Consider the following 57671-nt stretch of genomic DNA (forward strand, 5'->3'; position numbering starts at 1 on the left):
CGTCGATGAGCACCACGTTGGAGACCGGGGCCCCCGCGGGCCCCGGTGCGGGTCCCGTCCGGCAGGTCGACCCGGCCGAGCACGCGCACGCGGGCGAGCTGGCGTTCCTGGCGGCGCACGACGACGGCGCCCGGCCGCCCGGCTGGCGGCTGACGCCGCGGGCCGTGGTCACGTTCATCGTCGGCAGCGACGGCAAAGAGCTCACGCTGCCCAAGGGCGCCCGCGGCGACGGGCTGCCCGCGAAGCTGGCGATCACCCGGAAGTTCGTCGGCGACCGGGCGCTCGTGGAGCGCTGCGTCGTCACCCTCGCCGGCGAGCGCGGGCTGCTGCTCGTCGGCGAGCCCGGCACGGCCAAGTCGATGCTGTCGGAGCTGCTGTCCGCGGCGGTCTGCGGCACCAGCGAGCTGGTCGTGCAGGGCACCGCGGGCACCACCGAGGACCAGCTCCGGTACGGGTGGAACTATGCGCTGCTCCTCGCCGGCGGCCCCACCCCCGAGGCGCTCGTGCCGTCGCCGGTCCTCACCGCGATGCGGGCCGGCGCCGTCGCCCGCGTCGAGGAGATCACCCGCTGCCTGCCCGAGGTCCAGGACGCGATGGTGTCGATCCTGTCGGACCGGCGGATCGCGGTGCCCGAGCTGTCCGGCACGGCGGGGGCCACCATCCACGCCGCGCCGGGCTTCACCCTCATCGCGACCGCGAACCTCCGCGATCGCGGCGTGTCGGAGATGTCCGCCGCGCTCAAGCGTCGCTTCAACTTCGAGACGGTCGGCCCGATCCCCGACCTGGCCGCGGAGACCGCGCTCGTCGGCCGCCAGGCGAGGGCCGCCCTCGACCGGGTGCGCACGCCGTTCGCCGTCGACGAGGCGGTCCTCGAGGCGCTGGTGACCGCGTTCCGCGACCTGCGGGCCGGGCGGTCGGTGGAGGGCTGGGAGGTCGAACGGCCCTCCACCGTCATGAGCACCGCCGAGGCGGTCGCCGTCGCCACCTCCCTGGGCCTCGCGGCCGCCTACTTCCCCGGCGACCGCGACGTCCTGTCCCTGCTCCCCGCCCACCTGCAGGGCGTCGTGTGCAAGGACGACCCGGCGGACGGCGCGAAGCTCCTCGGGTACTGGGACGGCGCCGTCCGCCGCCGTGCCGAGGAGGGGTCCCGGCTGTGGACCCAGCTCTGGGAGCTCCGCGATGTCCTCCAGTCCTGATCTTCTTCCGGACGACGCGGGCGGGCTTCCGGACGACGGCGGGCTTTCGGAGCGTGGGCTTTCGGGCGGTGGCGTTCCGGATGGGGCGTTGCGGGCGCTCGCCGAGTCGACGGCGCCGTACCTCATCGGGGTGCGGCACCACTCTCCGGCACTGTCCGCCGTGATGGACGACCTCCTGGACGCGGCCCGGCCGGAGGTGCTGCTGCTGGAGCTGCCGGCGGAGTTCGCGGACTGGCTGCCGTGGCTGGCCGACCCGGCCACCACGGCGCCGGTCGCCCTGGCCGGGGTCGCGGGCCCGAGCGGGTCGGCGGCGTTCTACCCGTTCGCGGACTTCTCGCCGGAGCTGGTCGCCGTGCGCTGGGCGGCCCGCAACGGCGTCGAGGTCGTCCCCTGCGACCTGCCCCTCGCCGACCGCGCCTGGCACGAGGACCTCCCGGGCGACGACCCTGCCCCCGAGGTCCCCGGTCTGGACGCGCCCGCCTCCGCCGGCCCATCTTCGGCCGGGTCTGCTCCAGCTGCACCGGCTCCGGACGGGGTTGCGTCCGACGGGGCTGCGTCCGACGGGGCTGCGTCCGACGGGGCTGCGTCCGACGGGGCTGCGTCCGACGGGGCTGCGTCCGACGGGGCTGCGTCCGACGGGGCGGCGTCCGACGGGGCGGCGTCCGACGGGGCGGCGTCCGACGGGGCGGCGTCCGACGGGGCGGCGTCCGACGGGGCTGCTCTGGCTGCGCCGGCTGCGGGCGGGACGGCCCCGGACGGTGCCGCTCCTGCCGGGACGGCTCCGGACAGGACGGCTCCGGACGGTGCCGCTCCGGACGGGACGGCTCCGGGCGGGGCGGCTCCGGGCGGGGCGGCTCCGGGCGGGGTCACCCCGGAGGGAGTCGCCCCAGGCGGGGCGGCTCCGGACGGTGTCGCTGCGGGCGGGGCGGCTGCGGGTGAGCGGCCGGCGGGCGTGGCTGTCGCGCCCGAGGGGATGCGGTTCCTCGGGGATGCCCTTCGGCGGGCCGCGACGGGGCGGCCTGACGAGGACATGTGGGACCGGGTCGTCGAGGCCCGGTCCCCCGGCGCGGCGCCCGAGGCGGTGCGGCGGGCCGCGCTGCTCGTCGGGTGGGCGATGCGGTACGACACCGGCGGCGACGTCACGCCGCTCGACCTGCGGCGGGAAGCGTGGATGCGCCGGCACCTCGCGGCGCTCGAGGGGCGGCGGGTCGCCGCGGTGGTCGGGTCGTTCCACGCGTGGGCGCTGCTCGACGTCGACAAGTCCGCCGACGACCCGGACCCCGGCAGGGCCGTCGACGGCTCGGGCACGTCTCGGGGGGTCGCCGGCGCGACCCCGCAGAGCGCTTCCGTGGACGCGTCCGGTGTCGATGCGGTCCCTCGCGCGCGGCGGGTGGGCAAGGGCCGGGAGGTCGTCACGTCGCTGGTGCCGTACGCGTTCTCGTTGCTGGACGCCAGATCCGGCTATCCGGCCGGGATCCGGGACCCTCGGTGGCAGCAGGCGGTCGTCGCGGCGGGCGGGCGGCCCGAGGAGGTGGAGCGGGCGGCGCTGAGTGCGATCGTCGACGTCTGCGCCAGGGTACGGGCGGCGGGGCACCCGAGCGGGCCGGCGGAGGCGCGGGAGGCGTTCCGGCTCGCGACCGATCTCGCGCGGCTGCGGGCACTGCCGGCGCCGGGCCGGGGCGAGATCGTCGAGGCGTTGCAGAGCGTCATCGCGCACGGGGAGGTGCTCGGGCGGGGGCGGGTCGTCGCGACGGCGATGGAGCAGGTGCTCGTCGGCGACGACCGGGGTGTGCTCGCGCCCGGGACGCCGCGGTCCGGGCTGCGGCCGGCGGTGGAGGCGCTCGTCAAGGAGCTCCGGCTGCCGGCCGCGGGTGAGAAGGCGCGGGACATGCGGCTCGACTCGCTGCGCTCCGACCTCGACCGGCGGCGGGAGGTGGCGCTGCGGCAGCTCGAGGTGTGCCGGGTGCCGTACGGGGAACGCGCCGCCGTCGAAGGGGCCGGCGGCGCCGACGCGCTGACGACCCGGTGGACGGTGCAGTGGGTGCCCGGGACCGAGGCGATGCTGGAGCTCGCCGGCATGCGGGGCGTCACCCTCGCGCAGGCGGCCGAGGGCACGCTGCGGCACCGGCGCCGCACCGAGCAGGACGACAACGGGCCCACGTCGGCGCAGCTGATCGACGGGCTGGCGGTCGCGGCCGGGTGCGGGCTGGTCGCGCTGACGCGGGAGCGGGTGGCGGAGGTCGCGGCGGAGGTTCCGGCCGCGGCGAGCCTGGACGAGCTGATGGCGGCGCTCGCGCTCGTCGACCGGCTCGACCGGGGGCACGTCCCGGGCATGCCCGCCGGCGTGCTCGACGGGCTCGGGCAGGTGATCGAGTCGCTGGAGTCCGCCGCAGTACGCCAGGTCGACGGCCTCACCGGCTCGGAGTCGGTCGACGACGTGCGGGCCCTCGTCGCGCTCGCCCAGCGGGCCGACGCCGCGGGGGTCGGGCTGCGGCTCGCCGGCGCGGTCGAGCGTCTCGCCGCTGACGGCAGCCCGGTCATGTCGGCCGCGGCGGGTGCGGTACAGGTGATGCTCGGCCTCGAGGAGCCGTCCGCGCTGGGGGTCCGGCTGGCCTCGTGGGTCGACGCCGCTCGTGCCGACGAAGGACGCCGCAGGCTGCTCGGCCATCTCCGCGGGCTGCTCACCGCCGCCGAGCCGCTGCTGCAGGCGGGTGAGGAGATCCTCGGCGGGCTGCTCGACCGGGTGGAGACCCTGCCCGACGACGACTTCCTGTCCCGGCTGCCGGCGTTGCGGGGCGGGTTCCAGGCGGTCAGCCCCGCCGGGCGGGACCGTCTCCTGGCCGTCGTCGAGCAGCGCCTCGGCGACGCGGGGACGGCCCGCGACATCGGCGCCGCGTCTGCCGAGGAACTGCTGGTGCGACTGCTCGCCGACCGAGCCGGAGCGGCGGCGCTCGCCGCGTACGGGCTGACGGTCCCCACCGCGGCACCGGCCACGGAGCCCACGGATTCCGGCAGCGCCGAAACGGGGCGGGCCGCGGAGAGCGGCGAGCCGGCGGAGCACAGCGGGCGGACGTTGTCCACAGTGGACCGATGGCGGTTGTTGCTGGGGCGGCGGTCGGAGGATCTCGGGCCCGGGGCCGCGCGGTACGCCACCGCGCTCGACGAGCTCTACGGTGCCGGTACCGGCGAAGGGGCGCGGGCCGATGCCGCCGGGCGGGCGGGGCGGGAGGCGCCGTTCCCCGGTGTGCGGGAGTGGGCGGAGGAGCTGACGGCGCTGTTCGGGCCGGGCATCCGCGAGGAGGTGCTCGCCCGTGCGGCGGAGTCCGGGCGGCGGGAGGCGGCGCTGCTGCTCGACCCCGACGCGGTGACGCCGTCGGTCGAGCTGCTGCAGACCGTGCTGTCGCTGGTCGGCGCGATGCCCGAGTCGTCGGTGGCGCGGCTGCGGCCGCTGGTCGCGCGGATCGTCGAGGAGCTCACCCGCCAGCTGGCGGCGCGGCTCCGCCCAGCGCTCGCGGGGATCACGACGCCGCGGCCGACCCGCCGGCCGGGCGGGCCGCTCGACCTGCCGCGGACCCTGCGGGCCAACCTGGCCACCACCCGCCGCGACGAGGACGGCCGGGTGCGGGTCATCCCGGAGCGGCCGGTGTTCCGCACCAAGGCGCGCCGCGGTGTCGACTGGCGGCTCGTCCTCGTCGTCGACGTGTCCGGGTCGATGGAGGCGTCGGTCATCTGGTCGGCGCTGACCGGGGCGATCCTCGCCGGGGTGCCGGCGTTGACGACGCACTTCGTGGCGTTCTCGACCGAGGTCGTCGACCTCACGGACCGGGTCACCGACCCGCTGGGGCTGCTGCTCGAGGTCAAGGTCGGCGGCGGCACACACATCGCGGCCGGGCTGCGGCACGCGCGGTCCCTGGTGACCGTGCCGTCGCGCACGCTGGTCGTGGTCGTCAGCGACTTCGAGGAGGGGTACCCGCTCGGCGGGCTGCTCGCGGAGACGCGTTCGCTGGTCGAGTCGGGGGCGACCGTGCTGGGCTGCGCGAGCCTCGACGACGCGGGCCGGCCCCGGTACTCGGTGTCGGTGGCGTCGCAGCTGGTCGCGTGCGGCATGCCGGTCGCCGCGTTGAGCCCCCTGGAGCTGGCCCGCTGGGTCGGGGAGAAGGTGCGCGCATGACCACGGCGAGCGGCGGGCTGCCGCCGGTGGCGGAAGCGGTGCTGGTGGCGGCGGTGGACGCGCTGCCTGGCAGGTTGCGCAAGAAGGTCGACGAGGCGGTGACGCGCTTCGCGGCGCTGCCGGTGACCGGGGCGGGCGGGACGTTCGTCGTCGCCGTCGACGATTCGACCGCCGTCACCCTGGTCACCGAGGGCGGGGTCGTCCGGTCGGTGGACGCTGCGACGTGCAGCTGCCTGCTCGCGCCCAACTGCCTCCACCGGGCGGCCGTGCTGGCGCTGGCGCCCGGCTACGTGGAAGGAGATCCGGCGCCGGCCGGTGCGGCGGTTCAGGAAGCTGTCGCGGAGCAGCCGGTCGCGGAACAGCCGGTCGCGGAACAGCCAGTCACCGCGCAGCTCGGCGCGGGGCAGCTCGGCGCGGAGCAGCCGGTCGCGGAGCAGCCGGTCGCGGAACAGCCAGTCACCGCGCAGCTCGGCGCGGGGCAGCTCGGCGCGGGGCAGCTCGGCGCGGGACAGCTCGGCGCGGGGCAGCCCGGCGCGGGACAGCTCGGCGCGGGACAGCCCGGCGCGGGACAGCCCGGCGCGGAACAGCTCGGCGCGGAGCAGGCGGTGGTCGTGCCGGAGGTGGAGGAGCCGGGTGAGGCGTTGACCGTGCAGCAGCGGGCGGCGGTCGAGCACCTGTGGCGGGCCGCCGTCGACGTGCTCGCCGCGGGGCTCACCGGGTCGGGGACCGTCGCGCGGACGGCGCTGCTGCGGGCGGCGCACGAGGGGCAGGCGTGCAAGGTGTACCGCCCGGCCGCCGCCGCACGGGTCGTCGCCGCGATGCTCCAGGCGGCGCGGACCGGCGACCCCGACTTCCGGCTCGGCGACCTGACGGCCGCGTTGCAGGAGCTCATCGGGGTCCTGCAACGCCTCCGGTCTGATGGCGCACCGTCGGGAGGGCTGCTCGGGGCGGCCCGCCGCGCGTACGACCTGCAGGGCAGCCTCAGGTTGCACGGGCTGTGCACGACGGCGGTGCTCGCCGACTCGGGGTATGCGGGGGTCGTGACGTACGTCGTGGACCGCGACGGCGGGATGTGGATGATCGCCGACCTGATGCCCGGCGACGCCAAACGGGCCGCGAAGGCGGGCAACGCGACCGTCGCGCTCGGGGAGACCGCGCTGAGCCACCGGGCGCTGACCCGGGCGGGTCTCGTGGTGTCGGGGGCGACGGCGTCGGCGACCCGGCAGCTGGGCGCGGGCAGGTCGGTGCGGGCGGTGACGGCGACCGGGCGCGGCTGGCACGAGGAGCCACTGGCGGGGCTGTGGGCGGTGCCGCTCGCCGAGCAGGTGCACCGAGCGTTCGCGGCGCTCGGGCAACCGGTGACGGACCGCCGGGCCGGCGACGACCTGGTGTTCCTGACGGTCCGCATCGAGGGCACCGACGGCGACGCCGTGCACGCCACGACCACGGCCGGCACCGGATCCACCGTCGGCACCACGCCCTCCGGCGGAGCCACGGCCACCGGCGGAGCCGCGAACTCCGGCGGCATCGCGTTGACGCTGCGGGTCGCGGACGACTCGCCGGCGCTCGGGTACCGGGACAACCTCCGGCTGCTCGGGCGCGCCGCCGGTCTCGAGCTGCTCGTGGTGGCACGGCCCGACCCGTCGCGGCCGGGGACGGTGCTGCCGCTCGCGGTCGCCCCCGTCGACGGCACCGTCGACGGCACCGGCTGGAACCTGCCCGCGGGCCAGGGCGGGCACGTGGACCTGGCGTTCGACCGGCTCCACAGCAGTCACCTTCCCCAGTCCTGCCCGCTGCTTCCAGAGGCGGGCGCGGCTCGTACACCTGCCGCTGACACCAACAGTGATCCTGTGCTGCGGTTGCTGGCGGCGCAGGTCGAGCGGACGGTGTCGGGCGGGCGGACCGTGCACACGTTCGCGGCCGGGCGGGGGCCGTCCGACGCGACCAGGCTGCGGCGGGCCAGGTTCGACGCGGGGGCGGCGCTGCTCGACCGGTTGACGGAGGCGGCGTGCACCCGGCCCCGGGACGCGTTCGGGCGGCTGTCGGGCGACGACGGCAGCGCGTTCGCCCAGGCGTGGCTGGCGACGGCGGTCTACACCGACGCCGCGACCCGCGCCGTCGCCGAGGCGACCTGGTTACCGGCCGGGACCGTGTAGGGGCTCAGCGCACGACCTCGGTCACGGCGGCGATCCACGCGAGCGCGTCCTGTTCGGCAGCGAACGAACGGCGCGTCGCGTAGACCGTCGCCGTGTCACCGATCGTGACCACGAAGGTGACCGCCCAGGTCTCCTGGTCGCGGCGGAGCATGCGGGCCTTCGTGTCGAGGTGCACGGGCGCGACCAGGGTCGCGTGGTCCAGGTTGAGATACGTGGCCTGCGACGTCGCCATCTCCACGACCGGGACGAGCCTCATCACCGCACTGTAGGCGATGAGGCTCGCCCCGCAGGCCTGGTCGGGCGCACCGGCAGGAGCAGCGGCACCCGGGTGAGGCGGACGGCCGGTGCGACCGCGGGGCGCCTCCCACGGAAGAGGGGTGCCGCCGGCCCGCAAGACCGGCGGCACCCCGTGCCTGAGCGTTGGAGGGTCAGATGTTCCAGACCTGGAGGGTCGAGATCTGCCCCGCCGGCCAGCCCGTGTTGGCGGTGATGTTCAGCCGGACGTAGCGCTGGGTCTGCGCCGGGAACGTGATCGTGACGGTGTTGCCCGCCCCGCCGGTGAAGGCGTAGGAGGCGGTGTCCTTCAGCGTCGAGAAGCTCGAGCCGTTGGTGCTGCCGACGACCTGGATCGTCTGGTTGCGGGCGCCCCACGCGGCGGGCAGCTGCAGGACCACCTTGCTGATGCTCTGCGCGGAGCCGAGGTCGACCTGGACCCACTGCGGGAAGGCGTTGTTGGCGCTCTCCCAGTAGGAGTTCTGGTCGCTGTCGGTGACGTTGCCGGAGCCGTACACCTGGACGTGGCCGGACTCGCTGGTCGGCTTGCCCGCGGCGAGGTTGGTGGGGGTGGTGCCCCCGGCGCCGGTGCCGGTCAGCGAGACCGTGGTCGGGCTGTTCTGCGCGTTGCTGGTGACCGTGAGCGTGCCGGTCCGCGTGCCGGACGCGGTCGGCCGGAAGGTCACGTTGACGACGCAGGACGCGCCGACCGCGATCGAGCTGCAGTTGTTCGTCTGCTGGTAGTCGCCACTGGTGGTCACACCCGAGACGGTGGCCGCCGCGGTGCCCGTGTTGCTGATCGTGACCGCCTGCGAGCCGCTGGTGGTGTTCAGCGCCTGCGACGCGAAGGTCAGGCCGGTCGGGTTGGCGCTGAGGACCGGCGCGGTCGGCGTGGTGCCGCCGCTCGGGTAGACCTCGAGCTCCGCGACCTGGCCGGCGGGCCAGCCGGTGTTCGCGCTGATGTTGACGCGGACGTACCGGGTGTTCGTCGCCCCGAAGGTCAGGTTGACCGTGTTGCCGCTGGCCGGGTTGAACGTCTGCGCGGCGGAGCCGACGATCGTGCTGAAGCTGGACCCGTCCGTGCTGCCCTGGACCGACAGCGTCTGCTGGCGGGTCGCCCACGCGGCGTCCGGCGGGAGCTTCAGCGTGACCTTGCCGATGCTGGTGGTCGCGCCCAGGTCCACCTGGATCCACTGCGGGAACGCGTTGTTGGCGCTCTCCCAGTACGTGGCGGCGTTGCCGTCGGTGACCGTGGTCGCCGCCTGCGTGCCGTTGACCTGGCTGCTGGCGGTGGCGGGCCGGTTGAGGGCGATGTTCGTGTTGGTGCCGATGCCCGTGCCGGACAGGCCGACCGTGGCGGGGCTGTTGTTGGCGTTGCTGGTGACCGTCAGCGTGCCCGTCCGTGCGCCGGACGCGGTCGGGGTGAACGTCACCGTGACCGTGCAGGAGGCGCCGACGGCCAGGGAGCCGCAGGTGTTGGTCTGGCTGTAGTCGCCGCTGGTGGTGACCCCGGAGACCGTGGCCGCCGTGGTGCCGGAGTTGGTGAAGGTCACCGTCTGCGTCGGGGCGGACGCGCCCACCACCGTACCGGCGAAGGACAGCGAGGCCGGGTTGGCGTTGACGACCGGTCCGGGTGCCACACCCGTGCCGGACAGCGGGACGGTGCTGGTGACGCCGGCGGCGGTCACGCTCAGGTTGCCGGTGCGGGTGCCGGCCGCGGTCGGGCGGAACGTGACGCTGACCGTGCACGACCCGCCGGCGGCGATGCTGCTGCCGCAGTTGTTGGTCTGCGCGAAGTCACCGGAGACGGCGATGGTGCCGACCGGGGCCGACGCGGTGCCGCTGTTGGTGATCGTGACGGCCTGTGCCGCGCTGGTACCGCCGGTCGCGACCGAGCCGAAGCCGAGCGCGTTCGGGCTGACGGTGATGTTGGAGCCGTTGTCGGGCAGGTACGGCGGGAACGTCGGCGTCGGCATCGTGCAGGCGGTCGAGCCGAAGATGCCGGAGTTGCCGCCGCCGTCGGTGAGGTTGAACCCGACGCCGCAGCTGTAGATCGGCGCGGGGCCCTGCGTGCCGGTGGCGGTGCTGTTCGTGATCGTCGCCGCGCCGGCGACCTGGAGCTGCGCCACGAATGTGCCGGTGTTCTGGATCGTCGCATTGTTGATCTTCACGTTGTTGATCTGTGAGCCGGAGACGAACTGGATCGCCTCGAACGGGCTCTGCTGGATCAGGATGTTGTCGACGTTGGTCAGGCCGTTCATCGCGCCGTCGCGGGCGTCGAACCACAGCGCGCCGACGCCGAACTGCCAGTTCGGGTCGAGGTTGCCGGACCGGATGATCGTGTTGCGCAGCACGTCGGTGCGGCCGATCGGGGTCGAGGCGAAGCGCTGCCCGACGTGGATGCCGCCGCCCTGGCTGAGGCCGGCGTCGATGACCTTGTTGTCGGTCACGAAGTTGTCGTGGCCGCCGTAGATCGCGATGCCGTTGGCGAGGATCGGCAGCTCGACCGTGTTGTGGTCGAACGAGTTGTTCACGTCCGCGTTCTGCTCGGCCCACATGGCCAGGCCGTCGTCGCCGGCGTTGCGGACGTGGCTGTTGGTGACCTTCGAGTTCGTCACGCCGTTGTGGAAGTTGATCGCGTCGGCGTTGTAGTTGCGCAGCCGCATCTGGTCGAACACCAGGTTGGTGAACGGACCGTCCATCCAGGCGCCGACCTTGGTGTGCTCGATCCACACCCGGGTGACGGTGGAGTTGCTCAGCGAGCCGCCGATGCCGTTGACCTGGTCGGCGTCGTTGCGCTCCTGGACGTTGCCGAAGATCGAGAAGTCCGACAGGTGCACGTTGGCGCTGGGCGACGGCGCGTAGTTGCCGTAGAACCCGATCCGGTCACCGGTCGTCTTCGAGTGCCACATGCCGGCACCCTTGATCGTGATGTTGTTGACCGCGATGTGACCCTGGATCTTGAACGTGCCCGGCGGGATCCACACCGTGCCGCCGGGGCCCGCCGAGGCGATCGCCTGGTTCATCGCGGAGGTGGAGTCGTTGACGCCGTTCGGGTCGGCGCCCTTGCTCGTGATCGACACTGACCCGGCCGGCTGCGACAGCGGACCGGCGACGTTCTCGAAGTCCGCGAGGTCGATGGTGTACGACGAGGCGGTCGAGTCCGCGTCGACCTGCAGGCGGAACTTCGTCCCCGCGGGGTAGACCTGCGGGAAGAGGCGGTTGACCTCGTCGTAGAAGTGGTGGTGGTTGTTGCCCGGCTGATTGCTGAACGGGTAGCTGCTGTAGTAGTGGCTGTACGCGTTGGTCAGCGTGAAGTTGTTGGACCGGACCCCGTTGATGTACAGCGAGATCGGCGCCGTGTACACCGAGCCGTTGCTGCTGTCCGGGATGCTGTAGCGGAACACCATCGAGTTCGTCGCGACCGGCGTGGTGAACTCGACGTACTTGCCGCTGCCCTGCAGCGTGACGGCTTTGCGGTAGGACGCCTCACCCGCGAGGGTGTTGTAGGCGGCGCTCGGGCCGATGACGGTGCCGTTGGTGGCGGCGTTCTCCGCCTGCACCTCGACATAGGGCAGCGTCGCACCGACGCCGCCGGTCGCGGCCGCCGCGGCCGGCGACATCGTCATACCGACGACGACGCCCGCGGCAGCGAGGGTGGTGCCCGCGGTCAGGGCGACGAGACGCCCTTTCCGCCTGGCACCTCGAGTGGACCGGAACATGTGTTGCTCGCTTTCGACGGAGCCGTGCCGCGCAAGCATCAGCCGGCCTGCCGCGACGTCGGCGGTTGTCGGGCTGGTCGGCGCTGGTGGTGACGATCGAACGGCGGGGGTGGGTTTTGTACACCGGTTGGCGGGGCGGTGCAAGAGGGACCGTAACTCCACCGACACCGCCGCGCAATATCCAGACACATCTTTGCTGCTTTCGAACGTGTTCTTGCAAGGGTTGAGCAGCCATCCGGTCACGTTCCGCTCGGCTTCGCCGCCCGACCGCTCGGCGCTCCACCGCGCCACTGGGCTCCCCCGCTCGATGTTCATCGCCAAGACTCGATGCGACCGTCCGCTGCCGCAGCTCGGGGTCCGTTCGTGCCGCTTCGTGCTGTGGACCGCCCTCGGACGGCAGACGAGAGGAAGCAGTACATGCGACGCAAACTCGCTCTGGTCGCCGGAGCCGTGCTCGGCCTGCTCGCGAGCCTGGCCCTGTCCCCCGTGGCCCCGGCCCGGGCCGAGTCGAACGGCGGCGTCCGCGTCATGCCGCTCGGCGACTCGATCACCGACGGGTTCAACGTGCCCGGCGGCTACCGGATCAACCTGTGGCAGCGGCTCGCCGCCGGCGGGTACACCGTCGACTTCGTCGGGTCAGGCTTCAACGGCCCGGCGTCCCTGGGCGACCACGACCACGAGGGCCACTCGGGCTGGCGGATCGACCAGCTCGACGCCAACATCGTGGGCTGGCTGCAGGCGACCTCGCCGCGCACCATCCTCCTGCACATCGGCACCAACGACATGAACCAGAACTACGACGTCGCCAACGCCCCGGCCCGGCTGTCCGCCCTCATCGACAAGATCCGTGCGAACGCGCCGTCGGTCGAGCTCTTCGTCGCCCAGATCACCCCCGAGACCAACGCGACGCAGGAGGCCCGGGTCCAGGCCTACAACGCGGCGATTCCCGGCATCGTCGCCGGCAAGGGTCCGATGACGCACCTGGTCGACATGCACTCCGCCATCACGACCGCCGACCTCGCCGACGGTGTGCACCCCAACGCCACCGGTTACGACAAGATGGCGGCCCGCTGGTACTCCGCCCTGCAGTCCGTGCCCGGCAGCCTCATCCCCACCATCCCACCGGTCGGCACCGCCGTCTCGCTGGTCAACCCGCAGTCGAACCGCTGCATGGACGTCGCCGGCGTCAGCACCACCGCCGGCGCCCAGATCCACATCTGGGACTGCCACGGCGGCACCAACCAGAAGTGGACCCGCACCGCCGCTGGCGAGATCCGCGTGTACGGCAACCGCTGCCTCGACGTCAACGGCAACGGCACCGCCGACGGGACGAAGATCCAGATCTGGGACTGCAACGGCACCACCGCCCAGAAGTTCACCTTCAACGCCAACGGCTCCATCACCGGCACCGGCTCCGGCAAGTGCGTCGACGTGAACGCCTCAGGCACCGCCAACGGCACCAAGGTCCAGCTCTGGACCTGCAACGGCACCGGCGCCCAGCGTTGGGCCGCCCGCCCCTAGCCTGACCTCCGTCTCGACCGGGTGCGTCCTGCCTGGGGCGCACCCGGCCCTCCCCACTCGAGACGGATCGGGGGCGCGTCGCGTTTGCCAGCGCGGCCGCATCGATCAGGCCACCCGACCACCGCCAACCCTGGGCGCACCCGGCCCTTCCCCTTCGATCAGGCCGGCCGGACCACCGCCGACCGCAAGCGCACCCTGCCTTCCCCGCTCGATCAGGCCGGCCGGACCAACCCGACCTCGTACGCGAACACGACCGCCTGCACCCGGTCCCGCACCTCCAGCTTCAACAGGACCCGGCCCACGTGCGTCTTCACGGTCGTCTCCGCCACGTTGAGCCGCTCCCCGATCTCCGGGTTGGACAGCCCCTCGGCCACCAGCAGCAGCACCTGCCGCTCCCGGTCCGTCAGGCTCGCCAGCCGCCGCAACGCCTCGGGGTCCTCGACCGCCGGCGGCGCCGTCACGAACTTCCCCGCGAACCGGTCCAGCAGGCTCCGCGTCGCCCGGGGCGCCACCATCGCGTCACCACCGGCGACGGCCCTGATCGCCGCCAGCAGATCCCCCGGCGGCGCGTTCTTCAGCTGGAATCCGCTCGCCCCCGCCTGCAACGCCGCGAACGCGTCCTCATCGGTGTCGAACGTCGTCAGGATCAGCACCCGCGGCCCACCCGGCCGCGCACACAGCGCCTCGGTCGCCGCGATCCCGTCCATCACCGGCATGCGGATGTCCATCACCACGACGTCCGCCTCCACCCGCCGCAGCAACCGCAACGCCTCGGCCCCGTCGCCCGCCTCCCCCACCACCACCATGTCCTCCTGCGCCGACAGCACCATCCGGAACCCAGCGACGATCAGCTCCTGGTCGTCGACGATCACCACCCGGATCACCGGCCCCACCCGCCGCCGGCCACCATCCCGACCTCGACTCCCCTGCCCGCCGCGCCCACGCTCAGCACACCCAGGTCGGCGCCCCGGCCCTGATGACCACCGCGCTCGCCTCCTCGGCGAACGTCGTCAACGCCCTGCTCCCCGTTTCCCCCAGACCCTTCGCCGACGCCCCGCTCACCGCCTTGGCCCACACCCTGGCCCACATCCCGCCTGCCGCCCTGACCCACATCCTGCCCACCGCCCTGACCCACATCCCGCCCACCGCCATGACCGATATCCCGCCCGCTGACCCGACCGACATCCCGTCCGCCGCGCTGATCCGCGTCCCGTCGGCCGCGCTGATCCGCGTCCCGTCGGCCGCGCTGATCCGCGTCCCGCCCGCCGCCCTGACCGACATCCCGTCGGCCGCGCTGATCCGCGTCCCGTCCGCCGTCCTGACCGACATCCCGGCCCGTTCCGTGGCTGCCGCGGTCACCAACGTGGTCAGCGCTCAGGCGCCTGTCGTCGAGCCAACCCACGTCCGCCCCACCTCCAGCCGCGCGCGCTCCGTCCGCCCCACCGCCGTCCGTCGGCACCGCGTCCGCCCCGGCCCCACCCGCACGCTCGACCCCAGCCCCGCTTCCATCCGTTGGCACCGTGTCCGCCCCAGCCGCACCCACGCGTTCGACCCCAGCCCCGCTTCCGTCCGTTGGCACCGTGTCCGCCCCAGCCGCACCCGCACGCTCGCCCCCCGCCCCGCCTCCAGCCGCCCGCACCGCATCCGCCCCGGCCCCATCCGCTCGCCTCCCGACCGCGCCGGCCTCATTCGCTCGCACCGCGTCCGCCCCGGCCCCGTCCTCGCGCTCGACGTCCGCCCCAGCTCCGTTCGCGTGCGCTGCGTCCACCGCGATGCCCTCCGCTCGCACCGCGTCCGCCGGGGCACCGGCCGCCGGCGCACCGTCCCCCTCGGCCGCGCTCACCGGAGGCATTGGCGGCACGGCCGGTGGCAGTGTCCTCGGAATGGTGGCGGTGACGGTCCACCCTCCGTCGAACCGCGGGCCGGCGCTCACCGTCCCGCCGTGCAGGGCGACCCGCTCCCGCATGCCGATCAGGCCGTGGCCGCCCGAGCTCTTCGCGACGGCGGGCAGCCGGCCGCCGCCGTCGTCGGTGGCCTCGATCTCGATGTGATCGGGCGCGTACTCCAGTCGCAGGGTCACCTTCGCATCTGGGCCCGCGTGCCGGAGGGTGTTGGTCAAGGACTCCTGCACGATGCGGTACGCGGTCAGCTCCTCCGCCACGCTCAACCCCACCGGGGTGCCCACCGTCTCCAGATCGACCCGCAGGCCGGCCCGCTCGACGAGCCGGTCGAGCTCCGCCAGGCCGACGCGCCGCCTGGACACCTCCCCGGCGCCGGGGGTCGCGCCCCGCAGGACGCTCACCACCCGGCGCATGTCCTCGAGGGCGTCGCGGCCGGTGGCGGCGATCGTGTCGAGGGCGTGGCGGGCCCGCGACGCGGACGGGTCGAGGGTGTACCCGGCGCCGTCCGCCTGGACGATCATCACGCTCAGGCTGTGGGCGACGACGTCGTGCAGCTCGCGGGCGATGGCGGCACGTTCGTCGGCGGCGGCGAGACGGGCGAGGTGGTCCCGCTCGCGCTCGAGGGTGGCGGCCCGCTCCTCGAGGCTCGCCACGTACAGCAGCCGGGTCCTCACCCCGTACGCGGAGAACCACACAGCGACGGTCAGCGTGCCGATGATCCACGTGATGGTGCCGAAGTTGTCGGTCCTGCGGGCCTCGACGGCGGCGCCGAGGACGACGCCGATGCCCGCGCCGACGCCGGCGAGGATGCCCCAGAACAGCTGGGGTCGGTACTTGACGACGGCGAACATCGACATCAGCACCGCCATGTCATAGAGGCGCATCGCGTCGTCGAACATCAGGTGCAGCGGCGCCGCCGTGTAGACGAGGCAGGCGACGATCAACGGAAAGCGGCGCCGGGCCAGCATCGCGGCCGCCATGACAAGCCCGATCGCGACGACGGGCGGCTCCAGCCCGCGCTCCATCACCGTCACGTACAGCACGGATCCTGCGAGGCCCCCGTCGAACAGCCAGGTCCTGACACGCCGGAGGTGTTCGCCGTTCCACACGTCGTCCACGATAGGTCTTCAATCTGCCAGTGCTACGACGACCGCGACGTTTGCCGCTCTGCGTGACGGGAGGACTGCGGCGAGTGCGCCTGCGAGCGTCGCGAGCCCGACGAACACTCCCAGCTGCGCGACCGGGATCGCGATCAGGGTGTCGACGTCCCCGAACGCCGCTTCCGCGGTGAGCCACCCGTAGACGAGGCCGAACACCACCCCGACGACCGCGCCGGCGGCGGCCATCAGTACCGCCTCGGCGAGCAGCGTCACGCGGAGCTGCACGCGGGTCAGGCCGAGCGCCCGCAGCAGCGCGGACTCGCGGGTCCGCTCCAGCACCGACAACGACAGCGTGTTGGCGATGCCGACGAGCGCGATGATCAGCGCCAGCGCGAGGAGGACGGCGATCACGGCGACGATCTGGTCGATCGCGGCGTTGCGTTCGTCGCGGAACTCCGCGAGGTCGCCGACCTGGACCAGGGGGTGCGTCGCGAGGGCTGCGTCGAGCCGGTGGCGTGCGCTCGTCGCCGGCACACCGTCCGCGGCGCGGAGCATGACGAGCGAGTCCCCGGAAGCGGCCGGGAACAGCGCCTTGTAGTCGGCGGCGGTGACCATGACGTCGCCGACGAGCGTCGCGCTCTGGACCGTCGCAGCGACCGTCACCGTGATCGTGTGGCCGCCCGGGCCTGTCAGCCGGAGCTGGTCGCCGACCCGCCGTCCGGAGAGAGCGTCTGAGCCGCTGGCCACGACGGCGGTCCCGGGCCGCAGGTCCGCCAGCCGCCCGGCGGAGACGACAGGCCGGTACGCCGTGCCGATCGCACCCTCGTCGATGGTGCCGACGAGCAGCCCGCCGCCAGTGGTCTTCGCATTGTCCTGCCGGACCGCCACGACGAGGTCGAAGGCGGGGTCGGCGCGCAGTTCCGCGGTCACCGCCGCCGGGACGGTCGCCGGCCGGTCGCCGCCGGTGACCGCGGGTGTGAGCAGGAAGTCGACGGGGAACGCCTTGTCGAGCTGGGCTTCGGCGGTGCGGTTGACGGTCGCGGCGATGGTGCTGCCACCGGCCATCAACGCGACGCCCACGAGCAGCGCGGCCGTGGTCGCCGCCGTGCGGCCCGGGTTACGCCTGGCGTTGGCGACGGCCAGGCGGACCGGCGCGCCGGCGAGGCGGACCGGCAACCATCCGACGGCGGACACCAGCGGTCCGATGAACAGCGGCAGGAGCAGCAGCACCGCGAGGAACACGCTCGTGCCACCCGCCATGACGATCACCATCGCGGTCTGCGGATCGCCGGTGCGCATCCCGGCCAGGGTCAGCGCGACCCCCGCGACGACGAGCAGCGCCGCGGACATCACCAGCACGACCCGCCCGCGCCCGCCGCCGCCGCGACCGAACGGCGTGATCCGCAGCGCCGCGATCGGTGGCACCCGGGTCGCCCGGATCGCGGGCACCAGCGCCGACACGGTCGTCAGGACCACACCGAGGAGCAGCGCCACCAGTACCGGCGAAACACCGACAACCAGTCGACCGCTGGGCAGCCCGATGCCTGGCAGGGCGGCTCCGCGGCACAGCCCGAAGCCGATCGCGACGCCGACACCGATCCCGAGCGCCGCGCCCGTGAGCCCGACCGCGGCGGCCTCGGCGACGACCCGCCGGAACACCTGCGCGCGGGTGGCGCCGACGCACCGCAACAGCGCCGTCTCCCGCATGCGCTGGGCGAGCAGGATGTTGAACGTGTTGGCGATGACGAGGGCGGCGACGAGCACCGCGACGACCGCGAAGAGCTGCAGCGCGACGAGCAGGCTGTCGATCTGGCCGAACGCCTCCCTGGCCAGGTCGCGCCGCAGCTGGTCGCCGGTGCGCACCTTCCCCGGCGCCGTGACGTGCGAGCGGACGGCCGCGGGTGCGGTGCCGTCGGCCACGGTCGCGACGACCTCGCGGAAGCCGGTGGCACCGGTGAGCCGCACGAGCGCCGGCCGGGTGAGCACGACGGTGGACGTGTTGCCACCGTCGACACCGGTGATATCGACGATGCCGACGAGCCGGAACTCGTGCCGCTGCTCGTCGGCGCCGACCAGCGCGATGGTGTCGCCGACCTGGTAGCCGGTGCGCCGGGCGCTTCGGGCGTCGAGCGCCGCGTCGCCGTCGGCCTGCGGCAGCCCACCCGTGCGCAGGTCGAACGGGCGCAGCTCGGCGCGCTCGCCGACGTCGACGGCGTGGCCGGGAACGCCGAACTCGGTGACGAGACGACCGGCGCGGTCGATGAGTGGCGCCTGCTCCGCCATGCGGCCTTCGACGCCGGTGACGCCGTCCAACCGACCGATCTCCTCCACTGTGGACAGTTGCAGACGGGTGCGGTCGGCGGCGGTGATGGCGAGGTCGACGTTGCGGGCGGAGCGGGCGTATTCGTCGAGCAAAGCGGCGCGGGTCGTGTCGCCGAAGATCATGATGCCGGCGACGAACCCGACGGCGAGCACGATGGCCAGCGCGGTGGGCACGAGGCGCCGCGGCCGCAGCCCGGACAGTGTGGTGCGTCGCATGTCAGGCCCCCAGCCGCTTGAGCAGGTCCAGCACGGCCTCGGGCGTGGGGTGGCGCAGCTCGTCGACGATGCGGCCGTCGGCGAGCATGACGACCCGGTCGGCGTAGGAGGCGGCGACGGGGTCGTGGGTCACCATGACCACCGTCTGGCCCAGCTCCCGGACGCTGCGGCGCATGACGGAGAGGACGTCGGCCCCGGTGCGGGAGTCGAGGTTGCCGGTCGGCTCGTCGGCGAAGATCACGTCGGGCCGGCCGAGCAGCGCCCGGGCGCACGCCACCCGCTGCTGCTGACCGCCGGACAGCTGACTGGGCGTGTGCCGCAGCCGCTCGCCGAGGCCGAGCACCGACACCACCTGCGCCAGCCGCCGGTGGTCGGGCCTGCGGCCGGCGAGGTCGAACGGCAGCAGGATGTTCTGCTCGGCGGTCAGTGTCGGCAGCAGGTTGAAGGACTGGAAGATGAACCCGACCCGCTCCCGGCGCAGCAGCGTCAGCGCCTTGTCGGACAGGCCCGTCAGCTCCGTGCCGCCCAGCCGGACCGAGCCGGACGTCGCGCTGTCCAGCCCCGCGAGGCAGTGCATCAGCGTGGACTTGCCGGACCCGGACGGGCCCATGATCGCGGTGAACTCGCCGGCGGGGAACGCGACGCCGACGCCGTCCAGGGCGCGCACCGTGGTGTCGCCTGTGCCATACACCTTCACGAGGTCGGTCACTTCGACCGCGAGCGTCGTTGTCATGGGAGGCAAGGTAGGCGCGGCGCGGGTCGCGCGTCGTCGTCGTCAAGCACACCATGGGTGTCCTACTCAGGTCGGACACGGGCAGTTTCGGGTCGGTCCGCGGGAGGACGACACGGCGGCGCGGGCGGGGCTAACTTCGGCGGCACCCGAGCGAGAGGATTCGCGATGCGCCACATGTACTTGTCCCGTCGCCGACTGCTGGGAGCTGCCGCCGTCTGCGCCGCGCTCGGTTTGCCCGCCTTGCCTGCCGCCGCCGCGCCGCGGGGTGCCAGGCCCGCGTTCCAGCTGCCCGCACCGACCGGGCCGCACCCGATCGGGACGGTGCCGCTGCATCTGGTCGACCCGGCGAGGACCGACCCGTGGGTGGCGCCCGCCCGGCCCAGGGAGCTCATGGTGCAGCTGTGGTATCCGGCCGCGTATCCGGCCGGCCCACCGGCACCGTGGCTGACCCAGGCCGAGGCGGGGCCCGTCGGCCGGGACCTGGCCGAGACGGTCAGCGGTGTCCAGCGGGACCTGCCTGGCCTGGCGGAGGTCCGCACCCACGGGCACACGGGCGCGCCGATCGCCGCGCGGCGTGGTGGCTGGCCGGTGGTGCTGTTCTCACCCGGGTATGGCGCCGAGCGCAACTCCAGCGCGGCACTGGTGGAGGATCTGGCCAGCCGCGGCTTCGTCGTGGCGACCGTCGACCACACCCACGACCCGCTCGCCGTCGAGTTCCCCGGCGGCCGGGTCGAGCCCAACACGATCACGCCGTTGATCGCGCAGATCGAGGACCCGGCCCAGCTCGACGAGTTCGCGGCGAAGATGGTCGCGGTCCGCTCGGCGGATCTGCGGTTCGTGCTGGACCGTCTGGCGATCCTCAACGACGGCGGCAATCCCGACGTCGAGCGGCGCCGCCTCCCGGCCGGGACCCTCGGCTCGTTGCGCCTGACGCACATCGGCGCCGTCGGCCACTCGCTCGGCGGCGCCACCGCCGCCCAGGCGATGCACGACGACCGTCGGATCAGCGCGGGAATCAACCTCGACGGCGCCCTCTACGGTACAGACGCCGCAGCGGGACTCGACCGGCCGTTTCTGCTGTTCGCGGCAGGCGACACCGACCGTGGCAACACGCCGGGCTGGGGTGTGTTCGCCGGCCACCTGCGCGGCTGGCACCGCGAGCTGAGGATGCCCGGCGCGCGGCACCTGTCGTTCCACGACTCGGTGCTGATGGTCCCGACGCTCGCGGCGCTGCCGGGCGCGCAGACCGGCGACGCCTACGGCACGATCGACGGGGCGCGGGTAACTGCGGTCGTCAGGGCGTACGTGGGTGCGTTCTTCGACCTGCACCTACACGGCTCCGGCGCCGACTCCAGGCTGCTCGACGCGGCGTCACCGCGGTATCCCGAGATCAGGTTCGTGGCATGAGCGGGCGTTACCGCGGCGCGGTGCTGGAGGACTTCACCGATGCGGCCGTCGCCCGGCTCGTCGGCGCCGACCGGGCCGGGTTCTGGCGGACCTCGGAGCACGCCCCCGACGAGCTCGTGGACCGGCTCGCCGACCGGGTCGCCGAGTCACCACCGGTCGATCCGTGGCGGCGCGGGTCGCCCGCCGACATCGACTCAGCCCGCGTGGACCTGCTGCTCGGGGCCGACACCGACCGGTCGCTGGCGCATCTGGGGCAGTTGGCCCGCTCGTTCGACGCGGTTCGCCAGATGTGCGGGGCGCGGGGCGTGTGGGTGCCGGCGGACGGCCCGGCGAGGCGGCGCTACCTGCCGCAGGGACGGACGATCGTGACTGCGCGCACGGCCGATCCGCGGTTGACGACGTTCGTCGACCCGGGCTCGGTGTTCGAGGATCCGCGCGGGCTGGGCTGTGCGCTGCCGCTCTCGGTGCCGCTGCTGGTGAGCGACGCGCTGTTGCCGGCGGTCGTGCGGGGCGGCGGGCACGCGTTCGTGCTGAGCCTCTGCTCGGAGTGCGACGCCGACGAGGATGTGCGCATCGGCTACGGCTGGGCGTTCGGGAGGTTCGACGAGGAGCGCGTCGAGTCGTGCCCGGGCCATCCACCCGACGGCGACCCCGAGCCGCCGCGGTTGCGGCTCGCGCCGGCCGGCGAACGCCGGTGGGACGACGTGGGGCGGCTCGGTGGGCGGCCCGCGTGGTCGCAGGCGTTTCCGCGGTGGCCTGTCTGCTGCGGCCGGCCGATGTGGTTCGTCGGGCAGCTACAGGCCGGCGAGTTCGGCGGCGTGGGTGGCGCGATCTGCGGGTTCCGTTGCGAGTGCGGCCGTGCGACCCAGATTCGCCAGATCACCTGAGCACCGCGGGCGACGGCCGGTCGCGGGCTTGGGCGGCGACAAGCCGGGCCGTGGAGCTTCGACCGGCGGCAGTCGCGTGGACGGCGGCGATGTGGGTGTCGGATGCGATCGGGGCGCCGTGCCGGCGGGGCAGCGACGGGGGTGGGCCTGCCATCGTGATCGAGCGCCGGACCGTTCAGGCCGCGAAGTGAGTCGGCTGCGACCGCGGCCCGAATGCCATGCCGGCATGACCGCGACGGGGGTGGGCCTGCCACTGTGATCCAGGGGCCATACGGGCCAGTTGCGACGGGAGTCGGCTTGCCACCGGGATCCGGGCGCCACGCCGGCCTGGCCGCGATCAGAGTCGGCGTGCCACCGCGGCCTGAGTGCGACACCGGCCAGGGGCGCGATCGAGAGCCGGGCAGCGACCGCGGTCCAGGCCCTACACCGGCCAAGCCGCGACCGGCGCGACCGAGAACCGGGCAGCGACCGCGGTCCAGATCCCGCACCGGCCAAGCCGCGACCGGAGTCGGCCTGCCATCACGGCCGAGCGCGACACCGGGCAGGGGCGCGACCGAGAGCCAGCCGGCGACCGTCGTCCAGACGCCACACCAGGGTCGCCACCACGGTTCGGCGTCACACCGGCCAGGCCGCAGTCAAAGTCGGACTGCGACCGCAGCCGAGCGCCACACCGGCCAGGCCGCAGCCAGCGTCGGACTGCGACCGCAGCCGAGCGCCACACCGGCCAGGCCGCGATCGGAGTCGGCATGGCACCTCGGTCGAGCCCGGCCGGGCTGCGACCGGGGCGACAGCAGATCCCTCAGGCTCTGCGGCTCCCGTTCGACCCAGCCCTCGGCCGCCGGCTCCGTGCCCCGCACCGCCACCTTGTCCCGCAGATGCCACGCCTGGTGCGTCGGTCCGGGTCCGGGGGCGGACGGGTCGGGCTGGGAAGGGTGGTCATCCAGGAGCGGTGGTGAGGCTTGGGCCTGCCCAGCCGCGGGTGGTGCCGTTCATGTCACAACCTCCTTGGTCGGAATCACCGTCGGAGGGAAGCATCGCGGCTGGGCGGTGTCGGCGCATCGGGAATTCTGCCTATGGGGGGACGGTGGAGGCACCCATGTTCAGTCCTGCAGGGTGCCGGCGAGCAGCCCCCGCATGAAGAAGCGGCCCAGCATGACGTAGAGGGCGAGTGTGGGCAGGCTCACGAGCAGGGCGCCGGCCATCGCCTGGCCGAAGGGGACGGACTGGCCGCCGGCGATGTTGTTCAGGGCGATCGTCACGGGCCAGGAGTCGCGGCTGGTCATCATGGCGCCGAACATGAAGTCGTTCCACGAGGAGGTGAACTGCCAGATGATCGCCACGGCGAAGGCCGGCTTGGCGAGGGGCACGGCGATGTCGACGAAGCTGCGCAGGATCCCGGCGCCGTCGAGGCGGGCCGACTCCAGGAGCGTGTTGGACAGGGCGACGAAGTGGTTGCGGAAGATGAGGGTCGTGATCGGCAGGCCGTAGATGATGTGGATGAGCATCAGGCCGGCGAGGCCGCCGGTCGGGTCGTTGCCGCCGCGGAGACCGACCGCGGTCATGGTCTGCGAGACGGGGATGATGACGGCCTGGTAGGGCACGAAGATCCCGAACAGGATCAGCGGGAAGACGACGTTGGCGAACGGGAAGCGGATCTTCGACAGGACGAAGCCGTTGGCGCAGCCGAGGAGGGCCGAGAGCAGGCTGGCGGGGATCGCGAGGGAGAGGCTGTTGCGGAAGCCGGAGGCGAGCTTGGGCCAGACGAGGCCGAAGTTGTCCAGCGACAGGCTGGTCGGCAGCTCCCAGATCCGCGTCGCCGACACGTCGACGGGGTCCTTGAAGGAGGTGACCACCAGGACGTAGACGGGGAGCAGGAAGAAGCACGCGAGGGCCCACAGCACGACGTACCGCACGACGCTGCGGGCGCCGCCGGCGGCTTTCGACGCGGCGGGCGGGATCGGGTCGGAGACCACGTGCCGGGGCACTGCGGCGGTGGCGCGCACCATGCGGACTACCCCCGTTCCGGAAGCGCGACGAGAAGCAGGACGGGACGCGGGACGAGACGCGGGACGAGAAGCAGGACGAGAAACGGGACGAGAAACGGGACGACGTGATCCGGAGCAGTGGAAGGCATGCGGGTTACCGCCGTTCCGTGCGGAGGGCGTACCAGACGTAGGGGCCGACCACGAGGGTGACGCCGACGAGGAGGACGGTGGCGATGGTGGAGCCGCGGTCGTAGAAGCCGCCGTCGAAGGTGGTGAACCACATGTAGAGCGACGGGGTGTCGATGCGGAGGTTGCCCTGGTCCAGGGCGTACAGGAGGTCGAAGGTCTTCAGCGAGATGTGGATCATGATGAGCAGGACGCTGAAGGTGACGGGGCGCAGCGCCGGGCGGACGACGTGCCAGAAGACCTGGGTCTCGCTGGCGCCGTCGAGGCGGGCGGACTCGCGGAGGGCCTCGGGGACGCCCCGCATGCCGGCCAGGAAGAGCGCCATGACGTAGCCGGAGAGAGCCCAGCCGGCGGGGAGGGCGACGGCCGCGATGGCCCAGACGGAGTCGGACTTGTGCCAGTCGCTGCGCAGGAAGTCGAGGCCGAGACCGGCGAAGAGCTTGTTGAGGCCGGCCGTGTCGCCGCCGGAGCCGTTGTCGAGCAGCCAGCGCCAGACGATGGCGGTGGCGATGAAGGAGATGGCCATCGGGAAGAGGAAGACGCCGCGGAGGAAGCCTTCGCCGCGGACGCCCTTGTCCAGGAGCATGGCCATGAGGAAGCCGAGCAGGAGGGAGCCGACGACGAAGACGACGGTGAAGACGACGAGATTGCGGACGTCGGCGTGCCAGCGCTCGTCGCGGAGCAACCGTGCGTAGTTGTCCAGGCCGACGAAGTGGTACGAGGGCGAGAGGCCACGCCAGTTGGTGAAGGAGACGCGGACGTTCCAGCCCAGGAAGCCGTAGACGAAGACGCCGATGAGGATCAGGGACGGCGAGACGAGGAGCAGCCCGGCCAGCCACGCGGGGCCGCGGCGCTTGCGGCGGCGGATCGGCGGCGGGACGAAGGGGACGTGCGGCGGGGCGTTGGAGTGCCGCGGCACGTGGACGGGGGCGGTCATCGCGTCTCCTGGAACTGCTGCTGCACGGTGCCGGCGAACTTGCCGAGGTCGCCGTGCTGGACGAACAGGCCGAGCGCCGAGTCGATCTCCGCGTTGTAGGCGTTGTTGGCCACGACGCCGTGGGCGAGAGAGCCGACGATGCGGGTCTTCGGGTCGCGCCACTGCCCCAGGGTCCAGCCGAGGTAGCCCTTGTAGAGGTCGGCCGAGGCGTCGGTACGGGCGGGTATGGAGCCCTTGAGGGGGTTGAACAGGTTCTGCCCGTCGGCGGAGCCGCACTCGATGAGCCACTTGCGGGACAGGTCAGGGCTGCGGACGCCGGTGGGGAGGGTGAAGGAGTCGGAGAGGAAGTCGTAGACGCCTTCGGTGCCGGGCGAGGTGGCCACGTCGTAGCCGTCGCGCCACCGCAGCTTCTTCGCCTGCTCCAGGTAGGAGGAGCTCCAGTCGCCCATCACGGCGTAGACGGCCGAGCCCTCGACGACCCGGTCGAGCTGCGGCTGCCAGTCCCCGGCCGCGGAGCGGACGTCGGAGTTGGCGAGGACCTTGCTGAACATGTCGAGTGCCGACGTGACCTGGGGCGAGGTCCACCTGATGTCGCCGGAGAAGAGGCGCTCGTAGGAGTCGGCGCCGAGCTCGCCGAGCAGGACGGTCTCCATGAGGTGCTTCTGGGTCCACTCGGGGCCGACGGCGAGCGGCACCTTGCCCTTGCCTTTGATCAGCGCGGCCTGGGTCAGGAAGTCCGCCCACGTCTTCGGCGGGCCGGCGATGCCGAGCTCACGAAGGACGCGCGGGTTGAACCAGATGAGGTTCGCCCGGTGGATGTTGACGGGGACGGCGTAGATCTTGCCGTCGATGGTCAGGTTGTCCAGCAGGCCCTTCGGGAAGACCTTCCGCCAGCCCTGCTCCTCGTACAACGTTGTCAGGTCCTGAACCTTGCCGGACCGGACGTCGTCGAGCAGCTCCAGGCCGGCGTGGCGCTGGTAGGAGTCGGGCGGGTCGTTGGCGAGCAGCCGGCTGGCCAGAATCGCCTTGGCGTTGGAGCCGGCGCCGCCGGAGACGGCGGCGTTGACGAAGCGGATGCCGGGGTTCGACGCCTCGAAGGACTCGGCCATCGCGGCCAGGCCCTCCTCCTCACCGGGTCCGGTCCACCATGAGTAGACCTCGAGCTGGTCGTCGCTCGCGCCGCCGACGGTGAGCATCGACAGGGACGCGAGCAGTGACACGACGAGCAGCGAGATGATGGCCAGGCGGCCCTTCCACACGTCGAACCTCCCGTGGCCTCGCTGGCGGGCGAATCCGGGTCACTCATGTCGTCGAGTGAACCTAGTGCTCACGGAAGTCGTTTGGTGATGAACGTCCGGTTCGATCGACGGCGTCGTACGGGGGATAACCCAAGACGCTCGGACGACTTATATCACAACCCAAAGTATGGTTCGATCCGCCGAAAAGCCCGAGGTCAGACCATGACCTCGGGCGGTTCGTGCCGGGTGGCGAAAAGGCTAGAGGCTGTACGCCTCCACTTCGGACAGTTGGCCGGCGGGCCAGCCGCTGTTCGCGGTGATGGTGATCCGCAGGTACCGCACGTTCCCCGCCGGGAAGGACAGGATCGCGGTGTTGCCGGTCGCCGGGTCGAAGGCGACGGCCGCCGAAGGCCGGAGGATCGCACCGGTCGCGCCGTCGGTGATCGTCACCGTCTGGGTGCGGGCCGCCCACGCCGTGGACGGGGGCAGCCGCAGCGTGACCTTGCCGACGGACACGGACGAGCCGAGGTCGACCTGGATCCACTGCGGGAAGGCGTTGTTGGCGCTCTCCCAGTAGGTGTTGGCGTTGCCGTCGACGGCGTTGCCGGAGCCGTACACCTGGGTGCTGGACGACTGGGTGGTCGGCCGGTTCAGCGCCAGGTTGGTCCCGCTCGCCGAGGCACCCTGCCCGGACAGGACCACGCTCAGCGTGGACGCGCCGTAGGTGACGGTCAGCGAGCCGGCCCGGGTGCCGGTCGCGGTGGGGCGGAAGGTGACGTTGACGGTGCAGCTCGCCCCGGCCGCGATCGACGTGCCGCAGCCGCTCGCCACCGTGTAGTCGCCGGCGGCGGTGATGGAGGCGACGGAGGCCGCGGCGGTGCCGGTGTTGCTGATCGTCACGGCCTGCGCCCCGCTGTACGAGCCGACGGTCGTGGCGGCGAAGTTGAGCGACGCCGGGTTCGCGGTCAGCGTCGCCGTGCCCGCCGACACGCCCTTGCCGGACAGCGCCACCGACGCCGAGGAGCCGCCGTACGCGACGGTCAGCGAACCCGTCCGGGTGCCGGCCGCGGCCGGGTGGAAGGTGACGGTGACCGTGCAGTTGGCGCCGGCGGCGATGACCGTGCCGCAGGTGGTCGTCCGGGTGAAGTCGCCGGTGGCGGTGATCCCGGAGACCGTCGCCGGTCCGGTGCCGGTGTTGGTGACCACCACCGTCTGCCAGTCGCTGTTGTCGTTGACCGTGGTGTCCTCGAACGCCAGCGACGCCGGGCTGAGCGTCAGCGCGGGGGTCCCGCCGCCGGATCCGTACACCTCCAGGCTCGACACCTGCCCGGCCGGCCAGCCGGTGTTCCCGGTGATCTGCAGCCGCAGGTAGCGCACCGAGGCCGTGACCGGAATGTCCGCCGTGTTGCCGGTGGCCGGGTCGAGCACCACGTCAGCCGCGGGTCGGAGCACAGCACCGGTGGCGCCGTCGAGGACCGCGACCGTCTGCCGCCGGGCGGCCCACGCGGCGGCGGGCGGAAGACGAAGGACCACCTTCCCGACCGTCGCGGTGGTGCCGAGGTCGACCTGGATCCATTGCGGGAACGCGTTGTTGGCGCTCTCCCAGTACGAGTTGACGTCGCCGTCGACCGCGTTGGTCGCCGGATAGCCGCCCTGCGCGCTCGACGAGCTCACCGGCTTGCCCAGCGCCAGGTTCGTGGTGCCGGTGGTGACGCCGGTGCCGGTGAGCTGCACGAGGACCGCGCCCTGCCCGTCGTCGCCGGTGATCGAGTACACCGCCGACTGCGGTCCGGCGGAGGTGGGCGTGAAGGTCACCGTCTGGTGGATGATGTCGCCGGGCGACAGCTGCTGCCCCTCCGACACGGGCGTGGTGGTGTTGAACGCGCCGACCGGCGGCGCCGCCTTGGTCAGGGTCAGTGTGATGTTGCCGGTGTTCGCGATGTCGAAGACCGCGGTCGCGGTCTGCCCGACCGGCACCTGGCCGAACTGGACCGGGTTGGGCGTGATCGTCAGCTGCGGCGCCCCCGTGACGGCGGTGCCGGTGACCGGGACGGTGACGGAGCCGGCGCTGCTGGTGACGATGAACGTGCTGTTGGCCGCCCCGGAAGCAACAGGCGCGTACCGGACGGAGACCGACACGGAGGCGCCCGCGGCGAGGGTCGTGCCGGTGGCGGGGACGCCGGTGGCGGTGAACGGCGCGGCCGGCGGCGTGAAGCCGGTGATGGTCACCGCGGACGTGCCGGTGTTGGTCACGCTGACGCCGAGGGTCTTGTTGGCCCCGGTCGGCACGGTGCCGAAGGACAGCGTCGACGGGGTGGCGCCGAGCCCGGGCCTGGTGCCGACGCCGTGCAGGTCGAACGGCACGGTGCCGGCGTTGGTGGTGAAGGTCAGGCTGCCGGTGGCGCCGCCGGTCGCGGACGGCGTGAAGCGCACCGGCACCGACAGGGTCTGCCCGATCGTGAGGTTCACCGGCAGGGCGGGCGGCGTGGCGGCGAACGGCGCGGCGGTCGAGATCGCGGTGATCGAGACGGCGCGGGTCGCGGTGACGGTGACGGTCGCGTTGGCGGTGCTGCCGACCGCGACGTTGCCGAAGTCGGTGGGCCCGCTCGTCAGCGCCGCCGTGGTTGGCCGGCCGAACCCGATGACGTGCCCGTCGCGGGTGCCGACGAAGACCCGCCCGCCGTCGGTCGCCGGGGTGACGAACTTGGTCGCGACCCCGATCGGCGCGCTGTAGCGCAGGTTGAGCCGGCCGTTGACCGGCAGCGCGTCGTAGGCGCGCAGCTGGCCGTTGGCGCCGCTGGACCCGTCGCTGTAGACGGCCCACACGATGGCGCTTCCGGAGGTGGTACCGGTGGACGTCACGACCGGCGAGCCGGACGTGTAGCCGAACGTCGACGCGCTGGTCCCGGCGGAGGTGAGCACAGGCAGGCCGGCGCCGTTGACCCCGTACTTGAACGCGCGCAGGAAGCCCTGGTTCTCGACCTGGTACACGTAGCCGCCGTCGCCGCCCCAGAACGCCGGGTGCCCCCAGACGCCGTTGTACGGCCCGGCCGGCGGGCCGACGGACGCGTCGCCGCCGCCCGGCCCCTGCGCGTTGCCGCCCAGGTTGTCGCGGTCCAGCAGGTACACGCGGCCGTCCTTGCCCGTCTGGACCAGCAGCTTGGGGTGGGCGGCGGTGCCGAAGCCCGCGGGCAGCGCCATGGGGCCGCCCGAGCCGAAGTCGGTGTCGTCCTGGTCGAGGCGGCTGTTGTTGAACGGGCTGAAGAAGTCCTTCGCGGTGAGCGAGCCGTCGCCGTTGACCTGCAGGCGGATGATCGACTCGGCCAGGGTGCCGGGCGGGCTGGTGCCGGGGCCGGGCGCGGGTGAGACGCCGTTGCCGGTGGACACGATGATCCGGCCGGGCCCGTCGGAGACGAGGCCGCCGCCGGACTGCCAGATGCCGGCCATGCCGTTGCTGCGGCCCGCCTCGGTGGACCACAGCGTCGTCATCTGCGGCGTCGTGGTGCGCACGCCCGCGATGTAGCCGACGTACGGGCCGTAGTCGCAGTGGCTGGCGAACCCGGCGTAGACGACGCCGTCGAGCAGCAGCAGGCCGGGGCGCTGCGCGGCGGTCTTCGGATTGAACGTGTTGCCCGGGTCGTTGGTCGGCGAGCCCTGGATCGTCACCGGCCAGCCGGCCCGCTCGGCGCCGGTCGCGGGGTTGATCGAGTGCAGGTAGAAGTGCGGGTGGTCGGCGTCGGGCCCGTCGTTGACCTTGGCCATGAAGAACACGGCGCCGGTCGCCGGGTCGTACACGGGCGTGCTGGTGACGCCGATGTTGGGCACCAGGTCGCCGCAGCCGATCGCCGAGGCGGGCCACGCGGGTCCGACGCTGCGGGACCAGATCACGGCGCCGGTCGCCGGGTTGAGCCCGTAGACCCAGTTGTTCTCCGTGGCGGTGATCAGGGTGCCGCCGGCGACGATCGGCTGCGCGTACACCTGGCCGTTGACGGTGGCCGAGAACAGCTGCCCGAAGTCGGAGGCGGACACTGCCGACGGCGCCAGGCCCGGCTCGTTGCTGTCCCAGCCGGTGCGCAGGTTGTCGACCGAGACGGTGGTGATGTCGGCATTAGACGGTTGGGGCGCGATGACCACCAGTGCGGACAGCGTCAGCGCTGCCGGCAGGAGGCGGATGAGGGCACGACGCATGACACGCTCCTGGCGGGGAACGGCAACGATGAAGGATCGAACCGTAACTTGGTCGATCCTTCATCGCAAGATGCTGACTGCCCTATGAAATTTTGCGACACCCCTATGTCAACGTTGGAACCACCGCGCGACCAGCCAAACCGGCAGCGGCCGAGCGGGATTCAGCGGGGGCCGTAGCGCTCGGCGGCGCGGGCCTTCGCCTTGGCGGCCTCGATCTTGCGGTCGCGCGGCGGCGAGTTGGTGACGAGCTGGCCGAGCAGCTCGCGAGTCGCGGCGGCGACGGCCGCGACGGCGGCGTCGAAGGCGGCCTGGTTCGCCTGCGAAGGGCGGGTCATGCCGGCGACCTTGCGCACGTACTGGATGGCGGCGGCCTCGATCTCGTCCTCGGTCGCCGGCGGCTCGAAGTTGTTCAGTACCCGGATGTTCCTGCACATGCCTCCACCATGCCAGGTCGCGCGCCGGCCGTCAGACCGGCCAGGGTCGCGGCGACGTCCGGCGGCGCGGGCATGGCGGCGATCTCGTCGCGGACCCGGCCGGCCCGGCGGGTGACGGCGGAGTCGGCCAGCAGCGACCGGACGGCGGCGCGGACCGCGGCCGGGGACCGGTCGGCGAAGGACACGGTGCGCGCCACACCGGCGGCCGTCAACCGGTCGGCGATGCTGAACTGGTCGCACATCTGCGGCAGTACCAGCTGCGGACGGCCCGCACCGAGCGCGGCCATCGAGCTGCCCGACCCGCCGTGGTGCACGAACAGGTCGCAGGTCGGCAGCAGCACGTGGTGCGGCAGCCAGCCGACGCGGCGGGCGTTGGGCGGCAGGTCCTCGATGCCGTGCACGCCGGCGCCGCTGACGACCACCTCGACGTCGAGGTCCCGCATGCCCTCGACGGCGGCGGTGAGCCCGTCGACACCCTCCGGGATCGGCACGGTGCCCATGGAGACGCAGATTCGGGGGCGCATCCGCGGCGCGAACAGCCACTCCGGCAGCGTGCTCGCGCTGTTGTACGGGACGTACCGCATCGGCAGCCGCACACCGGAGTCCTCCGGCGACGGACGCAGCGACGGCGGGCAGGTGTCCACGGTCGCGAGGGGCGCGTCGGTCGGCTGCGCGACGCCGAGGGTGTCGGCGAGGCGCAGCAGCCGGTCGGCGATGTCGGCGAGCGCGGCGCGGTGGACGGCGCCGGGGACGGGCAGCCCCCAGTGGTGCAGCACCCACGGGATGCCGAGCAGCGTGGCGGCGAGGGGCGCGGCGTACTCGACGGGCTCGGTGACGACGAGGTCGGGCCGCCACGCGCGGGCGAGGGCGACGATGTCGGGGCCGGTGCGTTCGGCGATGGCGGCGAAGACGGCCAGGTCGAGGGTGTCGTTGCCACCGAGGCGCAGGTGCTGCGGCCACAGCTCGAAGAACGACGCGTCACCGCCGACGACGGCGTGGCTGAGCCCGGCCCGGCGGATCTGCTGGCCCATCGACTGGGGCGCGGCGACGAGGACGTCGTGGCCGCGCAGGTGCATCGCCCACGCCAGGGGCACCAGCGCGTACAGGTGCCCGGGCGCCGGGTTGATGGTGAACAGCACCCGCATCAGCATGCCTCTCGGTTCACGACGGGGAGATCTTCGATGCCGCGCAGCATCGTGCCGGGGGCGCGGAAGCGCGGCCGGCCGGCCAGGCGCAGGCCCGGGAAGCGGCGCAGCAGCATGGGGAACAGCACCCGGGCGTGCGTGCGGGCGAGGGCCGAGCCGGGGCAGTAGTGCCGTCCGGTGCCGAACGACAGCGGTGGCCGGGCGGTGCGCCGGGTGATGTCGAACTCGTCGGGGTTCGCGGTGTACGAAGGGTCGCGGTTGGCCGCCCCGAGGATGCCGAGCAGCGCCGTGCCGGGCGTGACGCGCACGCCGCCGAACTCGCACGGCGCGGTCGCGATCCGTACCGCCACCTGCACCGGCGGATCGAAGCGCAGGATCTCCTCGACGGCCTGGTCGGCGAGCGCCGGGTCGTCGCGCAGCGCCGCCGCCTGCGCGGGGTGCTCCAGCAGCAGCCGCGCGCCGAGCGTGATGAGGCTCGCCGGGGAGTCGTAGGCGGCGCCGTAGAGCAGGGCGAGGTCGCCCTGGTACTGCTCGCCGCCGTCCGGCCGGTGCTCGCGGACCAGCGCCAGGAGCCCGTTGCCGGCGTGCGCTTCCAATACATTGATGATCGTCTCGCCAGCCGCGGCCATCGCGGTGCGCTGCCGGGGCGTCATGAACGGCTCGAACGCGGCGCTCCCGGCGCGGGCGGCGGCCCCGAGGCGCAGCGCGTCGGCGTCCGGTATACCCAGCAGCCGCCCCGTGACCAGGGATGCGAACGGCACCGCGACCGCGTCGGCGAGGTTGACGGTCGCCCCGCCGGCCAGCTGTGCGGCGAAGTCGTCCAGTACCGACGCGGCGACGGCGACGACGTCGGCCTGCTGCACGGGGCAGCGGCGCGGGGTGAGCCGCCGGGCGAGGTCGGTGCGCAGCGGCAGGTGCGCCGCCCCTTCCCGCCAGCCGAACGACTGGTAGAGGCAGCGAACGAGCCGGTGCTCGCGCCAGGTGGGGGTGAGCAGCTCGGGCGCCTCGCCGGCGCTGACGAACGTGGTGTCCCGCAGGAGGCGGGCGCAGTCGGCGTACCGGGTGAGCACCACCGCGTCCGTCTTGCCGGGCAGCTGCACGGGCAGGACCGGGGTGACCCGGCGGAGCCGCTCGTAGGCCGGGTACGGGTCGGCGTGCGCGGACGGGCGGACCAGGTCCACGAACGTCCGCAGGGCGCGCCGCCGGTCGGTCCCGGCCCAGAACCGCAGCAGCGCCTCGGCGGTGACGCCGGGCTGCTCGAGGTTGGGGCTGTGCGCGGCGCCGTCGATGACCGTGAGGGTCGCGCCGGCGCGCTCGGCGTAGCCGGCGAACTCGGTCGCCGACCACAGCTTCCGGTCCCGGTGGCCGTGCATGACCAGCAGCGACAGGCGGGTGGCGCGCAGCTCGTCGGCGCGGTCGGACTCCCCCGCCAGGGCGGCGAGCGCGCCGCGGACGAACGCGGGGCGCATCAGCCGCAGCCGGGTCCGCCAGAACTCGCGCCGGGCGACGTCGTCCTCGGGGATGAGCCGCCGCACGACCGGCCACATGACGGCGTTGCCCTGCAGCGACAGCGTGTGGTCGAAGCCGCCGAGAATCTTGCGGTGCTTCGGGCCGTCCATGCCGGGGCCGCTGCCGATGAACGCGGCGGAGCCGAGCCGGCGCGGCTGGGCGAGCGCGGCGGCGCGGACCACGAACCCGCCGTAGGAGTGGCCGACGACGTGCGGCGCCTCGGTGCCGCCGACGGCGTCCAGGACGGCGATCAGGTCCTCGGCGTGCCGGCGGATGCTGTGGTCGTCCGTATGGTCGACCGTGTGGTCGACGTCGTAGTGGCCGCGGTAGTCGTACGCGTAGGCGCGGTAGCCGGCGGCGGCCAGGGCCGGCAGCAGCGGCAGGAAGTCCTCCTTGGACCCGATCAGGCCCGGGCACAGGACGACCGGGACGCCGGTGTCGGCGGCCGGCGGCGGCAGCGCGCGCAGCGCCGACACGGCACCCCGGGCGGTCTCCAGCACGTCGTCACATACCGTGGTCACCGCATCACGGTACGGTACTTTTCGGACAAAACCGACGTTACACGCCGATGAGCGCCCAGGCGCGGGACCCGCCGCGGACCCCCGCCTGGTTGGCGACCAGCTGCACGTCGTCCGGCATCGCCACGACGAGGCGTTCGGCGTTGCCGCCGCCGAGGTACAGCCGGTCCCAGCGGAACACCGGTCGCAGCCCGTCGACGATCCGCAGCACCCGCCGCGACCACCGCCGGTCGCCGAGCCGGCGGCGCTCCAGCTCGCCGAGGAAGTCGTCGTAGGTGCGGCCCCGCGAGTACGGGGCGTGCGACAGCTCCAGGTGCGGCGCCAGCCGCCCCTCGTCGAACAGCGCGCTGCCGAGCCCGGTGCCGAGCGTGAGCACCAGCTCCAGGCCGCGCCCTTCCACGAGCGCCGCGCCGTGCACCTCGGCGTCGTTGAGGACCAGGACCGGCCGGGCGAAGGCGCGCCCGAGCTCGGCCCGCGCGTCGAACCCCTTCCACAGCGCGAACAGCTCCGGGTCGACCGGCGTGTGCGGGCCGGCCTCGTTGACGTAGTGCGGGGTGGCGACGACGACCCCGTGCCGGATCATCCCCGGCAGGCCGACGGTGACCCGGTCCGCCGCCGGCAGGCCCTCCGCGATGCCGAGCAGCACCTCGACGAGGCGGGCCGGCGGCAGCGGGTACGGCGTCGGCACCCGCACCGGCTCGCAGCACAGCGTGTCGGCGTCGTCGACCACAGCGGCCTTGAGCCCGCCGCCACCGCAGTCGATCGTCAGCGTCGTCACCATTCCAGGATTCTGCCTCGGAGCATCCGGGCCGCCACGACACGACAGGACACTGCACAGACTTCACAGAGTTTCCGGCGGTACCGGTTGACAGGCTACATCGAGTCACCTCTCATGGAAGGTAAGTCCTCTGCACGGAGGTTCGTCATGCGGACATTGACGCTGACCCGTACGCCGCTGCGCGTCAGCCTGTTCGGCGGCGGCACCGACCTGCCCGACTACTACCGCACGCACGGCGGGAAGGTGCTCAGCCTCACCATCGACAAGTTCGTCTACGTGACCGTTCGCGCCCGCTGGGACGACGCGATCGGCCTCAGCCTCGCTCACGGCTCCGACGAGACCAACCGCCCGGTCGTCCGCGCCGCCCTGGAGGCCACCGGCGTCACCGGCGGCTGCGACATCGCCAGCATGTCCGACGTGCCGGCGGGCGGCAGCGGCCTGGGCACGTCCAGCGCGTTCACCGTCGGGCTGCTGCACGCCCTGTACACGGCCACCGGCCGCATCGCCGGTCCGGCGCAGCTCGCCGACCTCGCCTGCCGGGTGGGCAGCGAGCAGGCCGGCAAGCAGGACCAGTACGCCGTCGCGGTCGGCGGCTGCAACGAGTACGCCTTCCACCCCGACGACCGGGTCTCCATCATGGGGGTGCCCGTCCCCGACGCCGGCCTGTCGGCGCTCGCCGGCCACGCGCTGGTCTTCGGTACAGGCCGCGCCCCACGCTCCGGCGACCCGCACCCACCGCACCACCTGCACGCCGTCAAGGACTTCGTCGAGCTCGGCCGCGACCGCCTCCTCGGCGGCGACATCAAGGGCGTCGGCACCCTCCTCCACGACGACTGGCACCTGTCCGACCGCGACGCCCAGCTCGACGCCTGGTACGACCGGGCCCTCGAGGTGGGCGCCTACGGCGGCAAGCTCCTCGGCACCGGCGGCGGCTACCTCCTCTTCCTCGCCCCGCCCGAGACCCACCCGCACGTCGCCGCCGCCCTCCCCGACCTGCGGCAGATGCCGGTCCGGTTCATCCCCAACGGCTCCCACGTCGTCACATCGATCCTCTGACACCCGGACCGCTCCCGGGTGACGGCCGGGTGAAAGCCGCCCTGGTCGAGGGCGGTGCGGGCTAGCTTCGACGGCATGACCGCCACGAAGATCACGCTGGACGAGGGCGAGATGCCGCGTCGCTGGTACAACCTCATGGCCGACCTGCCGGCGCCGCCTCCGCCGGTCCTGCACCCCGGCACGCTGGAGCCGGTCGGCCCGCAGGACCTGGCGCCGCTGTTCCCCATGGCGCTGATCGAGCAGGAGGTCACCCAGGAGCGGTACGTCGACATCCCTCCCGAGGTGCTGGACGTGTACCGCCTCTGGCGCCCGTCGCCGCTGTTCCGCGCGCACCGCCTGGAGAAGGCCCTCGGCACGCCGGCCCGGATCTACTACAAGTACGAGGGCGTGTCGCCGGCCGGCTCGCACAAGCCGAACACCGCCGTCCCGCAGGCGTACTACAACGCGGCCGCAGGCATCCGCCGGCTCACCACCGAGACCGGCGCCGGCCAGTGGGGCACGGCCCTGGCCTTCGCGGGCGCGCAGTTCGGCCTCGACGTGGAGATCTGGCAGGTGCGGGCGTCATACGACCAGAAGCCGTACCGCAAGCTGATGATCGAGACGTTCGGCGGCACGATCCATCCCTCACCCTCGGACCGCACGTCGGCGGGGCGGGCCGTGCTCGCCGAGGACCCCGGCTCGCCAGGGTCGCTCGGCATCGCGATCAGCGAGGCCGTCGAGGTCGCCGCGGGCCGCCCCGACACCAACTACGCCCTCGGCAGCGTCCTCAACCATGTGCTCCTGCACCAGACGATCATCGGTGAGGAGGCGCTGCTCCAACTGGCGAAGGTCGGTGCCACGCCTGACGTCATCGTCGGGTGTACCGGCGGCGGCTCCAACTTCGCCGGCCTCGCCTTCCCGTTCCTGCGCGAGAAGCTGGCCGGCCGGATGGCCCCCGTCATCCGCGCCGTCGAACCCGCCGCGTGCCCGTCGCTGACGAAGGGTGTCTACGCGTACGACTTCGGTGACACCGCGGGCATGACGCCGCTGATGAAGATGCACACCCTCGGCCACGACTTCATCCCCGACCCGATCCACGCGGGTGGCCTGCGGTACCACGGCATGGCGCCGCTCATCTCGCACGTCTACGACCTCGGCCTCATCGAAGCCGTCAGCAAGACGCAGCGCGAGTGCTTCGAGGCGGGTGTGCGCTTCGCCCGCACCGAGGGCATCATCCCCGCCCCGGAGCCGACCCACGCCCTGGCCGCCTGCATCGAGGAGGCGTTGCGCTGCAAGGAGAGCGGCGAGGAGAAGGTCATCCTGACCGCCCTGTGCGGCCACGGCCACCTCGACCTCCCCGCCTACGGCCGCTACCTCGCCGGCGACATGGTCGACAAGGAACTGTCCGACGAGGCCGTCGCCGCCGCCGTCGCCCTCCTGCCGGCGGTCCCGTAGGTCACACTCCGGCACATCGCGCTCGCACGGCGTCATCGCGCTGGACGGGGTGGTGCGCGGGCGGGAGAATGGTGGGGCAGCGCCTACCGGGGGGAGGCGGCGCGTGGTCGCTGGATTCGCTGTGTTCGCAACGCTTTCCGATCCTGCCGTCCCGTCCGGCCCGCTCTATGCCGGCACTCACCGCACGGCGGCCGCCGGCACCGACCGCACGGGACCTGCTCGCGCTGACCGCACGGCGGCTGCCCGCGGCATTGGCGGCACGGCGGCCAGCGGCGTCGGCGGCACGGCGGCGGCCGGTGCTGATCGTGCGGGGGCTGCCGGTGCTCGCCGCGCGGCGGCTGCGGCCGTGCTCGAGCACCGGCGTCAGGAGCGGCGGCGGGCAAGGGCGGAGTTCGCTGAGGCTCGTGCGCATGGCCTGCTCACCCGCCACACGGTGAAGCTGGCACGACTCCGCGGCGCCGCCACACCACCGGCTGTGCCGTGTCGCGCCTCCCGACCGGCCGCCCCGGTCCCGCGGGGTCCGGACCGCCGCGGACGGCCCGCTTCCGCCGCCGCGTCGAGGGCCGCCCAGCTCGCGTTGTTCCCGATCGCGCTGGTGCTCGATGCGCTCCAGCCACCGGACCCGGCCGGCCCACGGCTGACAGCCCTGGAATCCGGTGGGCCAGACTCCGGCGCAGTCACCGCGGTGCGTGGTGGTGAGCCAGGGGCCGGCTCGGCCGAACCTGCCCCCGAAGACCTTCCGCCTTCGACCGCACCGCAGGCCGCACCGAAGCCGGCCTGGACACCGCCGGCACGTCGCCGCGGCGGCCGGCGGCATGGGGCGTCCCGTGGTCCCGTGCGTGCGGGTCCCCCACGAGCCGGCGCAGGTTGAGCAGCCCGACGACGCGATCATGGCTGCGGAACGAAGGACAGCCCGCCGCAGTGATCGGTCCCCCGCAGTCGCCGCGCAGGGCTCGTCGATACTGCGACGTGGCCCGTAGCGCCTGCTTCGGTGCGCCTCGGTGTGCGTTGGCCAGGCTGCGGCGGACTCAGGCGCCTCGCCCAGCCGCGACCGGCCGCGCGGTGCGCAGGCGCGTGCCGTCGCCTCCTCCGTCACGTCGGAGTCCGGCCGCGTGACGTCGTTGCGTCGCCGCCGGCTGCGGCCACGGCGAGCAGCCCGGGCACGACAAGCGCGAACATCCTGCAGCCCAGGCACACCGAGCGCGGCCACGACGTGCTGTCCGGGCACGGTCCACGGCGAGCGGCCCGGGCACGACAAGCGGCGCGGGCGACCAAGGGCGTCATGGCCCGGGCACGACAAGCGGCGCGGGCGACCAAGGGCGTCATGGCCCGCGCCCGGTGGTGCGGATGGGGCTGACCCGTGGGCGGGGGTGCCCACGGGTCAGCGGGTGGAGCGGATGGAGCGGAGGCGTCAGAGGCCGGTGTTGAGGGCGGTCATCAGGGTGCCGTTGGTGGTGTCGCCGGACATTTCCCAGATCATGCCGCCGAGGAGGTTCTGCTGCTTCAGCCAGGCGGTCTTCTGGGCGATGGACCAGGCGTCGTCGAAGGTCCACCACTGGCCGCCGGGGCCGGTGTAGCAGGACGTGGCGATCGACTGGACGTCGTGGTAGACGGTGCAGCCGGGGACCATGGCGAGGAGGTTGGCGTAGCCGCGGGTGCCTGCCTCCTCGGCGAACTGGCCCGGGGCCGCGCCGGTGGCCGTCTGCCATTCGCCGTTGGAGGAGCCGGCGGCGACGCCCTGCCAGCCGCGGCCGTAGAAGGCGAACCCGACCGTCAGCTGGCGCGGGTTGACGCCGGCGGAGGTGTAGGCGGCGACGGCGTTCTGCACGCTGAAGGTGAAGGAGTACGGGTCCTGGGCGTCGCCGTACAGGTTGCCCTGGTGGCCCGTCCGGTTGGGCTCCCACGAGTTGTCGCTGCCGGCGCCGTGGAAGTCGTAGCCCTGGACGTTGGCGAAGTCCAGGGAGTCGAAGACGCTCGGGGTGCCGTCGGTGTGCGTGATGTCCCAGCCGGCCGCGATCTTCGCCGGGTCGGCGGGGGTGAAGGCGGTCAGCAGGTAACGCTTGCCGGAGGTGGCGCTCAGGGCGTCGAGCTGCTTGCGGAACTCGGCCAGCAGGAGCGTGTTGTTGGCCTTGTCCTGCGGGCCCCAGTGGTTGCCGGCGTGGCCTTCGGCGCCGGGCCACTCCCAGTCCAGGTCGATGCCGTCGAAGATGCCGGCGGCGGAGCCGGCGCCGCCCGCGTTGTTGTACAGCGGCAGGTTGCCCTTGATGTAGACGTCGATGCAGGAGCGGACGAGCTTCTCGCGGGAGGCGGGCGTGGCGGCCGCGTCGGAGAAGAACTTCGAGTAGGTCCAGCCGCCCAGCGAGATCAGCACCTTCAGGTTCGGGTACTTCGCCTTGAGCTTGCGCAGCTGGTTGTAGTTGCCCCGCAGCGTCTCCCAGCCGGTGTCGGCGACGCCGTCGACGGACTGGGCGGCGCTGAACGGGCGCGCGTAGTCGGCGTCGGCGTCACCGGCGCCCGTGCCCTGGTCGGGGTCCTGCGGGTTCTGCGTGGTGCCGCGGGTGACGCCCTGCAGGCAGGTCAGGTTCACCGGGTCCAGGTTGGCGAACGCGTAGTTGACGTGCGTCAGCTTGGCCGCGGCGCCGGACGTGTCGAGGTTCTTCACGAAGTACTGGCGGCCGTAGATGCCCCACTGCACGAAGTAGCCGACCTTCGCGTAGTTGCCGCTGCCGACGGCGTCGTCGGTCGTGACGCTGACCGCCGCCGAGGCCGGGGAGGTGTTGTCGTACGTGTCGCGGGCGCGCACCGTGAAGCTGTACGCGGTGAGCGGCGCCAACCCGCTGACCACCACCGACGTGCCGGTGGAGGACGCCGCCAGCGTGGAGCCACGGTAGACGTCGTAGCCGGCGATGCCGCTCGGATCGGTGACCGCGTTCCAGGCGAGCGTGACGCTGACCGAGGTCTTCGCCGTGCTGCGCAGGTTGCCGGGGGCCGGTGGCGCGGTGGTGTCGTCCGCGGGGTTGAGCGTGGTCGCGGAGACGGCGGCGCTGTCGGCGGACACGTTGCCGCGCGTGTCCCGCGCCCGCACCGTGAAGCTGTACGCGGTGTTCGGCGTGAGCCCGTTCACCACGGCCGAGGGGGTCGTGGAGGAAGCAACCACCGTGGAGCCGCGGTAGACGTCGTAGCCCGCGATCGGGAAGTCCGTCGCCGCCGGAGCGGTCCACGCCAGCGACACCGTCTTCGTCGTGCGGCCGGTGACGGACAGGCCGGCGGGCACGTTCGGGGCGCGGTCCGGGCTGCCGTCGCACTTGTTGCCGTTGATGCGGCAGTTCAGCGGTTCCGCGTTGGTACCGGTGGCGATGAACCAGAAGCTGTAGGGCTCGGTGTTGCGTCCGGCCGCCACGGTCCCGTTGTAGTGCGCGTTCACGACCGTGACGTGGTTGCCGGTCCGCGTGACGGTGCCGTTGTACCCGGTGCCGACGTTCAGCCCGGCCGGCACGTCGAACTCGAGGGTCCAGCCGGTGATCGAGGCGCTGGTCGGGTTGCTGACGACGTACTTGTCGACCCAGTAGGTGCCGTAGTCCGCGGCGGAGTACGCGGCGGTGAGCCCCGCGGGAGCGGCGTGCGCGGTGCCGGGTATCGCTACCGCGGCGGAGACGGTGAGCAGGATGGCTGCGAAGAGCCTGGTGGGGTGCACTCGTGCCTCCTATTAGGAAAGTTTCCTAATAGTCCTCGCGAAACCTGCGGAAAGTCAAGAATATCTATATGCTTAAAGCATTTAAGGTCGCCGGGGCGACCGGCGCCGGCGCGGCAGGACGACATTCCGACGGCGCGAAGGAAAGTTCTGCAAGCACATACGTCGATTTCTTGCATCAATCGGCCCGAGTTAGTAACGTCGGCTCACCAACCATCGCGACGTGTGGATGTGTGGGGCTTCGGCGGCCCGCGCACCTGCCGCCGGCGCGCCCGCCAAGCTGCGCCGGCATCGCGTGCCCCCGACCCTTCGGGAAGGACACCCGCCGATGCACCCCGCGTTCAGAAGAGCCGCGGCGGCGTTGCTGATCAGCAGCGCCGCGGTGGCCCTGCCCACCCCCGCGCACGCCCACACCACCATCAACCCTGCCCTGTTCCAGCAGGTCGAGCTCGCCAAGGGGATCAACGAGCTCGGCGAACCGATGTCGATCGCCGTGCTGCCCGACCGGTCGGTGCTGCACACGGCGCGCAACGGGACGCTGCGCCGCACCGACGCCGCCGGCAACACCTCGGTGATCGGGACGCTGCCCGTCTACACCCATGACGAGGAAGGCCTGCAGGGCGTGGCCGCCGACCCCGGCTTCGCCACCAACCGCTACATCTACCTGTACTACGCGCCGCCGCTGAACACCCCGGGCGGTGACGCGCCGGCCGCCGGTGCGGACTGGACGCCGTGGAAGGGCGTCAACCGGCTGTCGCGCTTCACGCTCAACACCGACAACACGCTCAACACCGCGAGCGAGCGCACGGTCCTCGAGGTCGGCACCGACCGCGGCATGTGCTGCCACGTCGGCGGCGACATCGACTTCGACGCGGCCGGCAACCTGTACCTGTCGACCGGCGACGACTCCAACCCGTTCGACTCCGCCGGCTACGCACCCATCGACGAGCGCACCGACCGCAACCCGGCCTACGACGCGCAGCGGTCGGCGGCGAACACCAACGACCTGCGGGGCAAGATCCTGCGGATCAAGGTCGGCGCCGACGGCTCGTACACCATCCCGAGCGGCAACCTGTTCGCGCCGGGGACGGCGAACACCCGGCCCGAGATCTACGCGATGGGGCTGCGCAACCCGTTCCGGATGAGCGTCGACAAGGCCACCGGCGCCGTCTACGTCGGCGACTACGGCCCGGACGCCGGCACCACCGACCCCAACCGTGGCCCGTCGGGGCAGGTCGAGTTCGACCGGATCACCGCGCCCGGCAACTTCGGCTGGCCGTACTGCACCGGCACCAACACCAGCGCCGAGACCTACAACGAGTGGAACTTCGCCACCAACAGCACCGGTCCCAAGTACAACTGCGCCGGCGGGCCGGTGAACAACTCGTTCCGCAACACGGGCCAGGGCACGCTGCCCGCCGCGAAGCCCGCCTGGATCCGCTACGCCGGTGACGCCGGCAGCCCGCCCGAGTTCGGCAGCGGCTCCGAGTCGCCGATGGCCGGTCCCGTGTACCGCTACGACCCGGCGAACCCGTCGGCGGTCAAGTTCCCCGCCGACCTCGACGGGCATTTCTTCGCCGGCGAGTTCGGCCGCCGCTGGATCAAGGCGATCGACGTCAACGGCGACGGCTCCCCCGGCGCCATCGCGAACTTCCCGTGGTCGGGCATGCAGATCATGGACCAGGCGTTCGGCCCCGACGGCGCCCTGTACGTCCTGGACTACGGCGCCGGCTTCGGCAACGGCGACGCCAACTCGGCCCTGTACCGCATCGAGTACACCGGCGGCGGCAACCGGGCGCCCGTCGCGGTCGCCGCCGCGAACCCGACCTCTGGCCCGGCGCCACTGACCGTGAACTTCAGCTCGGCCGGCAGCAACGACCCCGAGGGCCAGGCGCTGACCTACAGCTGGGCGTTCGGCGACGGCACCACGTCGACCGCCGCCAACCCGACCAAGACCTACGCGACGGCGGGCACCTACACCGCCACGCTGACCGTCCGGGACCCGCAGGGCGCCACCGGCAGCGCCAGCGTCCGCGTCTCCGCCGGCAACACCGCGCCCGTCGTGCGGATCGTGGCGCCCGCCAACGGTTCGCTCGTCTCGTTCGGCGACACCGTGCCGTACCAGATCACCGTAACCGACCCCGAGGACGGCACCGTCGACTGTGGACGGGTGCGGATGACGTACATCCTCGGCCACGACACGCACGGCCACCAGATCACGTCGCAGACCGGCTGCACCGGCTCGATCACCATCCCGCTCGACGGCGAGCACGACGCGGCCGCGAACATCTTCGCCGTCTTCGACGCGGAGTACACCGACAACGGCGGGATCACCACGCACACGCAGCACACGCTGCAGCCGCGGCACCGGCAGGCCGAGCACTTCGCCACCCAGCAGGGCGTGCAGACGTTCGACAAGGCCGGCGCCGAGGGCGGCAAGACCGTCGGGCAGATCGAGAACGGCGACTGGATCGCGTTCAGCCCGTACCTGCTGAACAACGCCACCTCGTTCACCGCGCGCGTCTCCTCCGGCGGCGCCGGCGGCACCCTGTCGCTGCGCGCCGGGTCACCGACCGGCGCGCTGCTCGGCTCGACCACCGTCCCGGTGACCGGCAGCTGGGACACGTTCGTCGACGTCACCGGCACCGTCTCCGGCGCGCCCGCCACCGCGGGCCAGCTCTACCTGGTGTTCACCGGCGGCGCCGGCGCGCTCTTCGACCTGGACGCGTTCACGCTCAACATCGGTGGCACGCAGCCGCCGACCGGCCGGATCGAGGCGGAGTCGTACACCTCCCAGAACGGCGTGCAGGTCGTCGCCGACGGCAACGCGCACGGCGGCAACCGCGTCGGCTACATCGACGGCGGCGACTGGGTCGGCTACGCCGGCGTCAACGTGTCCGGCAAGACCGGCTTCACCGCCCGGGTCGCGTCCGGCGGCACCGGCGGCACCATCCAGATCCGCTCCGGCTCGCCGACCGGCCCGCTGCTGGGCTCCGTCAACGTCGGCAACACCGGCGGCTACGGCACGTTCGCCGACGTCACCACCACCCTGACCGCAGGGAGTGGCGCGTTGTTCCTGGTCTTCATCGGTACGGGCACCGGCGGCCTCTTCGACGTCGACGACTTCGCCCTCACCGGCGGGTCCACGCCACCGGCGACGAACCTCGCGCTGAACAAGACCGCCACCGCCGACAGCCAGTGCGCCGCCACCGAAGGCCCGGCGAAGGCCGTCAACGGCACCGTCAACGGCGGCAACGCCGACAAGTGGTGCTCCCTCGGCACCTCCAAGTGGTGGCGGGTCGACCTCGGCGCGGTCACGACCGTGAGCCGGGTCGTCATCCGCCACGCCGGCGCGGGCGGGGAGAACACCGCCTTCAACACCCGCGACTTCGACCTGCAGACCAGCGTCGACGGCACCACCTGGACGACCGTGTCGCAGGTGCGCGGCAACACCGGCAACGTCACCACCTCCACGTTCGCCGCCACCGGCGTGCGGCACGTGCGGGTCAACGTCATCACCCCGACGAACAACACCGACACCGCCGCCCGCCTCTACGAAGTCGAGGTCTACGCGTCATGAGAAAGCTCCTCGCGCTTGCCGCGGTCACCGCGACACTCCTGGCCGCCGCGCCGGCGCCCGCCTTCGCTGACACGGCGTTCGACGTCCTGGTGTTCTCCAAGACGGCCGGGTTCCGGCACGACGCCATCCCGGCCGGCATCACCGCCATCCAGCAGCTCGGCGCGGCGAACGGCTTCACCGTCACCGCCACCGAGGACGCGGCCGCGTTCACCACGGCGAACCTCGCCCAGTACGAGGCCGTCGTCTTCCTCAGCACCACCGGCGACGTCCTCAACGCCGCGCAGCAGACCGCGTTCGAGTCCTACATCCGCGGTGGTGGCGGGTACGTCGGGGTCCACGCCGCCGCCGACACCGAGTACGACTGGCCGTTCTACGGCGACCTCGTCGGCGCCTGGTTCGCCTCCCACCCGGCGATCCAGCAGGCCACGATGAAGGTCGAGGACCGCACCCACCCGGCGACCGCCCACCTCGGCGCCACCTGGGTCCGCACCGACGAGCTGTACAACTACCGCACCAACCCCCGCGCGACCGCCCACGTCCTCGCCACCCTCGACGAGACCACGTACTCCGGCGGCACGATGGGCGCCGACCACCCGTTCGCCTGGTGCAAGACGATCCAGAGTGGACGGTCCTTCTACACCGGTGCCGGCCACACCCAGGAGTCCTATTCGGACGGTGCGTTCCGCGCCCACCTCCTCGGCGGCATCCGTTACGCGGGTGGCAAGGTCGCCGCCGACTGCACTCCCGGCGGTTCCCAGCCGCCGACCGGCCGGATCGAGGCGGAGTCGTACACCTCCCAGAACGGCGTCCAGGTCGTCGCCGACGGCAACGCGCACGGCGGCAACCGCGTCGGCTACATCGACGGCGGCGACTGGGTCGGCTACGCCGGCGTCAACGTGTCCGGCAAGACCGGCTTCACCGCCCGGGTCGCGTCCGGCGGCACCGGCGGCACCATCCAGATCCGCTCCGGCTCGCAGACCGGCCCGCTGCTGGGCACGGTGGCGGTGCCGAACACCGGCGGCTACGGCACGTTCGCCGACGTCACCACCACCCTGTCGGCCGGTTCCGGCCCGTTGTTCCTGGTGTTCGCCGGCACCGGCACTGGCGGCCTCTTCGACGTCGACGACTTCGCCCTCACCGGCGGGTCCACGCCACCGGCGACGAACCTCGCGCTGAACAAGACCGCCACCGCCGACAGCCAGTGCGCCGCCACCGAAGGCCCGGCGAAGGCCGTCAACGGCACCGTCAACGGCGGCAACGCCGACAAGTGGTGCTCCCTCGGCACCTCCAAGTGGTGGCGGGTCGACCTCGGCGCGGTCACGACCGTGAGCCGGGTCGTCATCCGCCACGCCGGCGCGGGCGGGGAGAACACCGCCTTCAACACCCGCGACTTCGACCTGCAGACCAGCACCGACGGGGTCGGCTGGGCCACCGCCGCCCAGGTCCGCGGCAACACGGCGAACGTCACCACCACCGCGTTCGCCGCCACCGGCACCCGCTACCTCCGCGTCAACGTCATCACCCCGACGAACAACACCGACACCGCCGCCCGCCTCTACGAGGTCGAGGCGTACGCCGTGTAGGTTTCACGCCCGCCGGTGCCCGGGACCTGCGCGAGCGGTCCCGGGCATTGAGCGGCGTCGAAAGACCCTGTTCTACTGCGCGGATGCGGACCCTTCTCGCGCTTCTCACCGCGGCCGTCGTCGGTGCGGTGCTGTTTCTGACGTTGCCGGCCGGGCCGGCGAGCGCCGCGGCGGTGCGGATCATGCCGCTCGGCGACTCGATCACCGGGAATCCCGGGTGCTGGCGGGCGTTGCTGTGGAACGACCTCCAGAGCGGCGGGAACACGAACATCGACTTCGTGGGGACGCAGCCGCCGCAGGGCTGTTCGGTTCCGTACGACGGGGACGGCGAAGGGCACGGCGGGGCGCTCGTCACGGCGGTCGCCGACCAGAACCAGCTGCCCGCGTGGCTCGCGGCGAGCCGGCCCGACGTGGTGCTCATGCACTTCGGCACCAACGACGTGTGGAGCAACCGACCCACCGACACGATCCTCGCCGCGTACGGCAAGCTCGTCGACCAGATGCGGGCCAGCAACCCGGCGATGCGGATCCTCGTCGCCCAGATCATCCCGATGAACCCGTCCACCTGCGCCGAGTGCGCGCAGCGGGTGGTGGCCCTGAACGCGGCGATCCCCGGCTGGGCCGCGGGCAAGACCACGGCCGCCTCGCCGGTGACCGTGGTGGACCAGTGGACCGGCTTCAGCACCGCCACCGACACCGGCGACGGCGTGCACCCCAACGCGTCCGGGGACCGCAAGATCGCCGACCGGTGGCTGCCGGCCGTCGTGCGGGCCCTGAACGGCACCCAGCCGTCCGCCTCCGCCTCCGTGTCGCCGTCGCGGTCGGTCTCGCCATCGCCGTCCAGGTCGGTGTCGCCGTCGCCGTCGCGGTCGGTGCTGCCGTCGGACAGCGTCCCGCCGGTCCCGGGTTGTTCGGCCGCGTACACAATCGTCGGGCAGTGGCCCGGCGGCTTCCAGGGTGAGGTCACCGTCCGCAACGGCGGCACGTCGGGGGTCGCGGGGTGGACGGCGCGCTACACGTACAGTAGCGGCGAACGCGTCACGCAGGCCTGGGGCGCCACCGTCACCCAGACCGGCAGCGCCGTGACCGCGGACAACGTCGCCTGGAACGGCGCGCTCGCACCGGGCGCCAGCGCCACGTTCGGCTTCATCGGCAGCGGTACGCCGGGCAGCCCCCCGATCACGTGCGTCTTCCGCTGACCGTCGTGTGACAGGGTGTGCCGGTGACACGACCGGCGATCCTGCGAGGGCTGGCCGCCAACCCTGGCCTGGATCCTCTGCTGCTGGCACCCCTGCTCACCGCCGCCGACGCCGCTGCACCGGACGCGCTCGCCCGCCGGACGGACCTGCCGGCTTCGATGGCGCTCGGGCTCGCCCGGCACGCGGACCCGCAGGTGCGCCGGGCACTCGCCGGCAACCCGGCCGCCGCACCGCACGCGTGGCGGGCGCTGGTGCCTGACGGGAACGAGGCGGTGCGGGTCGCGCTCGCCCGCGGGCACAGCGCCGACCACCGCCCCGCGGCCGACCTGCCGCTGCCGGGGGACGCGCAGCTCGCGCTCGCCGCCGACGCCGCCGTCCCGGTCCGGCTGGCGCTCGCGCGGCGGCGGGACCTGGCCGAACCGGCCAGGCTGTGGCTCGCCACCGACCCGTCCGCCGAGGTGCGGGAGGCCCTGGCCCGGTCCTGGCCGTCGCCGCCGGAGCCGGTCCTGCGGCGGCTGCTCACCGACCCGGACGCGGCGGTGCGCAGCGCCGCCGTCTCGTCGGCGGTGCCGGCGGACCTGCTGCCCGGCCTGCTCGCCGACCCCGCCACCCGCGCGGCCGCCGCGCATCGGGCGGTCCTCGCCGACCTCGCCGGGCTGGTGAGCGACCCGGACCCGTGGGTTCGCGAGGGGGTGGCCGGCAACCCGGGCGCGCCGCTCGCCGCGGTGCTGCCGCTCGGCGACGACCCGGTCGAGGACGTCCGCGTGGCGGTCATGCTGCGCCCCGACCTGCCCGATGCCGACCGGTCGCGCATCGCCTCCGGGGTCGAGCCGCAGGATCACCACGTCGCCGACTGGCTGCGGCCCGGGCACGCGTCGCCGGCGGTCCGCGCGGCGCACGCCCGGTCGCCGTTCGTGTGGTGCCGCCGGGCCGTGGCGTTCTCGTCCGACCTGCCTGCCGAGGCCGTCGCGGCGCTGGCCGCCGACGAGGACCACAGCGTCCGGCTGCTGCTCGCCGAGCACCACCCGGACGTCCCTGGCCATGTCCTGCCCGACCTCGTCCGCAATTCCGGCCACGCCCGCTGGGAGCTCGCTCGGCACCCCGCCATGCCCGCCGGCGCCCTGGCGGCCATGGCCCTGGGCGACGACACCGACCTTCGCCGCGTCGCCGCGACCGCCCCGAACCTGCCACCGGCCGTCGCCGAGGCCCTCGCCGGCCACGCCGACGACACCGCCCGGGCGTACGTGGCGGCCAACCCCGCCCTGCCGCTCCCCGCGGTGCTCGCCCTCCTCGACGACCCGGACCCCCGCGTCGCCGAGGCCGCCGCCCGCAACCCGCGCCTGCCGCCCGCCACCGCCCGGGATCTCCTCGCCGCCGGCCCCACCTGACGCGCGGCCGGTCGTCCGGACCCGTCAGGCGGGGACGGTGAGGGTGCCGAGGGCGAGGGCGGCGGCGCCGTAGAGGCCGCCGTCGCGGCCGAGGGTGCTCGCCTCGACGCGGAGGCGGCGCAGGAACGCCATCCCGTCCCGGCCGGCGAGGGCGCGGCGGATGGGGGTGAGCAGGACGTCGCCCGCCGCGGCCACGCCGCCGCCGATCACGACCCGGTCGATGTCACACAGGGCGGCGGTGGTCAGCAGGGCCGTCGCCAGGGCGCCGGCCGCCCGGTCGAACGCGGCCACCGCCACCGGCACGCCCCGCCGCGCGTCCTCGGCGAGCGCCCGCGCGTCGGGAATGGGAGCATCAGCACCGCGCGGGCCGGCGGCACCGTCGTCCAGACCACCGGCGTCCGGCGCGCGGGTGGCCGGGACGGGCGGGAGGTCGGGACGCCAGCCGTGGGCGAGGGCCCAGCGGGTCATCGCCGGGCCGCTGGCGATCGTCTCGACGCAGCCGGTGGCGCCGCAGGGGCAGGGGGCGCCGGATGGGTCGACGGTGATGTGGCCGATGTGGCCGGCGTTGCCGGTCGTGCCGAGCCAGGGGCGGCCGTCGATGACGAGGCCGCCGCCGATGCCGGTGGAGACCACGATGCCCAGCAGAGAGCCCTGCAGGGAGCCGCCGGCCGGGGCCCGCCACCACTCGCCGAGGGCGACGCACTGGGCGTCGCCGGCCATCGTCACCGGCACGCCGGGAACCCAGGAGGACAGGGTGGCGGTGAGCGGGAAGTCGCGCCAGGCGGGGATGTTCACGGGGCTGACCGTGCCGAGCCCCCGGTCCAGCGGGCCGGCCGTGCCGACGCCCACCGCGGCCACCCCGCCGCCGCCCGCCAGGGTGGTGACCAGCTGGCGCAGCACCCCGGTCGGGTCCCGGCCCGCGAGGGGCATCTCGAGACGGTCGCGGATGGCACCGTCCGAGGACACCAGGGCCGCCGCGAACTTCGTGCCGCCGACGTCGACGGCGAGCACGGCGGTCATGGCCGGGCCTCGTTGACGCAGCGCAGCACCGGGTGGCTGAGCAGGTCGGCCGCGCGCAACGACGCGGCGGTGGTGACGGTGAAGGTCGCGGACTCCCCCGGCAGCAGCGTGACGAGCATGTCGTCGACCTCCGCGGCGGGGTCGAGCCGGTCGGGGAACAGCGCCAGCTCCCGCAGGACCGTGGTGGCGGTCACCGTCACCTCGTACCCGCCCGGCACCGCGGTCACGGCACCCTGGTAGGCGGCGACCGGATAGTCCACCGCGGGGTCCTCCTCGAAGAACCGGATCGCCCGGACCGGCCCCGCGGTGGCCACGATCAGCTCCCGCCGCGGGTCACCCGCCGCGGACAGCGCCGGCGGCAGCGGCACCGCGAGCACCGAACGCGGCGGCACCGTCACCGGCACGGACGACGCGGCGAGCACGGCGCCGGTCACCGAGCGCCGGGACAGTTCCAGCGTGCCCGTCCAGGGTGACGCGTCGTCGTTGACGAGCGTCAGCGCGGCGTCCTGGAACGTGAGCAGGCGCGGGGCGTAGACGCGGCGCAGCTCGTACCAGAGCGGCTTGCGCCTGCCGGAGCCGTCGACGGCGGACCAGGAGGTGACCGGCCAGCAGTCGTTGAGCTGCCAGATGACCGTGCCCATGCAGTACGGCATGAGCGAGCGGAACCGTTGGACCCCGAACGACACGGCGCGGGCCTGGTTGAGCTGCGTCAGGTAGTGCCAGTCGTCGAAGGTCGACGGCGCGGGCAGGTGCGCGCCCAGGCCCCGCAGCAGCTTCTCGTTGCCGCCCACGGCCTTCTGGTGGTGGAGCACCCCTGGCGAATCCGGTGTGAGTGGGTCGTCCGAGACGGCCGCCCGCAGCGTCGCGTACACCGGCGGCCCCTGAAAACCGAACTCCGCCACGAACCGTGGGGTGTAGTCCGCATACCGCGTGTAGTCGTCGCTGCCCCAGACGGTCCAGATGTGCACGGTGCCGGTGCTCGGGTCCTTCACGTCCCGGTCGGGCGCGCCGGAGTAGGGGCTGCCCGGCCAGTACGGGCGGCCGGGGTCCAGCGCGGCGACGACGCCCGGCAGCACCGAATGGTAGAGCGCGGCGCCCCAGGTCAGGTCGCCCAGCGAGGACTGCCAGTCCCAGTGCTGATAGCCCTCGATGTTCTCGTTGTTGCCGCACCACAGCACGAGGCTCGGGTGCGGCATGAGGCGCTCGACGTTGTCGCGGGCCTCGGCCTCCACCTCGGCGGCGAGGTCGTCGGGGTAGGCGGCGCACGCGAACGGGAAGTCCTGCCAGACGAGCAGGCCGAGCCGGTCGGCGAGGTCGTAGAAGGCGTCGGACTCGTAGACCCCGCCGCCCCACACGCGCAGCAGGTTGGCGCCCGCCCCGACGGCCTGGCCGAACCTCGTTTCGAGCGTCGCGGCGTCATCGGCGGGGAAGCAGTCGTCGGGGATCCAGTTGAACCCGCGGACGAAGACCGGGGTGCCGTTGACGACGATCCGGAAGGCGTCCGGGTCGATGGTCACGGTGCGCAGCCCGACCATCCGGGACCACGTGTCGTCGGCGGCGGTGACGGTCAGCTCGGAGCGATGCTGCTCGCCGTAGCCGAGCGGCCACCACAGCCTCGCGTCGGCGACGTCGAGCGACAGGGTGGCCGTGGTCGCGCCCGCGGCGACCTTGGTCTCGACGCCGGTGCCGCCGATGGTCGCGGTGACGGCGACGGCCTCCGTCGACGAGGCGCGTTCGATCTCGACCGTGACGTCGACGCCGTCGGCGCGGACCTGGGGGCGGACGGCGGCGAGCCGCGCGCCGGACCACGAGTGCAGGCCGGCGGGCCGCCAGATGCCGGACGTGACGAGGGTCGGCCCCCAGTCCCAGCCGAAGTTGCAGGCCATCTTGCGGATGAACTGGTACGGCTCGTCGTACGGCCCGGGGCGGGCGCCGAGCCGCGCCTCCTCCGCCTCGGCGTACGCGTACGGGGCGGTGAACGCGACCCGCAGGACGTTGTCGCCCTCGTGCAGCAGCGCCGTGGCGTCGAACCGGTAGCGGCGGTGCATGTTGGCGGTCCGGCCGAGGACGGTGCCGTTGAGCTCGACCTCGGCGACCGTGTCGAGGCCGTCGAAGACCAGGTCGACGCGGTCGTGGCCGTCCGGCGCCCACCGGAAGGTGGTGGTGTAGGTCCAGTCCGTCCGGCCGATCCAGCCGAGCCTGTTCTCGTTGTCGTCGAGGTACGGGTCGTCGATCAGCCCGGCCCGCAGCAGGTCGGTGTGCACGCAGCCGGGCACGGTGGCGGGGACGCCGGCATGGTCGGGCCCGGACAGCGTCCAGTTGTCGTGCAGCGCGCGGTACATGCTCAACCCCGTAGCGTTGGTGAACCGAGTAAGTGGAGATTGACGGTAACGGCGGCCGCCACGAACTGTCAACGAGGGGGCGTGAGCGGCTAGCATCGGTGAACCGAGAAAGGCGGCCGCAGGTGAAACGACCGACCATCGCCGACATCGCCCGGGAGGCGGGCGTGTCCAAGGGGGCCGTCTCGTATGCGCTGAACGGTCGGCCCGGCGTGTCCGCGGCCACCAGGGAGCGCATCCTGGCCGTCGCCGACCGCCTGCAGTTCCACGCCGACAGCAACGCCCGGGCCCTGGCCGGCGCGAAGACCAGGGTCGTCGGGCTGACGCTGCGCAGGCCGCCGAGCACGCTGGGGGTCGAGCCGTTCTTCATGGAGCTGATCAGCGGGCTGGAGCTGGAGCTGTCGCGGCAGTCGTACGCGCTGCTGCTGCAGATGGCGCCGGGGCGCGACGAGGAGCTCGCGTTCTACCGGCGGTGGTTCAGCGAGGGGCGCGTCGACGGCGTGCTGGTCTGCGACGTCAACGTCGGCGACCCGCGGGTGAGCACCCTGCAGGAGCTCGGCCTGCCCGCGGTCGTGATCGGCCCGCCCGGCGTCAGCGGGTCGCTGACCAGCGTCTGGAGCGACGACGAGCAGTCCATGGTGGAGGCGGTGGAGTACCTGGCGGCGCTCGGGCACCGCCGGATCGCCCGGGTCGGCGGCATCCCGCAGCTGGCGCACACGGCGATCCGCACGGCCGCGTTCGCCGGCGTGTGCGCCCGGCTCGGGATCGCCGACGCGGTGACCGTCCCGGCGGACTACACCGGCGAGGCGGCCGCGCGGGCGACCCGCAAGCTGCTCGGCGGGGCGCATCCGCCGACCGCGCTGCTCTACGACAACGACGTGATGGCCGTCGCGGGGCTGACCGCGGCCCGCGAGCTGGGTGTGTCGGTGCCGGCCGAGCTGTCGATCGTGGCCTGGGACGACTCGCCGATCTGCCGGCTGCTGCACCCGCCGCTGACGGCCCTGACCCGTGACATCGGCGCGTACGGCGAACTGGCCGCCCGCACCCTGCTCGCGGCGATCGCCGGCGAGCCCGTGACCAGCACACACGGCGCCCCGGCGCACCTCACGCCGCGGGGCAGCACCGCTCCGCCCCGCTGACGCCCGGTCACGAATCGGTTAAGGGCTCTTCCCATTCGCCTGACAACGGTGTCATCCTGCGTTCGCTCGAACTAAAACGCTTTAGACACCCCTTTGAATGGAGCGCCCATGTTCCGCCGAGCACTCGCGGTCGCGCTTGCCCTCTCCCTCGCGGGGTGCGGCAGCGGGACCGACCCGAAGCAGTCCGCCGACGCCGTGTCCCCCACCGACCCCGCCGCCGTCTCCGGCGAGATCACCGTGCTGACCAACCGCACCGACCTCGTCACCGACGGCACCATGCAGAGGTACGCCGGCCAGTTCAAGGCGCTGTACCCCAAGGTCACCGTCAAGTTCGAGGGCGTCACCGACTACGAGGGCGAAGTCAAGATCCGGATGAACACCGAGAACTACGGTGACGTCCTGCTGATCCCCAACACCGTCGTCACCGAGGACTACCCGAAGTACTTCGCGCCGCTGGGCTCCGCCGCCGACCTCAGCGCGAAGTACAGCTTCACCGACAAGGCCAGGGTCGGCGACAAGGTCTACGGCGTGGCCGGCTTCGCGTACGTCAACGGCTTCGTCTACAACAAGGACGTCTGGGCCCAGGCCGGCGTCACGAACTGGCCGACGACGCCCGCCGGGTTCATCACCGCACTGCAGGCGATCAAGTCGAAGACCGCCGCGACCCCGTACTACACCAACTACCACGACGGGTGGCCGCTGAGCTCCTGGTCGCAGGTCGTCGGCTCGGTCAGCTGCGACCCGAAGGCCAACGACAACCTGGTCACGACCAACCCGTGGGCCGACGGCGCCGACCTCGCCACCGGCGACACGCTGCTGTTCGACATCGTGAAGAACAAGCTCTCCGAGGCCGACCCGACCACCACGAACTGGGAGGACTCGAAGGGGCAGATCGCCACCGGCAAGATCGCGACGATGTGGCTCGGCTCGTGGGCGATCGCGCAGATGCAGGACGCGGCGAAGAAGGCCGGCAAGGACCCCTCGGTCATCGGCTACATGCCGTTCCCGAAGCAGGTGGACGGCAAGTTCTGCTCCGTCGTCGCGCCCGACTACCAGTACGCGATCAACAGCCACTCGAAGAACAAGGCGGCCGCCCGGGCCTGGTTCGACTGGTTCATCGACAAGTCGGACAGCGCCACCGTCAATCAGGCGATCTCCGCCGTCAAGGGCGCCCCGCTGCCGCCGGCGATGCAGCCGTTCACCGCCGCCGGCGTCAAGTTCATCGAGCTGTCGCAGGCCGGGTCCGCGAAGCTCACCAAGGTCGACAACGCCTCCGAGGTCGGCATCAGCAAGCCCGACTACCGGCAGAAGCTGGTCGACACGGCCCGCGGCGCCGCACCCGGCGACCTCAAGGGCGTCTTCGCCGACCTGACCAAGCGCTGGACCGAGGCCGCCAAGAACCTCTGACCTTCCGCCGCGGCTTCTGTGGCTCTGTGGCTTTGTGGCTCTGTGTGGCGTCGCTGTCGCGGCGGCGCCACCGTTCATCGGAGTGCCGTGAGAACCCGAATCATCCCCTGGCTCTACCTGCTGCCCGCCCTCGCGCTGCTGGTCGTCTTCACGTACATCCCGGTCGGCAGCATGGTCACCTACAGCTTCACCGACTGGGACGGCCTCGACCCCGACCCCGCGTTCGTCGGCGTGGACAACTACGTGCAGCTCTTCACCCGCCCGGAGCTGTTCAGCGTCTTCGTCGTCAGCGTGTACTACCTGCTCGCCGCCTTCGTGCAGACCGCCGTCGCGATGTACTTCGCGTTCATCCTGAGCTTCAAGCTGCGGCTGCGGAACCTGTTCAAGGGCATCCTGTTCTTCCCGTACCTCATCAACGGCGTCGCGGTCTCGTTCGTCTTCCTGTACTTCTTCCGCCCCGGCGGGACCCTCGACTCGGTGCTCGCGCTGTTCGGCGCGCACCCCGGCAGGCTCTGGCTCGGCGACCCCGACCTGGTCAACGTGTCGCTGAGCGGGGTGTCCGTGTGGCGCTTCCTGGGGCTGAACTTCGTGCTCTTCCTCGGCGCGATCCAGGCGATCCCGCCGGAGCTGCACGAGGCCGCCGAACTCGACGGCGCCAACCGCTGGCACGTGTTCCGGCACATCGTCGTCCCCGGCATCAAGCCGATCCTCAGCCTCAGCGTGATCCTGGCCGTGTCCGGGTCGCTGTCGGTGTTCGAGATCCCGTTCGTGATGACCGGCGGTGCCGGCGACAGCAAGACCTTCGTCATCCAGACCGTGAAGCTCGCCTTCCAGTTCAACAAGTTCGGGCTCGCCTCGGCGGCCGCGGTCGTGCTGCTGCTGATCGTGCTGCTGGTCACGTGGGTGCAGCGGCGTCTGGTACCAGAGGAGAGGACCGACCTGACATGACCAGGGCCTTGAAGTATCTCTCGCTCGTCGTCGCCTCGGTCGTCGTGCTGCTGCCGCTGGTGTCGGTGTTCCTCACCTCGCTGAAGACGCCGGAGGAGATGGTGGGCGGCGGCGACCCCCTGGCGCTGCCGCACGACTGGACGAACCTGTCCAACTACGCCACCGCGTTCACCAACGGGCGGATGCTGACCGCGTTCGCCAACACCGCGCTCATCCTGGTCGTCTCCGTCGCCGGCACGGTGCTCGTCGGCACCCTCGCCGCGTACGCCATCGACCGCTTCACCTTCCGCTTCAAGAAGGTCGTCGTCGGCGCGTTCCTCGTCGCGACCCTCGTGCCCGGCGTCACCACCCAGGTGACCACGTTCCAGGTCGTGGACGCGCTGGGCGTCTTCGACAGCCGGTGGGCGCCGATCCTGCTGTACCTGGGGACCGACATCGTCGCGATCTACATCTTCGTCCAGTTCATGCGCGGCATCCCGGTGTCGCTGGACGAGGCGGCGCGCCTCGACGGCGCCTCCACCTTCCGCATCTACCGCAGCGTCATCCTGCCGCTGCTGCGCCCCGCGATCGCCACCGTCGTCATCATCAAGGGCATCTTCGTCTACAACGACTTCTACATCCCGTTCCTCTACATGCCGTCGGAGGGGCTCGGGACGATCTCCACGTCGCTGTTCCGCTTCAAGGGCCCGTTCGGGGCACACTGGGAGACCATCTCCGCCGGCGCGATCCTGGTCATCGTGCCGACGCTGCTGCTCTTCCTGTTCCTGCAGCGGTTCATCTACAACGGCTTCACCTCCGGAGCGACGAAGTGACGCGTTGTTGGAGAATGGGTTGGTGACGCGACGGCCGACCATCAACGACATCGCCGAGGCCGCCGGGGTCTCGATCGGGGCCGTGTCGTTCGCGCTCAACGACCGGCCCGGCGTGTCCGCCCGCACCCGCGAGCGGATCCTCGCCATCGCCGCCGAGATGGGGTGGCAGCCGAGCGCCGCCGCCCGCGGCCTGTCGGTGTCCCGCGCCGAGGCGATCGGCCTGGTCATCGCCCGCGAGGCGGCGACCCTCGGCGTCGAGCCGTTCTACATGAAGTTCATCGCCGGCCTGGAGACCGAGCTGTCGGCGACCGGCACCGCCCTCGTCCTGCAGGTCGTCGCCGACCACGACCGGGCGATCGAGGCCCTGCGCGGCCTGTGGGCGGCCCGCCGCATCGACGCCACCATCCTCACCGACCTGTGGGCCGACGACACCCGGATCGCCGCGCTGTCGGCGATGGGCCTGCCGGCCGTCCTCGTCGGCCACCCGCGCCCCGGCTCCTCGATCCCCGCCGTGTGGAGCGACGACGCCGCCGCGCTCACCGAGGCGCTCGCGTACCTGGCCGCCATCGGCCACCGGCGGATCGCCCGCGTCGCCGGGCTCGCGGCGCTGGAGCACACCCGCATCCGCACCCTGGCCTTCCGCGCCGCCGCCGCACGCCACCACCTGGACAGCGCCGAGGTCATCGACACCGACTACACCTGGGAGGCCGGCGCCTGGGCCACCGAGCAGCTGCTCACCTCGGCCCGCCCGCCGACCGCCATCACCTACGACAACGACATCATGGCGACCGCCGGCCTGCACGTCGCCCGCAAACTGGGCCTCGACGTCCCCGGCGACCTGTCCATCATCGCCGGCGACGACTCGCAGCTGTGCGAGATGGCGTACCCGGCGCTGAGCGCCCTGGCCCGCGACGTGCACGCCTACGGCGCCAACGCCGCCCGCACCCTCCTCGCCCACCTCGACGGCGCCCCCGCCACCGACTTCCAGGACACCACCCCCCGCCTCCTCCTCCGCGACAGCTGCTGCCCGCCTTCAGCTTCGCTGTAGCGCTGTCACCCGCCTGCGGCCTTCGGCCATGGGCTCGCCGCCCCACCGCTCCGCGGCGGGTCCCGCCGGGGATTCTCACCCGGACCCCAATGCTCGCTTCGCTCGCACTGCCACGCGTGCCGCGGGCAGGACTGCGCGTCCGCGCCCAACCCGGTGGTCGCCCTTCGCTGTGGCTGGTCCTCATGATCCGGAAGACTTTTTGTCGCCAGAGCAGCAACAACCCTTCCGGATCACGGCAAGCTGGGGCCAGCAGCGGACCGGCCTGACGCAGGCAGGCGTTGACCGGACACGCCTCTCCCGTGATCCGGAAGACATATTGTCGCCGGAGCAGCAACAACTCTTCCGGATCACGGAAAGCTGGGGCCACCGGCGGGGGTCGGATATTCTCCGCAGGGCGGCCGGGGTGACCGGCGGGGTGCGGGTGGTGTCGTGGCCGGGAGGGACCGAATGGGGCGGCGGCCGACGATGAGTGACATCGCCCAGCGCGTCGGGGTGTCGCGGGTC

General features: G+C 72.8%; 36 protein-coding genes (2 of these 36 running past the window's edge). 19 read left to right on the forward strand and 17 right to left on the reverse strand.

Annotated elements, in window-relative coordinates; all coding sequences use genetic code 11:
* The 4 genes from ACFY3L_RS21105 to ACFY3L_RS21120 all read left to right on the forward strand — a co-directional run.
* Nucleotides 1–9, forward strand: the 3' end of a protein-coding gene (locus tag ACFY3L_RS21105; protein WP_389326355.1) for a hypothetical protein. 4785 nt of this gene lie to the left of the window's left edge; the window shows 9 of its 4794 coding nt (coding positions 4786–4794); its start codon lies beyond the left edge, outside the window; its stop codon occupies nucleotides 7–9.
* On the forward strand, nucleotides 6–1196 hold the full coding sequence (locus tag ACFY3L_RS21110) for an AAA family ATPase (RefSeq protein ID WP_389326358.1): 1191 nt from the start codon (nucleotides 6–8) through the stop codon (nucleotides 1194–1196). The genes ACFY3L_RS21105 and ACFY3L_RS21110 overlap by 4 nt, the downstream gene beginning before the upstream one ends.
* An 88-nt stretch (nucleotides 1197–1284) precedes the next feature.
* Nucleotides 1285–5367, forward strand: a complete 4083-nt coding sequence (locus tag ACFY3L_RS21115) for a DUF5682 family protein (RefSeq protein ID WP_389326361.1) — start codon at nucleotides 1285–1287, stop codon at nucleotides 5365–5367.
* Nucleotides 5364–7523 carry a hypothetical protein gene (locus ACFY3L_RS21120; protein WP_389326364.1) on the forward strand — a complete coding sequence of 720 codons (2160 nt, stop codon included), beginning with the start codon at nucleotides 5364–5366 and terminating at the stop codon, nucleotides 7521–7523. The genes ACFY3L_RS21115 and ACFY3L_RS21120 overlap by 4 nt, the downstream gene beginning before the upstream one ends.
* Before the next feature lie 4 nt (nucleotides 7524–7527).
* Here ACFY3L_RS21120 and ACFY3L_RS21125 read toward each other — a convergent pair whose 3' ends face one another.
* Both ACFY3L_RS21125 and ACFY3L_RS21130 read right to left on the reverse strand, forming a co-directional pair.
* Nucleotides 7528–7779, reverse strand: coding sequence for a hypothetical protein (locus tag ACFY3L_RS21125; RefSeq protein ID WP_389326367.1), 252 nt, complete (start codon nucleotides 7777–7779; stop codon nucleotides 7528–7530).
* Nucleotides 7780–7951: 172 nt separating this feature from the next.
* Nucleotides 7952–11518, reverse strand: coding sequence for a choice-of-anchor D domain-containing protein (locus ACFY3L_RS21130; protein WP_389326370.1), 3567 nt, complete (start codon nucleotides 11516–11518; stop codon nucleotides 7952–7954).
* Between the two features lie 417 nt (nucleotides 11519–11935).
* Here ACFY3L_RS21130 and ACFY3L_RS21135 point away from each other — a divergent pair, with 417 nt between their 5' ends.
* Nucleotides 11936–13039, forward strand: a complete 1104-nt coding sequence (locus ACFY3L_RS21135) for an RICIN domain-containing protein (RefSeq protein ID WP_389326373.1) — start codon at nucleotides 11936–11938, stop codon at nucleotides 13037–13039.
* 212 nt (nucleotides 13040–13251) lie between these two features.
* On the opposite strand, the gene ACFY3L_RS21140 is transcribed toward ACFY3L_RS21135, so the two are convergent.
* From ACFY3L_RS21140 to ACFY3L_RS21155, 4 genes are read right to left on the reverse strand one after another with little or no spacing between them, the layout of a single operon-like run.
* The gene (locus ACFY3L_RS21140; protein WP_389326376.1) at nucleotides 13252–13923 is read right to left on the reverse strand and encodes a response regulator; all 672 of its coding nucleotides are present in this window, start codon (nucleotides 13921–13923) and stop codon (nucleotides 13252–13254) included.
* Nucleotides 13920–16058: a histidine kinase gene (locus tag ACFY3L_RS21145; protein ID WP_389326379.1), complete on the reverse strand. Its 2139-nt coding sequence runs from the start codon at nucleotides 16056–16058 to the stop codon at nucleotides 13920–13922. The genes ACFY3L_RS21140 and ACFY3L_RS21145 overlap by 4 nt, the downstream gene beginning before the upstream one ends.
* Before the next feature lie 9 nt (nucleotides 16059–16067).
* The gene (locus tag ACFY3L_RS21150) at nucleotides 16068–18578 is read right to left on the reverse strand and encodes an FtsX-like permease family protein (RefSeq protein WP_389326382.1); all 2511 of its coding nucleotides are present in this window, start codon (nucleotides 18576–18578) and stop codon (nucleotides 16068–16070) included.
* A 1-nt stretch (nucleotide 18579) separates the two neighbouring features.
* Nucleotides 18580–19311 (reverse strand): ABC transporter ATP-binding protein, encoded by a 732-nt coding sequence (locus ACFY3L_RS21155; protein ID WP_389326385.1) that lies wholly within the window; start codon nucleotides 19309–19311, stop codon nucleotides 18580–18582.
* 165 nt (nucleotides 19312–19476) lie between these two features.
* On the opposite strand from ACFY3L_RS21155, the gene ACFY3L_RS21160 reads away from it, so the two are divergent.
* Together ACFY3L_RS21160 and ACFY3L_RS21165 are read left to right on the forward strand one after the other, a co-directional pair.
* Nucleotides 19477–20718 (forward strand): alpha/beta hydrolase family protein, encoded by a 1242-nt coding sequence (locus tag ACFY3L_RS21160; protein WP_389326388.1) that lies wholly within the window; start codon nucleotides 19477–19479, stop codon nucleotides 20716–20718.
* Nucleotides 20715–21605, forward strand: a complete 891-nt coding sequence (locus ACFY3L_RS21165; protein WP_389326391.1) for a hypothetical protein — start codon at nucleotides 20715–20717, stop codon at nucleotides 21603–21605. Before ACFY3L_RS21160 ends, ACFY3L_RS21165 begins: the two co-directional genes overlap by 4 nt.
* A gap of 1100 nt (nucleotides 21606–22705) precedes the next feature.
* Here ACFY3L_RS21165 and ACFY3L_RS21170 read toward each other — a convergent pair.
* The 8 genes from ACFY3L_RS21170 to ACFY3L_RS21205 all read right to left on the reverse strand — a co-directional run bounded on the left by ACFY3L_RS21170 (nucleotide 22706) and on the right by ACFY3L_RS21205 (nucleotide 34526).
* A complete protein-coding gene (locus ACFY3L_RS21170; RefSeq protein WP_389326394.1) occupies nucleotides 22706–23611 on the reverse strand; it encodes a carbohydrate ABC transporter permease in 906 nt (301 codons plus the stop codon).
* A 133-nt stretch (nucleotides 23612–23744) separates the two neighbouring features.
* Nucleotides 23745–24713, reverse strand: a complete 969-nt coding sequence (locus ACFY3L_RS21175) for a carbohydrate ABC transporter permease (RefSeq protein ID WP_389326397.1) — start codon at nucleotides 24711–24713, stop codon at nucleotides 23745–23747.
* Complete coding sequence (locus ACFY3L_RS21180) at nucleotides 24710–25972, reverse strand: ABC transporter substrate-binding protein (protein WP_389326400.1); 1263 nt, start codon at nucleotides 25970–25972, stop codon at nucleotides 24710–24712. Before ACFY3L_RS21180 ends, ACFY3L_RS21175 begins: the two co-directional genes overlap by 4 nt.
* Before the next feature lie 237 nt (nucleotides 25973–26209).
* Nucleotides 26210–30139, reverse strand: a complete 3930-nt coding sequence (locus ACFY3L_RS21185; protein ID WP_389326403.1) for a choice-of-anchor D domain-containing protein — start codon at nucleotides 30137–30139, stop codon at nucleotides 26210–26212.
* A 161-nt stretch (nucleotides 30140–30300) separates the two neighbouring features.
* Nucleotides 30301–30573 (reverse strand): DUF2277 domain-containing protein, encoded by a 273-nt coding sequence (locus ACFY3L_RS21190; protein WP_389326405.1) that lies wholly within the window; start codon nucleotides 30571–30573, stop codon nucleotides 30301–30303.
* Complete coding sequence (locus ACFY3L_RS21195) at nucleotides 30549–31712, reverse strand: nucleotide disphospho-sugar-binding domain-containing protein (protein ID WP_389326408.1); 1164 nt, start codon at nucleotides 31710–31712, stop codon at nucleotides 30549–30551. Before ACFY3L_RS21195 ends, ACFY3L_RS21190 begins: the two co-directional genes overlap by 25 nt.
* 5 nt (nucleotides 31713–31717) lie before the next feature.
* Nucleotides 31718–33748, reverse strand: coding sequence for an alpha/beta fold hydrolase (locus ACFY3L_RS21200; RefSeq protein ID WP_389326411.1), 2031 nt, complete (start codon nucleotides 33746–33748; stop codon nucleotides 31718–31720).
* A 37-nt stretch (nucleotides 33749–33785) separates the two neighbouring features.
* Complete coding sequence (locus tag ACFY3L_RS21205) at nucleotides 33786–34526, reverse strand: ROK family protein (RefSeq protein ID WP_389326414.1); 741 nt, start codon at nucleotides 34524–34526, stop codon at nucleotides 33786–33788.
* A gap of 144 nt (nucleotides 34527–34670) precedes the next feature.
* Here ACFY3L_RS21205 and ACFY3L_RS21210 point away from each other — a divergent pair, with 144 nt between their 5' ends.
* Both ACFY3L_RS21210 and ACFY3L_RS21215 read left to right on the forward strand, forming a co-directional pair.
* Nucleotides 34671–35579: a hypothetical protein gene (locus tag ACFY3L_RS21210; RefSeq protein ID WP_389326417.1), complete on the forward strand. Its 909-nt coding sequence runs from the start codon at nucleotides 34671–34673 to the stop codon at nucleotides 35577–35579.
* 75 nt (nucleotides 35580–35654) lie between these two features.
* Nucleotides 35655–37013 (forward strand): TrpB-like pyridoxal phosphate-dependent enzyme, encoded by a 1359-nt coding sequence (locus ACFY3L_RS21215; protein WP_389326420.1) that lies wholly within the window; start codon nucleotides 35655–35657, stop codon nucleotides 37011–37013.
* A gap of 1411 nt (nucleotides 37014–38424) precedes the next feature.
* Here ACFY3L_RS21215 and ACFY3L_RS21220 read toward each other — a convergent pair.
* Nucleotides 38425–40707, reverse strand: a complete 2283-nt coding sequence (locus tag ACFY3L_RS21220; protein WP_389326422.1) for a glycosyl hydrolase family 18 protein — start codon at nucleotides 40705–40707, stop codon at nucleotides 38425–38427.
* Between the two features lie 325 nt (nucleotides 40708–41032).
* On the opposite strand from ACFY3L_RS21220, the gene ACFY3L_RS21225 reads away from it, so the two are divergent.
* The 4 genes from ACFY3L_RS21225 (at nucleotide 41033) to ACFY3L_RS21240 (ending at nucleotide 48454) form a co-directional block, all read left to right on the forward strand.
* On the forward strand, nucleotides 41033–44284 hold the full coding sequence (locus ACFY3L_RS21225) for a carbohydrate-binding protein (protein WP_389326425.1): 3252 nt from the start codon (nucleotides 41033–41035) through the stop codon (nucleotides 44282–44284).
* Complete coding sequence (locus ACFY3L_RS21230; RefSeq protein WP_389326428.1) at nucleotides 44281–45867, forward strand: ThuA domain-containing protein; 1587 nt, start codon at nucleotides 44281–44283, stop codon at nucleotides 45865–45867. Before ACFY3L_RS21225 ends, ACFY3L_RS21230 begins: the two co-directional genes overlap by 4 nt.
* 83 nt (nucleotides 45868–45950) lie before the next feature.
* Complete coding sequence (locus tag ACFY3L_RS21235; RefSeq protein ID WP_389326431.1) at nucleotides 45951–47066, forward strand: cellulose binding domain-containing protein; 1116 nt, start codon at nucleotides 45951–45953, stop codon at nucleotides 47064–47066.
* A gap of 23 nt (nucleotides 47067–47089) precedes the next feature.
* A complete protein-coding gene (locus tag ACFY3L_RS21240) occupies nucleotides 47090–48454 on the forward strand; it encodes a hypothetical protein (RefSeq protein WP_389326434.1) in 1365 nt (454 codons plus the stop codon).
* A 24-nt stretch (nucleotides 48455–48478) separates the two neighbouring features.
* On the opposite strand, the gene ACFY3L_RS21245 is transcribed toward ACFY3L_RS21240, so the two are convergent.
* Both ACFY3L_RS21245 and ACFY3L_RS21250 read right to left on the reverse strand, forming a co-directional pair.
* The gene (locus ACFY3L_RS21245) at nucleotides 48479–49474 is read right to left on the reverse strand and encodes an ROK family protein (protein ID WP_389326436.1); all 996 of its coding nucleotides are present in this window, start codon (nucleotides 49472–49474) and stop codon (nucleotides 48479–48481) included.
* Complete coding sequence (locus ACFY3L_RS21250) at nucleotides 49471–51816, reverse strand: glycoside hydrolase family 2 protein (protein WP_389327342.1); 2346 nt, start codon at nucleotides 51814–51816, stop codon at nucleotides 49471–49473. The genes ACFY3L_RS21245 and ACFY3L_RS21250 overlap by 4 nt, the downstream gene beginning before the upstream one ends.
* Nucleotides 51817–51938: 122 nt before the next feature.
* Between ACFY3L_RS21250 and ACFY3L_RS21255 the strand changes: the two genes are divergently transcribed.
* The 6 genes from ACFY3L_RS21255 to ACFY3L_RS21280 all read left to right on the forward strand — a co-directional run.
* Nucleotides 51939–52952: a LacI family DNA-binding transcriptional regulator gene (locus ACFY3L_RS21255; protein ID WP_389326439.1), complete on the forward strand. Its 1014-nt coding sequence runs from the start codon at nucleotides 51939–51941 to the stop codon at nucleotides 52950–52952.
* A gap of 108 nt (nucleotides 52953–53060) precedes the next feature.
* Nucleotides 53061–54359 carry an ABC transporter substrate-binding protein gene (locus ACFY3L_RS21260; protein WP_389326442.1) on the forward strand — a complete coding sequence of 433 codons (1299 nt, stop codon included), beginning with the start codon at nucleotides 53061–53063 and terminating at the stop codon, nucleotides 54357–54359.
* Nucleotides 54360–54446: 87 nt separating this feature from the next.
* Nucleotides 54447–55307 (forward strand): carbohydrate ABC transporter permease, encoded by an 861-nt coding sequence (locus tag ACFY3L_RS21265; protein ID WP_389326445.1) that lies wholly within the window; start codon nucleotides 54447–54449, stop codon nucleotides 55305–55307.
* Nucleotides 55304–56119: a carbohydrate ABC transporter permease gene (locus ACFY3L_RS21270; RefSeq protein ID WP_389326448.1), complete on the forward strand. Its 816-nt coding sequence runs from the start codon at nucleotides 55304–55306 to the stop codon at nucleotides 56117–56119. Before ACFY3L_RS21265 ends, ACFY3L_RS21270 begins: the two co-directional genes overlap by 4 nt.
* A gap of 19 nt (nucleotides 56120–56138) precedes the next feature.
* Nucleotides 56139–57167: a LacI family DNA-binding transcriptional regulator gene (locus ACFY3L_RS21275; RefSeq protein WP_389326451.1), complete on the forward strand. Its 1029-nt coding sequence runs from the start codon at nucleotides 56139–56141 to the stop codon at nucleotides 57165–57167.
* Nucleotides 57168–57632: 465 nt separating this feature from the next.
* A protein-coding gene (locus ACFY3L_RS21280) for a LacI family DNA-binding transcriptional regulator (protein WP_389326454.1) crosses the window boundary here: on the forward strand, nucleotides 57633–57671 show its start. Its footprint extends 960 nt past the window's final position; 39 of the gene's 999 nt are visible here — the first part of the coding sequence; its start codon is at nucleotides 57633–57635; its stop codon lies beyond the right edge, outside the window.

Origin of the sequence: Dactylosporangium sp. NPDC000521, from assembly GCF_042898305.1 — a bacterium.
Classification (GTDB): Bacteria; Actinomycetota; Actinomycetes; order Mycobacteriales; family Micromonosporaceae; genus Dactylosporangium.

Excerpts from the sequence above, each read along its gene's own strand:
- ACFY3L_RS21110 (WP_389326358.1), top strand. The coding sequence starts at position 6 with ATGAGCACCACGTTGGAGACCGGGGCCCCCGCGGGCCCCGGTGCGGGT.
- ACFY3L_RS21120 (WP_389326364.1), top strand. The coding sequence starts at position 5,364 with ATGACCACGGCGAGCGGCGGGCTGCCGCCGGTGGCGGAAGCGGTGCTG.
- ACFY3L_RS21125 (WP_389326367.1), bottom strand. The coding sequence starts at position 7,779 with ATGAGGCTCGTCCCGGTCGTGGAGATGGCGACGTCGCAGGCCACGTAT.
- ACFY3L_RS21130 (WP_389326370.1), bottom strand. The coding sequence starts at position 11,518 with ATGTTCCGGTCCACTCGAGGTGCCAGGCGGAAAGGGCGTCTCGTCGCC.
- ACFY3L_RS21135 (WP_389326373.1), top strand. The coding sequence starts at position 11,936 with ATGCGACGCAAACTCGCTCTGGTCGCCGGAGCCGTGCTCGGCCTGCTC.
- ACFY3L_RS21150 (WP_389326382.1), bottom strand. The coding sequence starts at position 18,578 with ATGCGACGCACCACACTGTCCGGGCTGCGGCCGCGGCGCCTCGTGCCC.
- ACFY3L_RS21155 (WP_389326385.1), bottom strand. The coding sequence starts at position 19,311 with ATGACAACGACGCTCGCGGTCGAAGTGACCGACCTCGTGAAGGTGTAT.
- ACFY3L_RS21160 (WP_389326388.1), top strand. The coding sequence starts at position 19,477 with ATGCGCCACATGTACTTGTCCCGTCGCCGACTGCTGGGAGCTGCCGCC.
- ACFY3L_RS21165 (WP_389326391.1), top strand. The coding sequence starts at position 20,715 with ATGAGCGGGCGTTACCGCGGCGCGGTGCTGGAGGACTTCACCGATGCG.
- ACFY3L_RS21170 (WP_389326394.1), bottom strand. The coding sequence starts at position 23,611 with ATGGTGCGCGCCACCGCCGCAGTGCCCCGGCACGTGGTCTCCGACCCG.
- ACFY3L_RS21175 (WP_389326397.1), bottom strand. The coding sequence starts at position 24,713 with ATGACCGCCCCCGTCCACGTGCCGCGGCACTCCAACGCCCCGCCGCAC.
- ACFY3L_RS21185 (WP_389326403.1), bottom strand. The coding sequence starts at position 30,139 with ATGCGTCGTGCCCTCATCCGCCTCCTGCCGGCAGCGCTGACGCTGTCC.
- ACFY3L_RS21190 (WP_389326405.1), bottom strand. The coding sequence starts at position 30,573 with ATGTGCAGGAACATCCGGGTACTGAACAACTTCGAGCCGCCGGCGACC.
- ACFY3L_RS21205 (WP_389326414.1), bottom strand. The coding sequence starts at position 34,526 with ATGGTGACGACGCTGACGATCGACTGCGGTGGCGGCGGGCTCAAGGCC.
- ACFY3L_RS21210 (WP_389326417.1), top strand. The coding sequence starts at position 34,671 with ATGCGGACATTGACGCTGACCCGTACGCCGCTGCGCGTCAGCCTGTTC.
- ACFY3L_RS21215 (WP_389326420.1), top strand. The coding sequence starts at position 35,655 with ATGACCGCCACGAAGATCACGCTGGACGAGGGCGAGATGCCGCGTCGC.
- ACFY3L_RS21225 (WP_389326425.1), top strand. The coding sequence starts at position 41,033 with ATGCACCCCGCGTTCAGAAGAGCCGCGGCGGCGTTGCTGATCAGCAGC.
- ACFY3L_RS21230 (WP_389326428.1), top strand. The coding sequence starts at position 44,281 with ATGAGAAAGCTCCTCGCGCTTGCCGCGGTCACCGCGACACTCCTGGCC.
- ACFY3L_RS21235 (WP_389326431.1), top strand. The coding sequence starts at position 45,951 with ATGCGGACCCTTCTCGCGCTTCTCACCGCGGCCGTCGTCGGTGCGGTG.
- ACFY3L_RS21245 (WP_389326436.1), bottom strand. The coding sequence starts at position 49,474 with ATGACCGCCGTGCTCGCCGTCGACGTCGGCGGCACGAAGTTCGCGGCG.
- ACFY3L_RS21250 (WP_389327342.1), bottom strand. The coding sequence starts at position 51,816 with ATGTACCGCGCGCTGCACGACAACTGGACGCTGTCCGGGCCCGACCAT.
- ACFY3L_RS21260 (WP_389326442.1), top strand. The coding sequence starts at position 53,061 with ATGTTCCGCCGAGCACTCGCGGTCGCGCTTGCCCTCTCCCTCGCGGGG.
- ACFY3L_RS21270 (WP_389326448.1), top strand. The coding sequence starts at position 55,304 with ATGACCAGGGCCTTGAAGTATCTCTCGCTCGTCGTCGCCTCGGTCGTC.